A 40742-nucleotide genomic window follows, 5' to 3' on the forward strand; every position below is an offset into this window, starting at 1 on the left:
CCATTCATGTTGCTAGAGTTTTCTATTCCTGTTACGTTTTCAGATTAGCTATTCTGCACCTCATTCATATTGAGAGGGGTCCGTAAAGGTAGTGTATAACAGATAAATTGCAATACACACACCCATGGCTGCAGACCCCCAGCCAAGTGTGATTTGATCAATGAGCAAGTAGTTGTTGCACAATTGTTGGGTTACATTCAGATATAGCCATCCCATGCTTAAAAACAATATTGTGAACAAGATGAAGACAGAATTTTTTAATGTAACATTAAGTCTCTTCCAACTGTCATAGAGGGGCACTCCCGCTAATAAGAATAAGCTCATAAACTTAAATACTTCTACACTTGGATACGTTAATGCATCATCCATAGTCCGAGGAATACTCCAATAGACTGCGATGATGACAAATAACGTAATTCCGGGTATTCCATTACCATTCCACTTTTCCCAAAAATGAGGGAAATGTATTTGAAAGTAACGACCAAATAAGGCCCCAGCAATAACCAACAAAGGCATTTGCATGTGCATATGAATAATCATAATGGATTCTAATAATGTCACTACAGGAGGAAGGGATAAAACGATAAAAAGTAAAAGGCCGATTAAAGATTGTTTCATTTCTTTCCTCCCCCTTGTTCAAGTAGTTCAACAATTGTATCCGCAGCTTCTTCAATTTTTGTATAATCCATGACCTCTGTAAGAGCACCCTTTTGATTTACTAAATAAAAGGCTGAGTTATGTGCGAAATTCCCATTCTCATCGGGAATTACAATAACACCGAACACATCTAATAACGATTCTAATTCTACTGGGTTCGGAATTCTTGCCATCCTCCATGTCTCTCCATCACTCTTGAAGTATTTTTGATAGGATCGTAACGTAGCTGGACCATCACGATCTGTGTCAAAACTAATACTTAAAAATACAATGTCTTCTCCTAAGTATGTCTTCGGAATACGCTCATAGACACGTTCCATATTTCTCTCTAGCTGAGGACAGACTGTTGAGCAAGCTGTGTAAAAAAACGTCACCAACATATATTTCCCTTTAAATGTAGAGGAGAGGTATGATTGACCTTCACTATCCTCTAATGTTATTTCCGGAAACTGAGGTTTTTCCTCCATTAATTGATTCACTCTAGCCCCCTCTGCAGTAAATACTTGAAACCCATCTGTTCCTAGATAGAACAATGTACCTCCAAACAGTAATACAAGTACCATGGCCAATCCTTGATTGTTATTCACCACTATCCCCCCTCTCCTATTGTTGAAAAAAATAGAGAGATAGCCTATGAACAGACTACCTCTTTGTTTTATTACCACGTTTTAATAGGTGGAGACCCTGGAGGCGCATTGATCGTGAAATCCACGATTGGAATTACATACCCCATGGCAATCAGTAATAGCATAATCACTATCCAATTCCCCCAACGTTCCGTCCAATATGGAGTATAGGTATCATGTTCTTCCCTTTCAGCGATCGGAAATTCTGTTTTCCCTTTCGGCGCTCGAAACATGAGATGAAAAACAGCATACACTTGCAACAGGACACCTACGATTAATAGAACCCCACCAATTGCGATAAGGATCATGAATGGATCCCATCCCATTGCAGTGGCACTCTCTCCATAAGTGGTATAAGACGTTCTGCGTGGTGCACCAAGTAACCCAACATAGTGCATGGACCCAGCCATAAACAGCATACCAACTGTCCAAATGAACGTCTGAATTACCCCTAAGCGATTGATCTTCGGTGTTAATGTGCGATTAGAAATATAAGGGACTAACCAATAGGTAATCCCAAAGAACGTTAAGATAACCGAAGTTCCTACCGTTATGTGAAAATGTCCTACAATCCACATCGTGTTATGCACGACTTGATTCAATTGGTTCGTTGATTGAACAATCCCACCAGCGCCCCCGACTATAAAGGCAATCATTGCAATCATTGGGGCTAAGAACCGAACATCACCCCAAGGCAATTTTTTGTACCAACCTAATAAACCTTTTCCACCTTGCTTCCGACCTGTCCGTTCAAATACAGAGAACATCGCATAAGCCGTCATTAAAGATGGAAACGCGATTGATAGACTCATAAAGACATGCAAGAATTTCACTTCCTGAGAAATTCCGGGATCAACGATTTGATGATGAAACCCGCCCGGTATATTCATAACAACAAGCAAAATAACTACAATCCGAGTTAATGTATCACTAAAACGGCGACCTCCAATAACTTTCGGAACAATGACATACCACGCAGAGACTGCTGTCAGATACCATATGTTAACCAACGTATGTCCAAATGCCCAAAACAGAGTCCGACTTAACATCACATTAATCGTTTCCACCCATCCAAAAGCCCAAGGAATAATCATAAAGACTTCTATTGCTACAGGGATACTCCCAAAAAACAAGAGAACAAATACACCCGTTGCAAAGAATGAAAAGATCGGTAAATTTTGTCCTCGATTATTTTTTCTCCAATGAGCAACATTGATGAACGCCCCAAATGCACACATCCAAACTCCTAAAACAATAAGCACTAATCCAATGTAGAAATAAGGAGATGCGGCCATTGGAGGGTAGAACGTATATAAAACAGATGCTTGATTTAACAGAATTGGGATAACGGCAAACACAAAACCCACGATCTTCAAACTAAATCCAATCCACGCCATCTTTCTTACTTTTGGCAGAAGACCTCCTAAAGTATGAGACAAGCCCGCATAAAAATAACCGATTGTAAAGAAGGCCGTTAACACAAGAACTAATAACACTCCATGAGCTGTTAAAACTTGATAATAATTTAACCAATAGGGCAGTTCTAACATTCCTGCACGATTAAGCCCTTGCAATAACCCTAATATCCCGCCAAGCAGTAATGCTACAAAAGCTACAAATAGATATGATTTCGATATTCTAGCATCCTCTCGCTGAAGTCCCATGTACCGATTTACTTTTTGTATATAGGATTCCTTAAGTGCTGTTTCCATTGCTGTCCCCCCTTATTTCACATTAATAGTTGTACTCATTAATTGATGGCCTGCACCACAATACTCATTACATAAAACCAAGTATTCACCAGGACGATCAAATGTCTGAGTGATTTTTTGTATATGACCAGGCATAACCATAGCATTAATATTTGTTCCAGCTACCTGAAAACCATGCGTTACGTCTTTTGAAGTTAAAATAAAATGAACTGTTGCACCTGCAGGAATTTCTATATCACTTGGATTAAAACTAAATATTTGCATCGTCATAACAACTTCATATTCATTTTCTCCAATCTTTTTAATCCCTGGTTGATCGAATGGTGCTGTTTCATCTACCTTCTGTGGATCGATTGTCTCACCGTGACTAGGTGGCCCCATTTCCAAAGCAAAGGTTTGATATCCTGTAGCAAGCATAAAAGCCATCAACATACCAAAACTTAAAGCAAGCCATATCATTTCAGATTTACTCATGTCTATCCCCCCTTATATTCGAAACATATAAAGTCCGTATAAAATGATATACGTAACCAAAATCACTGCAGCCAACACACCAAGAGAAAAATATGTTCCTTTCGATGAAGTCTTAGGTTCTTGGTCTAAATCTTCATTGTGATCCAAGCCTGAATCTGCTGCCATTGAAATCAGCCCCTTTATCTAGATTTGTCTTCAGCTTAATTGATAACCATTTTCAATGATGTGAAATAAATCACAGGGGATGATATGCAAAGCTTTAAAACATGTGCTAGCTTTAGAGGATCAGAGGTTTTTGACAATTCGGTGAACATAAAAAAAGATGAGGCTTAGCTACTATCTTCAAACAAAAATCCGCATGTTCAGTTGAACATGCGGATTATCGAGGTTATTGACTCACATAAACTCGGATTTTATAGCGCGGTAGTGCACCTTCGATATTTCTGCGGAGTTTGTTCGTTAAAGCAATACGTTCGTCACTTCCGCTTATATCCGTTGCTTTTACGCGAACGTGAGCTGTACTTCCGTTAAAGTTAACACGGCGAACCTCAACATTGGGAACTTCTTCGACTGCTTCAAAGATTTTTTGCTTGTCTTGTTTAAGTCCCCATGTTTCACCTACTTGGTTCATTTGCATTGGGCTTTCGTTTTGTAGATTGTAGCCATTTTTCGTTGGGTTGTGATCTCTAAAGGTGTCCGTATTTTTCTGATTCAAGGATTGAACGTCACGAACTTCTTGTGTTCCTTGAGGATTTGTTGCACAAGCTCCTAGTATAAGTGCCATCATTATGGTTATGCTTACCATCATAAATCGCATTGTGGGTCCTCCTTTTACCTGATTTGGTATTAGCTTGCCCACAAGCGTCCGTACTACAAATAGCATTTTTTGGTTAAAGAAAAACCTCGCTGCGAGAGCGAGGTTTACTGAGATTGTTTTTCTTTTAAGATGTGCCTGGGTCTGTTTGGTACTTCATGATGATGACGGCATCTTGGCTCGTACGATTCTGATGCTCCTACAAGGATTACCGGATCATCGTAGGAAGCTGGTTTGCCATCAATTAAACGTTGTGTGCGACTTGCTGGGGATCCGCAAACTGGACAAATGGCGCTTAACTTCGTAACAGATTCTGCTAATGCCATTAGGTGCGGAACACTAGCGAAGGGTTTCCCGCGGAAGTCCAAATCAAGTCCAGCCACAATAACACGATGTCCACGTTCAGCTAAGGTTTGCGCAACCTCAACGACATTTTCATCAAAAAATTGCACTTCATCAATTCCGATGATATCGACATTTTCATCAATGTAGTCAAACATATCCTCAGAGTTTTCGATCGGACGAGCTAAAATCGACGTTCCATTGTGAGAGACAATGGATTCTTCAGAATAACGATTATCGATGATTGGCTTAAATACGCGTACGGAAAGGTTTCCGTATGTAGCACGTCGTACTCTGCGAATCAGTTCTTCTGATTTTCCTGAGAACATGCTACCACAGATGACTTCGAGCCAACCGCTTTGTTTCATTACATGCACAAGCGGGTCTCTCCCTTCTACTTTCGTGACTTTTCTCAAAGGTTGTCCATTTATCATTTACTAAAACATTATATACATAATCATTGCGTAAAGCTGGTTAATCTCACCAGCCTTCTATTCATTAAAATAAGAGTTGACAAGCCTCTACTTCAATGAATTTTAACTCCTTAACGTATAAAAAAACAGGCAAAAGGATAGACAATTTGCCTGTTTTTAAATTCAAGTAAGAAAAACTTACTTAATGTTGTATTTTTTCTTAAAGCGATCTACACGGCCACCAGCTTTGTCAGCTTTCTGCTTACCTGTGTAGAATGGGTGTGAAGCTGAACTAATTTCAACACGGATTAATGGGTACGTGTTACCGTCTTCCCACTCAATAGTCTCCTCAGAGCTAAGTGTAGAACCCGTTAGAAATTTGAATTCAGAACTAGTGTCTAGGAATACTACCTTACGATAATTCGGGTGAAGTCCTTCCTTCATGCTTTTCCACTCCTTATTGCCCTGAACCCTTGGGGAACAGAGTTAGTTTAAGAGTCGGTATTTGGCTGACTTCTATCAGCCTCTATCGAAACTCACATAGAAAGATTATAACAAGGTCACATTAAAGTTGCAACCTATCTTTTTAGATTAAAAATGGCTACGAGCGGCGAGAATTCTTCTTTCCTTTCATTTCTTCATCCATAATTTGAAAAAATTCTTCGTTATTTTTGGATGATTTTAAGCGACGTAGGAATCGATCAACGAAGTCAGGCTGGTCTCCCATTGTTCTGCGGATCGCCCAAATCTTCTCAATGTGATCTTTTGGTAGAAGAAGTTCTTCTTTTCGTGTACCAGAACGCATGATATCGATCGCTGGGAAAATACGGCGTTCAGCAAGATTACGATCAAGATGTAATTCCATGTTTCCTGTACCTTTAAACTCTTCATAAATTACATCATCCATACGAGAACCTGTATCGACTAGTGCTGTCGCAAGAATCGTTAGGCTACCACCTTCTTCAATGTTACGTGCAGCACCGAAGAAACGTTTTGGACGGTGGAATGCAGCTGGGTCAATACCTCCAGAAAGCGTACGACCACTTGGTGGAATCACTAAGTTATACGCACGAGCCAGACGCGTAATACTATCCATTAAGATAATTACGTCTTTTTTGTGCTCTACTAGACGCATGGCACGTTCTAAAACAAGCTCGGATACTTTAATATGGTTTTCTGGTACCTCATCAAATGTTGAGCTTACAACATCAACACCATCCTGGACGGAACGCTCGATATCTGTTACTTCCTCTGGACGCTCATCCACAAGCAAGATAATCAACTTCGAGTCTGGGTGGTTTTTAGAAATGCTGTTTGCGATTTGCTTAAGCAACATCGTTTTACCGGCTTTTGGTGGCGCCACAACTAAACCACGCTGTCCAAAACCAACAGGCGTCATAAGATCAATGATTCGCGTTGATAGTTTTTTACTTTCCGTTTCTAGCCCCATCTTAGAATCTGGATATAATGGCGTTAGAGCTGGGAAGTGTACACGTTCTTTAGCCGTTTCAGGGTTTTCACCATTGACTGCATCAACATGTAAAAGACCGTAGTAACGTTCATTTTCTTTTGGAGGGCGTACCTTACCGGATACTTTATCTCCGTTTCTTAAATCAAAACGGCGAATTTGAGAAGCAGAAATGTAGATATCTTCAGCACTTGGTGAATAGTTGATCGGACGTAAGAATCCGAATCCTTCAGAAGGGATAATTTCAAGAATACCATCCATAAATAGAAATCCGTCTTTTTCAGCTTGTGCTTTTAAAATAGCAAAAATAAGTTCACGTTTTGTCAGCTTCGCATAATAAGAAACACGATATTCTTTGGCGAGCGCATATAACTCTTTTAAATTTAATGTCTCTAAATGCGAAATAGATAATGAAGCAGACACAATATCACCACACCTGTATTTTATTTTACTCATTATTGGAAAACAAAGATCATTAATCGCGATTGAACATAAGTCGTTTAATCGTTTGATCGTTAGAGTCTTACTATTAATTTGAAAGAAAAGTTGAAATAGCTTCTGTTTTCAGGGACAAAATATACTCATTTGAAGGAAAATTATTAGAAGCTAGAATGGAAGTTTGCCAACGGGGCTTAAAAACTATGAATACATTTATTTAACATCTATCATTTTAACCTTTTTCTATACCTTTATTCAACTAATTTTTATTTTTGGTACTTTTATTCATAAAGGTGCCCACCCCGCTAAGGGGACAGGCACCTTTATGAATTGTTATTTTATAACGAGGTTCGGTTTCTTTTTAAGAGAGTGGTTTCCGTCAATAAAGCGAACAGTTCCGGATTTCGCACGCATAACTACCGTTTGCGTTGTGGCTTTCATCCCTTTAAACTGAACACCTTTTAGAAGTTCACCATCTGTTACACCTGTTGCTGCGAAGATGGCGTCATCTCCACCACAGAAGTCATCCATGTATAGAACACGGTCAATATCGTCTATGCCCATTTTCTCACAACGAGCTCTCTGTTCATCGTCTTCAGGAAGCAGTTTACCTTGGATATCGCCACCCAGGCATTTCAGCGCTGCTGCAGCTAAAACCCCTTCAGGCGCTCCTCCACTACCAAATAAAATGTCCACACCTGTATGATCGAATGCTGTATTGATAGCCGCAGCTACATCACCATCTGAGATTAGCTTAATACGCGCACCAGTTTCACGAATTTCATCAATGATACCTTGGTGACGTTTGCGATTTAGTACGATTGCTACAACATCTTCAACATCTTTATTTTTAGCGGCAGCAACCGCTTTCAAATTATCCGTTACAGAAGCATTAATATCTACTTTCCCAACGGCTTCAGGACCAACTGCAATTTTGTCCATATACATATCAGGTGCATGAAGTAACTTACTGTGGTCTGCCACAGCTAAAACGGATAAAGCATTCCAAGTACCTTGAGCTACGATGTTTGTTCCTTCTAAAGGATCAACAGCAACGTCCACGCGCGGGCCGTAACCGTTACCTAGTGTTTCTCCAATATAAAGCATAGGAGCCTCGTCCATTTCACCTTCTCCGATTACCACTCGGCCTTTCATAGGGATCGTGTCAAACACGTCACGCATGGCACTTGTTGCTGCGTCATCCGCTTCGTCCTTTTTACCTCTTCCCATCCATCGAGCTGATGATAATGCGGCTGCTTCTGTTACACGAACTAACTCCATTGTTAAACTTCTTTCCATCGTTTGCTTCCTCCCCTTGTGCTTCTCTGTTTTGTGTCTTACTTCCCCTTTCAATAAACGAATCATTCTCTATGTAAAAATATGTAGCAGAGTTCGACTTACAATTAGTAGCCGAACTCTTTATAAAATACTTTTTGAACTTTTCTTATGAGTTTTGAAACTGCTCAACTTCTTCTTCCGTCATCTGTTCACGCCATACGTTTGCTCCCAGATTATTGAGCTTTTCTGTTAGGTTCTCATAACCACGATCGATGTGGTCAAGACCTGTAATTTCAGTGACACCTTTAGCCATTAAGCCAGCTACAATCAGAGCTGCTCCTGCACGTAAGTCACTTGCTTTTACTTTTGCTCCTTCTAGCGTAACAGGGCCATTCACAATGGCTGAGCTACCTTCTACTTTAATATCCGCATTCATACGGCGGAGCTCATCAATGTGTTTGAAACGTGCTTGATAGATCGTATCTGTCACAACTCCTGTACCAGAGGCTTGGGTTAACAACGATGTAAACGGTTGTTGTAAGTCTGTCGGAAAACCTGGATACACAAGCGTCTTTATATCCACACTTGAGATTGGTTTATCCCGCTTTACAATCATTTGATCATCGCTTGTCTCAACGGATACGCCCATTTCCCTTAACTTAGCAATCAGGGATTCTAAGTGTTGTGGAATTACGTTATCAATCAGAACCTCTTCACCCATTGCAGCCGCCATAATCGTGTACGTTCCAGCCTCAATCCGATCCGGGATTATGGTGTGCTTACAACCATTTAATTGATCGACACCTTCAATACGGATGACATCTGTTCCCGCACCTTTAATTTTCGCTCCCATACTTGTAAGAAGCGTAGCTACATCAATGATTTCAGGTTCTTTTGCTACATTTTCAATAACGGTTGTTCCTTTAGCTTTTACAGCAGCAAGCATAATGTTAATGGTCGCTCCAACACTGACTACATCTAGATAAATGCGGGCACCGCGAAGCTCCTCTGCGCGCAAATAAATCGCGCCTTGTTCATTTGTTACTTCTGCTCCTAAAGCTTCAAATCCCTTAATATGCTGATCAATTGGACGGGGCCCTAAATGACACCCACCTGGAAGGCCGATTACAGCCTTTTTGAAACGACCTAGCATAGCTCCCATGAAGTAATAGGAAGCGCGTAGTTTCTTCACTTTTCCATTTGGTAATGGCATTGAGATCATACGAGATGGATCAATATAGATGTCTTCACCTTGTTTCGATACTTCGCCACCTATTTCTTCTAGCAAATGACTTAGAGTGCCTACATCAGATATGTTGGGTAACCCTTCAATTGTAACTGGGGATTCAGCTAAAATTGCCGCTGGAAGCAGTGCTACTGCACTATTTTTCGCTCCACTAACGCGCACTTCTCCCCTTAAAGAGTTGCCACCTTCAACAAGCAGTTTTTCCATGATGAACTCCCTTCTTCCCTAGGCAAACATTAAATGTTTCTCAAAGATGTCTAGCTCCAGCGCCCAGCAACTAGTATGCTTCCTTCACCTCCGGTCGATAAGTCAACATCGATTCGCAAGCTCATCGTGTTTCCTTTATCTCACTGCGGATCAGTCCAGCATATACGTTGCTAAACGGGCGCTTGCGCTTTTCTTATTTTGCACAATTTTACCATAATCATACTAACTTTGTTTCTTCCAGTCTGCAAGGAATTTTTCAATTCCAGCATCTGTTAGTGGATGCTTCACTAATTGTTTTAACACTTTCAACGGAATCGTAGCAATATGTGCACCATTTAGTGCCGCTTCTGTTACGTGGATCGGATGACGAACAGATGCTGCGATGATTTCTGTTTCTAGTCCATGAATATCGAAAATGTCAGAGATTTGTTTAATTAATTCCATTCCATCTTGGCCGATATCATCAAGACGACCTAAGAATGGAGATACATACGTAGCTCCTGCGCGCGCAGCTAATAACGCCTGGTTAGCAGAGAAAATAAGTGTAACGTTTGTTTTAACACCTTTTTCGCTTAGCTTTTTAACAGCTTTTAAACCTTCTAGTGTCATAGGAACTTTAATTGTAATGTTAGGTGCAATTTCAACAAGGTCCTTTGCCTCTTCCAACATGCCTTCAACATCTTCAGCAATTACCTCAGCACTTACGGAACCATCTACTTCTTTCGTAATTTCATTTAAACGATCATGAAACGATACACCCTCTTTAGCAACAAGAGATGGGTTGGTGGTTACTCCAGATAAAACTCCTAAAGCATTTGCCTCGCGAATTTCGTCTATATTTGCTGTATCAATAAAAAATTTCATAGTTGTTTTCCTCCCCATGTGATTATCATTAGTCGTCTTCATTTATTACCCGAAAATCAGGAGATGCACGCATGATTTTCTAGTGTACATTTTCTGTTTTCCCCATGTTTTAATTAGAAAAAAACCTATTCAGGCACTTTTTCACAAGTAAACCGCTTTCACGATAGTAAAAAGGAAACCGCCGAAATAAAACGGCGGCTTCTGTTTTAAACGAGCTTAAGCCCCCATCGACTCCTTATTTCCTTCACATTCACAAAATACTGTGTTCGCTCCAGGTCATCGTCGCAAAAGGGCGTTAAGCTTATTATTTATGCTTGGTTAGAAGAACCAAATTCGCGCATTTTGCCGATAACTGTTTGCTTGATCGCGTCACGGCCAGGTCCAAGGTATTTACGAGGATCAAATAATTCTGGCTTTTCAGCTAGCGTGTCACGAACAGCTTGTGTTTGCGCAACTTGGTTTTCAGTGTTTACGTTAATTTTTGCAGTTCCGAAACGGATTGCTTTCTTGATATCTTCTGTTGGGATACCTGTACCACCGTGAAGTACAAGTGGCTTATCTACAAGGCCCATGATTTCTTCCATGCGGTCGAAACCTAGGTTAGGTTCACCTTTATAGTGACCGTGTACAGAACCTAGTGCTGGTGCAAATACGTCAACGTTTGTTTCGTCAACAAGTTGTTTACACTCAGATGGGATTGCATATGCTGCTTCAGCATCCTCAACAATGATGTCATCTTCTTGACCACCAACACGGCCAAGTTCTGCTTCAACAGATACACCATGAATATGAGCAAGCTCTACAACTTTTTTCGTTAGAGCAATGTTCTCTTCAAGTGGATCATGAGAAGCATCGATCATAACAGAAGTGAAACCAGCATGGATCGCTTCAGCACACTTTTCGAAGCTAGAACCATGGTCTAAGTGAATTGCTACAGGAACAGTTGTACCATAAGAATCCATAAGTGCTTTAACCATAGATACTACTACGTTAAATCCACCCATGTAACGGGCTGCACCTTCAGATACACCTAAGATTACAGGAGACTGCTCTTCTTCAGCAGCTTGTAGGATAGCTTGAGCGTACTCAAGGTTGTTTAAGTTAAATTGGCCAACACCATAACGGTTTTCTTTAGCCGTTTCTAACATTTCTTTCATCGATACTAGTGGCATGGACTAGATCCTCCTTTATATTCTCACAGAACTTGTCAACCTATAGCTTGCACACTTTTGCTGGCAAGATTCTGTTATGTAGTTTTTCTCTCAACATTATTAGAATACCAACTACATTTAAGCGGTGCAACAGTCCATCCACAAGATAACGTTTTCATCTTCAAAAAATATATTTTCGCAATTATATGACGTTTTAATTATTTCAAAAGATTCACTATTATATCTTTCATCTCTTGAATGTTAAATGGTTTAGCCACCACTTCTAGCACGCTTTCATGCTGATGGGCGTCTTTCAATTCATCTTCTGCCAACCCACTCATTAGGACAGATGCAATATGAATATTATCCTTTTCTAAGTCTTCAATCACTTCAATTCCATCTTTCACAGGCAACTTATAGTCCAATAGCATTAGGTCCGGATGTTTTTCCCTGACTACCGAAAGAGCTTCTTCACCTGTAACAGCTTGAAGCACATTAAATCCCTCACTCTTAATTACTTCCTCAAGTAGCATACGAATTCCAGGTTGGTCATCTACCACCAATACCGTTTTAGCCATTACTCCATCACGTCCTAACTGTATAAAATTTTGATATGTATATTTGATGTCTAACTGTTTAGTTCGTTTTACACATGGTAATCTCCTGCATCTAATGTGCAAAATCGCTCTCTTCTATAATTCACCCGTATTATGCTATCCTTACTAGTGGACAAACAACTTGAACAACGTTTCAAAAATAAGGAGGCATTTCTTATGTTAAAAATGCTTGCCACACAATTAACAGGTACATTTCAACGCATAAATGAAAAAGAAACTCTTCATATTGAAGATGCTGCTCGAGCTTTAGCTCAAGCTATTGTGGGTGAAGGACACGTTTATGTTTGGGGAACAGGTGAAATGAAGTCACTGATCCATGAAGTAGAAGAAGGTCCAGAAACCTTACCGAAACAGCATGTGTATCATGAAGACATTTCCTTATCCTCTATTGACCGTGTCATTATTGCATCACGATTTGCAAATGATGAAGAAGCACTAGCTCTAGTAAATACGGTTCAAAAACAAGGTGCACAAGTTATTCAAATCTCTGCTTTAACGAAAGAAGAAAACCCATTACAAGAAGTTGCTGACTTTCACATTGACACGAAAACAGCAGGACCATTACTTCCATTTGACATGGACCGAATAGGTTTTCCATCTGTCATGGCTATGTTTTATGTGTACATGGCTATCTATGTAACAACAAAAGAAATTATCGATGAGTATGAATAAAAGGGTTGTGGCTTTGCCACAACCCTTTTTTTTAGTAGCTGTCTAGTTCCAGCGCCCAGCGACTAGTGTGCATCCGGGCCCACATGATGTGGGTCAGATCGGCGTTGTCACAGGACGTGACGAACTTAGCTGATCATCCTTATCCACGCACTGCGGCTCAGTCCTGCACATACGTCGCTAAACGGGCGCTTACACTTTTCTACTTATTCAAGCTAGCTCCAACAAAGTCATGGAATAAACGTTGTGGACGTGTTGGGCGTGACTTGAACTCAGGGTGGAACTGGGAAGCTACGAACCAAGGGTGGTCTGTTAGTTCAACAATTTCTACTAAGCGACCATCTGGGCTTGTCCCTGAGAATTCAAAACCTGCATTCTGCATTTCTTCACGATAATGGTTGTTAAATTCATAACGGTGACGGTGACGTTCATAAATAACCTCTTCACCGTAAGCTTCCTTCGTTCGAGTACCATCTGTAAGTTTACAAGGATACACACCTAGACGTAGTGTTCCGCCCATGTCCTCAATGTCCTTTTGCTCAGGAAGCAAGTCAATAATTGGATGAGGTGTCGTTGGATCAATTTCAGCAGAATGTGCGCCTTTTAATCCAAGTACGTTACGAGCAAACTCTACCGTAGCCAGTTGCATACCTAAGCAGATCCCTAAGAAAGGCACTTTATTCTCACGAGCATAACGGATCGCATCAATTTTACCTTCTATTCCGCGATCTCCGAACCCACCAGGTACAAGAATTCCGTCCGCATCAGAAAGCTTTTCCTGAACATTATCTGCCGTGATTTCCTCAGAATTGATCCAGTCAATCGTTACATCACTATCATAGGAGTAACCTGCGTGTTTTAATGCCTCAACAACAGAAATATAAGCATCTGGAAGCTCAACATATTTACCTACAATGGCAATCTTCGTATGGTTTTGTAAATTCTTCACTCGGTTAACGAGGTCATTCCATTCTCCCATATCTGCAGTTCCACAGCTTAATCCAAAATGATCGCATGTTAATTGATCTAAATTCTGTTCTTGTAATGTTAATGGCACATCGTATAATGTTTCAGCGTCTCCTGCTTCAATAACAGCTTTTTCATTAATGTCACAGAATAAAGCAATCTTTTCTTTCATTTCCTGGCTGATAGGCATTTCTGTACGTAATACAACCGTGTCAGGCTGAATACCAAGGGAGCGCAGTTCTTTAACAGAGTGTTGTGTCGGCTTCGTTTTCATTTCACCAGCTGCTTTAATATAAGGAACAAGTGTACAGTGGATATACATTACATTTTCTTTGCCGATATCACTCTTCATTTGGCGAATCGCTTCTAGGAATGGTAGAGACTCAATATCCCCTACTGTACCGCCAATTTCTGTGATGACAACATCAGCATTCGTTTCATTTCCAGTACGAAAAATACGATCTTTAATCTCATTTGTGATGTGAGGAATGACCTGAACGGTTCCGCCTAAATAATCTCCACGACGTTCCTTTTTGATTACTGTTGAGTAGATCTTTCCTGTCGTTACGTTACTATATTGACTTAGGTTGATATCAATAAAACGCTCATAATGACCTAGATCCAAGTCGGTTTCCGCACCATCTTCCGTAACAAAAACCTCACCATGCTGATAAGGGCTCATTGTACCTGGGTCCACGTTGATATAAGGGTCAAACTTTTGAATGGTCACCTTTAATCCACGATTTTTTAAAAGACGCCCTAATGAAGCAGCTGTAATTCCTTTACCAAGGGAGGAAACAACTCCTCCTGTTACAAAGATATACTTCGTCTCCGCCATAACTTATCCCTCTTCCTTTTCGTTTTCTTAAGGATTTCTCAGATGACGATGCATCTCATCCTATTTATTGTATGAATTCCATTATTCAAGCAAATAAACTTATTTTCTTTAGGGTTCACATCTTTAAAAAATTTATTTTCTAATATAAATAAGAAAAGCGCAAGCGCCCGTTTAGCAACGAAGGGACTGGACTGAGCCCGTAGTACGATAAAGGAAACACGATGAACATAGTGAATCGATGTTGACTTATCGTACGGAGAAAGTATGATCGACTAAGTTCGTCACGTCCTGTGACAACGTCGATCTGACCCACGTCGTGTGGGCCCAAGTCCCTTCGTTGCTGGGCTCTGGAGCTAGACAACTAAGCGCTGCAACTTATACTTCCTTATAAATAAGAAAAGCGCTCCCGTTTAAAGTAACGGGAGCGCTTGGAATGTCGAATCTTATTTTAAAGAGCCCAAATCATATAATACTGATATCATCTAACAAAGTCAAGACGATTATAGCTTGTCGTCTTCTTCTTCCTCTTCTTCATCATCGTCTTCAGGAATTTCGTTGAGACTTTCGTCATTAGCTTCTGTTTCAGAATAGTCATCATCGTCTTCAGAAAGATCGAAGTCTTCATCTAAGCCGCTATTTTCTTCGCCATCTTCGTCTAGATCAAGTTCTTCATCATCAAGGTCAAGGTCGTCTTCAATTTCTTCTTCTTCAATATCAGACTCTTCTTCCTCTTCCTTCTTCTTCTTCTTACTCTTAGCTGGTGCTTTTTTCTTTTTCTTTTTCACAGGTGCTTGGATTTCTTCTTCTGCTTGCTCTACTGGGTACCAGCGTTTTAATCCCCACATATTTGATCCAATCGTTAAGAAACGTCCATCAACATTTAGATCTGTGAACAATTGCGCAATCCAATGTTTCTTTTGTTCTTTTGTGAAGCCTTTAATGCTTGCTACTTTATCAAAAAGTTCATTGAAATCTAGCGCTTGTTTTTCGTCTGTTAGTATTTCATGGGCGATTTCAATCATTGACATTTCAGCAATCTCATCGTGGCTATAGTTTTTAAAGCTCACGGCCAGCACTCCCTTTATATCAAAAATTCTTTATCATAACTAATAAGTATAAATTCTATGAAGCGTTGTTTCAACCATACCATACATTATAAACAAATGAGTATTGTTTATGCTAGGAGTAAGGCAAGAAAATTTGATTTCTCTCTAGTTTTCTGACTTTTAAACTATCTTTTAAACCCAAATATCAAAAACACATGTGATTTCTAATGTGAAACCACATGTGTTTTTTCCTTTACATATTCCTACGGTACTGTCCACCAACTTCATATAATGCATTGGTGATTTGGCCTAGGCTGGCTACTTTTACGGTTTCCATTAACTCTTCGAAAACGTTGCCGCCGTTTTTCGCTACTTCTTTTAAGCGCTGCAAGCCTTCATCTGTTGCGTTTGCATGCTTTTCCTTAAAGTGACGAAGTTCATTGATTTGGTGCATTTTTTCTTCTTTGGATGCACGGGCAAGTTCCATAGAGTTAATGTCATCTTCTGATTGTGGGTTTGGATTTAGATACGTGTTTACCCCAACAATCGGAAGTTCTCCACTGTGTTTCTTGCCTTCATAGTATAAGGATTCTTCCTGGATCTTACCACGCTGATATTGACGTTCCATAGCGCCTAATACGCCGCCACGGTCATTGATGCGTTCAAACTCTTGTAAAACCGCTTCTTCTACAAGATCCGTTAATTCTTCTACTACAAAAGATCCTTGTAGAGAGTTTTCGTTTTTCGTTAAGCCAAACTCTTTGTTAATGATCATTTGGATCGCCATCGCGCGACGTACAGATTCTTCCGTTGGCGTCGTGATTGCTTCATCGTAAGAATTCGTGTGTAAGGAGTTACAGTTATCCTGAATCGCAATGAGCGCCTGAAGTGTTGTACGGATGTCGTTAAAGTTAATTTCTTGAGCGTGTAAAGAACGTCCAGACGTTTGAATGTGGTACTTCAATTTCTGACTTCGTTCATTCGCACCGTACTTATCACGCATTATGATCGCCCAAATTCTACGTGCTACACGGCCCATTACAGTGTATTCTGGATCCAATCCGTTCGAGAAGAAGAAGGAAAGGTTCGGTGCAAACTTATCAATATCCATACCACGACTTAGATAGTACTCGACATACGTAAGACCATTTGCAAGCGTGAATGCAAGTTGCGTAATTGGGTTCGCACCTGCTTCAGCAATATGATATCCAGAAATCGAAACAGAATAGTAGTTTCGTACTTCATGGTCGATAAAGTATTGTTGAATATCTCCCATCATACGAAGGGCAAATTCAGTCGAGAAGATACAAGTGTTTTGCCCCTGGTCTTCTTTCAAAATATCTGCCTGAACTGTACCGCGCACAACAGAAATCGTTTCTTCTTTAATTTGCTGATGCTCTTCAGCACTTGGTTCGCGACCTTCACGCTCTTTAAAGCGCTCAAGCTGCTGATCGATCGCTGTGTTAAAGAACATGGCTAGAATAATTGGAGCTGGTCCATTAATGGTCATCGATACGGATGTTGTTGGGTTACATAAGTCAAATCCATCGTATAGTTTCTTCATGTCATCTAATGTACAGATCGATACGCCACTTTCTCCTACTTTACCGTAAATGTCAGGACGCTCATCTGGATCTTCACCATATAAGGTAACCGAGTCAAACGCTGTACTTAGACGCTTAGCGGGCTCACCTTCTGAAAGATAGTGGAAGCGACGATTCGTACGTTCTGGTGTTCCTTCCCCAGCAAACTGACGTGTTGGATCTTCTCCTTTACGTTTGAACGGGAACACTCCTGCAGTGAATGGGAAGGCTCCTGGTACGTTTTCTTTCATTAACCAAAGGAGTCTGTCACCCCAGTCTTTATAGTGAGGTAAAGCAACCTTCGGAATCTTTAAGCCGGATAACGTCTCCGTATTTAAGTCCATCGTAATTTCTTTATCACGGATCTTGAACGTCATTTGATCCTGAGCGTAACGTTCTTTTGTATCATCCCAATTTTCAAGTGCTTTCTTCGCTTCTGGTTCAAGTTTTTCTTCGTATGTCTTCGCTAGTTCATCAACCGCTTGTTGTGCCTCTTGATTTTCTATTAGATCTGCACTCCCTCGAAGTTGGAACCATTTACGCGCTAGTTCACTTTGTTCATGCGCTTTATCATGATAATTACGCACAGTTTGAACCATGTCACGCAAATACTGGCGACGATCTGGTGGGATAATGAGATCTTGCTTCTCAACATCTGTCACACGTTCAAAAGGTGTAGACTCATCCCAAGAATACGCTTCATTCAGCTTATCAATTAAAGCTGCAAATAATGTGTTCGTCCCTGGGTCGTTAAACTGACTTGCAATCGTACCGAAAACAGGGAACGTGCTGTGTTCCTCGTGGAACTTCATATGACTGCGCTCAAACTGTTTACGTACCTGGCGTAGTGCATCTGCTGATCCTTTTTGTTCGAACTTATTAATGACAATAAAGTCAGCAAAGTCAATCATATCGATCTTTTCAAGCTGCGTTGGTGCTCCAAATTCTGCTGTCATGACATACATTGACAAGTCCGTAACGTCTGTAATGGCAGCATCGCCCTGACCAATTCCGCTTGTTTCAACGATAATGAAGTCAAAACCTGAAGCTTTAACAACATCAATTGCTTCCTGAATGGATTTGGATAACTCACTACGAGAATCACGCGTTGCTAGTGAACGCATATATACGCGATCAGAGAAAATGGCATTCATACGAATACGGTCTCCTAAAAGAGCCCCGCCTGTTTTCTTTTTCGTTGGATCGACGGAAAGAATCGCAATCTTCTTATCTGGCACTTCGTTCAAGAACCTACGAATTAATTCGTCTGTTAAGGAGCTTTTCCCCGCTCCACCTGTACCAGTGATTCCAAGCACAGGAATCGTTTTATGCTGCTTTTCTAGAACCTGTTCAACAGCTGCTGCTGCATTCTGTTCTTCTTTTGACGTGTTTTCGACACAGGAGATAAAACGTGCAATGGCTTGCGGTTCTCCTGCTTGTAACTTCTTTAAGTCTTCATCTAGATTAATAGGTGTCTGAAAATCACACTCTTCTAGCATGCGGTTGATCATGCCTTGAAGACCCCAGTTGCGTCCGTCTTCCGGAGAGAAAATACGAGAGACACCGTAATCATGAAGTTCTTTAATTTCCCGAGGAATAATGACGCCTCCACCGCCGCCATATACACGGATGTGGTCAGCACCTTTTTCCTTCAAAAGATCAACCATGTATTTAAAGTACTCCACATGTCCGCCCTGATAAGACGAGATTGCGATGCCTTGTGCATCTTCATGGACAGCTGCATTTACAACTTCTTCAACTGAACGGTTATGGCCTAAATGAATAACCTCTGCTCCACTCGCCTGTAAAATACGACGCATAATGTTAATCGATGCGTCATGACCATCAAACAAACTCGAAGCTGTAACAAAACGTACAGCATGCTTCGGTTTATACATTTCAGGTTGTTCCATACGAGTTCCTCCTCTTTCTTCACATAGAATTATGCTTCTTTCGTAACTTGCAAACCTTCAAACAAAAAGTGCATTTGTCGATCTGTGTATTGTTCTAACGTAAATTGTTTTTGGAGCATCCAACGTCGGAACCCCCACATTTGTCCTTGAACAAAGATGTTGTTTGCGATGAGTTGGATGTCTTCCTTAGAATTCGATGTTGGCAGGCTATTTTCTATGACCAGCTCTAGCATTTGAAGCATATCCATTTCTTTTTTCAAAACGTAATCTTGAGCATCTTTGGAGAGGGACTTTACCTCTTGATACATCACAACAACCTCATCCTGCATATCATCCATTAATCGGAAGTAAGATTGAATCGCCTTTTTCAAGCTCGGTATGCCCTTTTCATTTGTATCAATAGCTTGCTCCATGCCATCTTTAACGCCTTCATAGATATAATCACAGACTAGAAACAAGACATCTTCTTTGGTTCGAATATATTCGTAGAGTGTACCTATACTAAAACCAGAGGCCTTGGCAATTTCACGTGTTGTTGTTTTATGAAAGCCTTTTTGCTTAAATAAAGCCACGGCTCCTTTAATCATCTGGTCTCGACGTTTCACGATTAACCTTTCATCTTTTATCGATGAAGGTACTTTTTTCATAACCAACGTCTCATCCCCCTCCCTGCTTCCATTCCGCAAGCCATGCTTTGGCTAGTTGATAAGGGTCAGCATCTGCATCATCTAATCTTTTTTGCTTCCCGGAATCCTTTTCGATGGTTTGGTAGATATCCTGCCAGAGTTCTTCTCGCATTAAATCATAGACTTCATATTGAAGCTGTTGCTTCCGCTGTTCATGCCCATGTTCTGTTTCATATAAGTATTGATTATGGAGATTCAGTTCACCCCACAACGATTCGATTCCTTTGTTTTCTGTAGAAACCGTTTCAACAATAGGAGGTTGCCATCCTCGAGCCCCTGAAATCATCATGAATTCTTCCAGCTGTGTTTTCAGCTTTCTTACACCTGGTAAGTCGGCTTTGTTAATGATAAAGAGATCAGCGATTTCCATGATGCCCGCTTTGAAAATTTGGAGAACATCACCGCTATTAGGCGTTAACACAACAGAAGTCGTATCCACGACTTTCATAATATCGAGTTCGGACTGCCCGACTCCTACTGTTTCAACTAATATGACATCAAAGCCATAGGCATCACAGATTCGAATCGTGTCTTTGGTTGCTCGAGACAAACCACCGAGTGATCCTCTTGTAGCCATACTACGAATATAGATGCCGGGATCAGTAAAGTGGTCATTCATTCGAACCCGATCGCCTAATAACGCTCCACCACTGAACGGACTGGTAGGGTCAACAGCAATGACAGCAACGGTTAACCCTTGTGACCTGAGGTGTGTGAGAAGACGATTAACTAGTGAGCTCTTCCCCGCCCCCGGCGAACCCGTAATTCCGATATAATGGGCTTGCTTTTTAATTGAAAAGAGATCACTTAATAGATCAAGCTTTTCTGGATCATCGTTTTCAACTAGTGTGATTGCTCGTGCCATAGCTCGTAAGTCTTTGTTTGCAATCCGTTCAGCCAGCTTATGCATGGAGTTCGTCCTTTCTATTCCTTCGTAAGCATACGTCCGATTACGAGACGCTGAATTTCTTGAGTACCTTCATAGATTTGTGTGATTTTCGCATCACGCATATAACGCTCAACTGGGTAATCTTTTGTATAGCCATAGCCCCCGAATACTTGAACCGCTTCTGTCGTAATACGCATTGCCGCATCACCTGCGTATAATTTCGACATAGCAGAAGCTTTTCCGTAAGACTTTCCTTCAGACTCTAACCATGCTGCTTGATAGGTTAAAAGACGAGACGCTTCAATTTCAGTTGCCATATCCGCAAGCTTGAAGGAGATTCCTTGGTTTTGAGCGATTGGCTTTCCGAATTGCTCACGCTCTTTTGCGTAATCAACCGAAGCATCAAGAGCGCCTTGTGCAATACCAAGTGCCTGAGCGGCAATTCCGTTACGTCCACCGTCTAGTGTAGACATCGCGATCTTGAATCCTTCTCCTTCTTTTCCTAGCATGTTTTCTTTCGGAATCTTACAGTCTTCAAAAATAAGCTCCGTTGTTGGAGATGAACGAATGCCCAGCTTTTTCTCTTTCTTACCGAATGTGAATCCAGGTGTTCCTTTTTCAACGATAAATGCGCTTATTCCTCTATGTTTGGCATCTGCATCTGTCTTGGCAAACACAACATACAGGTCGCCTACGCCGCCATTTGTAATCCACACTTTGCTTCCATTCAGTACATAAGAATCGCCTTCTTCTTTCGCCATGGTACGCATGGAGGATACGTCAGATCCTGCTCCTGGTTCAGATAGCGCGAATGCACCAAGCTTTTCACCTGAAGCTAGTTGAGCTAAGAAGGTTTTCTTTTGCTCTTCGTTACCGTATTTAAAAATCGGCCAACTACATAATGAGATATGTGCAGAAAGGGTTACCCCTGTAGAAGCACATACGCGTGATAACTCCTCAACAGCTATGACATAGCTAACGTAGTCTGAGCCAATACCGCTGTATTCCTCTGGCCACGGAATCCCTGTTAAACCGAGCTCAGCCATCTTGTCAAAAATCTCACGGTCAAAGCGTTCCTCTTCGTCACGCTCTGCTGCAGTTGGTTCGACTTCATTTTTCGCAAAGTCGCGAACCATTTTACGTAGCATTTCTTGTTCTTCTGTTAGTTGAAAATTCATGTCTCTTCCTCCTTAACCTTTTAACAGGTGTTTCGCTATTACAACGTGTTGGATTTCATTCGTACCTTCGTAAATTTCACAAACCTTTGCATCACGGAAGAAGCGTTCTACAGGATAATCTTCAGTAAAGCCGTATCCTCCATAAACCTGAATCGCTTCAGTCGATGCTTTAACAGCTGTTTTGGATGCGAACATTTTCGCCATGGATGCTTCTTTACCACATGAAATGCCTTGCCCTCTAAGTGAAGCCGCATTATAGGTTAATAGTTTAGAAGCTTCGACCTCCGTTGCCATATCCGCAAGCTTGAAGGAGATTCCTTGGTTTTGTGCAATTGGTTTACCAAACTGTTCGCGTTCTTTCGCATAATCTACTGCGTGTTCAAGAGATGCTTCTGCGATACCAAGTGATTGAGCCGCAATTCCGATTCGCCCAACATCTAAGTTGGCCATCGCAATCTTAAACCCTTCCCCTTCTTCTCCAAGCAATTGAGAAGCCGGGATTTTACACTGGTCAAAATTAAGCTGAACGGTACTCGAGCCATTCATGCCCATTTTCTTTTCCTTTTTACCGATTTCAAATCCAGGTGTGTCGCGTTCAAGGATGAATGCGGATAAACCTTTTGATCCGGCATCTTTGTCGGTACGAGCAAACACGATAAACGTATCTGCAGCCCCACCGTTTGTGATGAATACTTTGGAACCATTTAAAATATAATGGTCGCCCTCTTTGTGAGCTCTTGTCTTCAAACTACCTGCATCAGATCCTGCCGCAGGTTCCGTTAAGGCAAACGCGCCAATATATTCACCTGATGCTAGTTTCGGAATATATTTTTGCTTCTGTTCTTCAGTACCAAAATATAAAATCGGGTTCGTCCCTACTGAGGTATGCACAGACAAAATAACGCCTACAGATGCACTCACCTTGGAAAGCTCATGGATGGCGATGATGTAGGATGTAAAGTCCATCCCAGCTCCGCCGTACTCCTCAGGAATTGGAATCCCCATAAGGCCAAGCTCTCCCATCTTTTTGACGAGATGGGTTGGGAATTCATCCTCACGATCCATTTTCTCAACCGCAGGAGCGACTTCGTTCTGGGCAAAATCCCGGACCATTTTCCTCATCATGTTCTGTTCTTCAGTAAAGGTAAGATTCATGCTAGTTCCTCCGTTCTATTAACCTTCGTACTTGTAAAAACCACGGCCTGATTTCTTACCTAACCAGCCTGCTTTTACGTACTGGCGAAGTAATGGGCATGGGCGATATTTGCTGTCTCCAAATCCATCATGAAGCACTTCCATAATGTATAGGCACGTATCTAGCCCGATAAAGTCCGCAAGTGTTAATGGGCCCATAGGATGGTTCATACCAAGCTTCATCACTTCATCTACTGCTTCTGGCTCCGCAACACCTTCATATACCGTGTAGATCGCTTCATTGATCATCGGCATTAAGACACGGTTTGAAACGAATCCAGGGAAGTCGTTAACTTCAACAGGATTTTTATCAAGCTGCTTCGTCATGTCTTCAATCGCTTTGTATGTCTCATCGCTTGTTTGAAGTCCTCGAATGATTTCGACAAGCTTCATTACTGGGACTGGGTTCATAAAGTGCATACCAATCACTTGATCGGCACGTTCTGTTACCGCTGCGATTTCTGTAATCGGTAAAGAGGATGTATTGGATGCTAGTATTGCATGCTTTGGTGCATGCTGATCCAGCTCACTAAATACTTTTGTTTTGACGTCCATGTTTTCTACAACCGCTTCAATGACTAAGTCACAGTCGTTGCTATCTTGTAGGGAAGTTGTCGTTGATAGACGATTTAACGTATCGTTTTGGTCTTGCTCTGACATTCGTCCTTTTTCTACTGCACGTGCTAAACGTTTTTCAATCCCTTTAATTCCTTTATCTAATGCATCTTGTGAAAGGTCATTTAGCTTCACCTGGAAACCGGACTGAGCGCATACTTGAGCAATACCTGCTCCCATTTGTCCTGCTCCAATGACCATAATGTTTTGAATACTCATATGTGAAATGTCCTCCCCGTTCATAAGTTTTCTTCGTCGTCTAGGTTTCTAGCTCCAGCGCTAAAGCACGGGCGCTTGCGCTTTTCGTTATTGCTTCGGAACCTCAATCATGACCGCGTCACCCTGACCGCCACCACTACAGATTGCTGCGATTCCGATACCGCCGCCTCGACGTTTTAACTCATACATTAATGTCAAAATGATGCGTGAACCACTTGCCCCGATTGGGTGTCCAAGTGCAACAGCTCCACCATTTACATTGACTTTCTCAGGATCTAGACCTGCAATCTTACCACTTGCTAGTGATACTGCAGCAAACGCTTCGTTCACTTCAAACAGATCTACATCTTCAAGTGATTTACCAGTCTTCTTCAATAGCGAGTTAATAACGAGACCTGGTGTTTGAGGGAAATCTTTTGCTTCAACGGCTACTTCATCATGAGCTAGAATTGTCGCCATTGGTGTGTATCCATTCTGGCTAGCGTATTCATCTGACATAAGAAGCATCGCGCCTGCCCCATCATTCACCCCTGGTGCGTTACCAGCTGTAATCGTACCTTCTGGATCAAAAACAGGCTTCAATTTTGCTAGTCTTTCAACAGTTGTATCTTTTCGTGGTGCTTCATCTTGGTTCACTACGATTGGATCTCCTTTACGCTGTGGAACCTCTACATCAACGATTTCTTCAGCTAGCTTTCCTTCTTCCATTGCTGCTACGGCACGTTGATGACTGCGGTATGCCCACTCGTCTTGTGCTTCACGTGTTAACTCATACTCTTTCGCTGTTAAGTTGCCGTAGTTCCCCATGTGAACACCTTCAAAAGAACAAGTAAGACCATCATGAACCATCATGTCTTTTACTTTTTGATCGCCCATACGATATCCCCAACGAGCTTTCGGCATGAAGTATGGTGCATTGCTCATGCTTTCCATACCACCCGCTACAATTACGTTCTCTTCTCCAAGGCGAATGAACTGATCGGCTAGCGTAACGCTTCGCATACCAGATGCACACACTTTGTTAATCGTTTCAGTTTTAACTTCCCATGGTAAGTCCGCATAACGAGATGCCTGACGAGATGGCAATTGTCCTTGACCACCTTGTAAAACACTCCCCATGATGACTTCGCCTACATCAGCTGGATTAAAGTTCGCGCGTTCTAACACCCCTTTAATTGCAATGCCACCTAATTGAGATGCTGTTAATGTACTAATGCTTCCTCCGAATTTTCCAAATGGTGTTCTAGCTCCTGATACGATTACCGTTTTAGTCATAGTGATTCCTCCTCTTTTTTGTTAACGCTTTCAAAAATACGTACATAAAAAGTGACTGAACGCTCGCTCGACAATGAATCATTAGGAAAGCCACGACCTCCTCTATTTAACGAGGAAGCCGAAGCTCGCCACTCTTACCCTATTAATCTTCTACAATACATATTCGACATTAAGCCGATTTTTCCTCTTTTTCGTTCCCAAAAATCGACAATGCTAGAACTTCAGCAACGTCCATGGATTGAACGTCATCTTCTACTTCTTTCGCTTTCGTTCCATCACTGATCATCGTTAAACAGAATGGGCAACCTGTAGAGATCATGGACGGTTCTGTTTTCAACGCTTGCTCTGTACGAGCTACGTTAATGCGTGTTCCTGTTTTCTCTTCCGTCCACATTAGACCGCCACCAGCACCACAACACATACCGTTTTCACGACTACGTTCCATTTCAACAACCTCAAGGCCTGGGATACGTTTCATGATCTCACGAGGTGGTTCATAAACCTCGTTATAACGTCCAAGGTAGCAGGAGTCGTGATACGTAATTCTTTCGTTTACAGCGTGTTCCGGCTTCAAACGACCTTGTTCGACAAGCTCATGAAGCAATTCTGTATGGTGATATACTTCAGCCTCAAAACCGAAGTCAGGATATTCGTTTTTAAAGACGTTATAAGCGTGAGGATCAATGGTAACGATCTTTTTGATTTCGTTCTTTTCAAATTCTTTAATGTTCTTCTCAGCAAGTTCCTGGAATAAGAACTCATTTCCCATACGGCGAGCTGTATCACCTGAGTTACGCTCTTTATTACCAAGGATCGCAAACTTCACGCCAGCTTCGTTAAGCAGTTTCGCAAATGCCATCGCAATTTTTTGAGAGCGATTATCGTAGGATCCCATTGAACTTACCCAGAATAGGTATTCAAACTCTTCTCCTTCTTTTTGTAGTTCTTTAACCGTTGGAACTTTAACTTGCTCATTGGATTTCTTCCAGTCTTCACGTTCTTTCTTAGAAAGCCCCCAAGGGTTACCCTGGCGTTCAATGTTCATCATCGCACGTTGCGCATCCTGATCCATTTTACCTTCTGTCAAAACAAGATAACGGCGTAAGTCTACGATCTTATCTACGTGTTCGTTCATAACTGGACACTGATCTTCACAGTTACGACACGTTGTACAAGCCCAGATTTCTTCTTCTGTAATCACATCACCAATAAGGCTTGATGGTTCTAGATTTTCAAGACTTGCTGCTTGCTCCTGCTGACCTTGAGAAGCTTTTGCCATTTGTGCTAGCTGATTTCCATTCGTATTTGAAAAAGCATATGACGGAACCCAAGGCGTGTTACCCGTAACCGCTGCTCCTTTTTCAGTCAGGTGATCACGCAATTTAATGATTAAATCCATTGGAGAAAGCATCTTCCCTGTTCCAGTTGCTGGACAAGCGTTGGTACAGCGTCCACACTCGACACAGGCATATAAATCAATCATCTGTAAATAAGAAAAGTCTTCAATCTTACCAGCACCGAAGGAAACTTCCTCCGCCTCTTCTTCATCAACATCAAAGTCAATTTTTGAAAGTTTTCCTACTCGCTTATCTTGGTTCATAAAGACGTTAACTGGTGCAGCAAGCAAGTGTGCGTGCTTGGATTGCGGCACGTACACGAGGAATGTAAGTAAGATCAGCAAGTGAACCCACCAAGAGAAGAAGAAAATAGCAGCTGCCGCTGTTTCTCCAATCCAGCCAAATGCTAGCGCTATAAGCGATGCCACTGGCTCCGTCCAAGTTGCAGATTCGTTATGCCATATAAGCTCCATTCCATTTCCTAATAGAACAGAAACCATCAATGTTCCGATAAAGATAAGTACAAGTCCCGCTTTTAAGCCTCGCTTCAAGCGTACAAGCTTTTCAATGTAACGACGGTAAAAGGCCCAAACCACTGCCACAACAATCGTTAGTGTTACAAGCTCCTGGAAAAATACAAACCCAGGATATAATGGTCCTAACGGCAAATGTGCGCCAGGCGATAATCCTTTAATGATAAAATCAATTGCGCCAAATTGTACCAAAATAAATCCGTAAAACATCATGACGTGAATAGCGCCTGATTTCTTGTCCTTTAATAATTTTTTCTGTCCAAACACATAGACCCCAATATCTTTCACACGCTCTTTCAATTGCATATCAAAGTCAATCTTTTTCCCCATTTTAATGTAGGAGATGCGCGTGCGAACAACCTGAACAAATAGAAATAATCCGTATATTGTTACTGCCAAAAACAATATCCAGTTCAGCATAAGTAGATCCATTTATGTGCCCCCCTTTTTATAGTCTAAGTGAACCTACAATGATAAAACGCTTTCAAAAAAATCGTTACGCAAACAAAAATATTCTGAATTCTATATCTTTATATTAATAATGAATGAGCATTCAGTCAACTACTTTCCTACTTTTAATTTTATGTTCATTTTTTTAAAAAAGAGGGAAAGGTAAGAGAAGGCTTTACATATCAAGGCTTGTTCACGTTGTTAGAAAGGGGCAACATTTATGATAACCGTCCTAATTATTATTAGTGTACTTATTTTTATCGTAGCTTTACTATTAATTGATTTTGCTTTAGGAAAGCGGAACCACCTAAAAAACTTACGCTTCCTTGATTTTTCAAGGACGAGCGGTGATTATGAACTTTATACATCAGGGGACCCTCTGTTCAAACATATGTTTGAAGACATCCGTAATGCCAATCAAGAAATCAATATGATCTTCTTTATAGTGAAAACAGATCCCATAAGCCAGGAGCTCATGAGCTTATTAAAGCAAAAAGCTGAAGAGGGCGTGAAGGTTCGTTTTATGTTGGATCGAATCGGAAGCTTTCGTATCACGCCAAAAGTGATTAAAGATTTGGAGCAATCAGGTATTGAATTTTCTTTTTGCGCAAAACCAAAATTCCCTTATTTATTTTATAGAAGTCAACGTCGTAACCACCGTAAAATTACGGTTATTGATGGTGATTTCGGCTATATTGGTGGGTTTAACGTTGGGAAAGAGTATCTCGGAAAAGATGCAGAGCTTGGGAATTGGCGCGATTATCATCTCCGTCTAACTGGCCCAGTCGTTAACGACCTCTTGACTACGTTTTTTGATGATTGGTATTTAGCTACAAAGCAAAACACAAACCCTAAGTTACCCACCAATACAACCGGTAATAAAGATATTGAAATTGTAGCATCTGATGGAGGACAGTTAGAGGATGCTTTCCTTACTCTAATTAATGAAGCAAAAGAAGAAATTTTCATTGGAACTCCTTACTTTATTCCGAGTGAACGACTCTTCCAGGCACTTTTAAGAGCGCTGGAACGAGGGGTGGATATAAAAGTTATTGCACCCATGAAAGCCGATCACTTACTTGTAAAAGAAGCTGGTATCCCCTACATGGATCGCCTTACGAAGGCAGGCGGAGAAGTTTACCTTTTTGATATGGGGTTTTATCACGCAAAAGTTATTATCGTGGATAAACAACTTTGTGATATTGGTACGGCAAACTTTGATCGTCGTAGTTTATTTTTAAATAAAGAGGTTAACACGTTAATTTTCAACCCTCGTTTTGTAGTCGATTTGCGACTAGCTTTTCTGAGAGATGTTCAAGATAGCCAAAATTTTAAAGACCATGCAGAACAACACTTCAACTTTGGGACAAAGGTCAGAATAGGAATCGCTTATTTCTTCCGCCCACTTTTATAGAAAGGATGCCTCTGATGAGAATACGGTTTGGATACGTTTCACACGCCTTAACTTTGTGGGAAGCTCGGCCGGCTAAAACGCTAACGTTTAAACGATACTCAAATATGACGAAGCAAGAACGAATAGATAAGTTACATGAAGTTACTCGAGCGAATCTTTACAATACGAAGCGAGCATTATGGCTAAATCGAGCGGCAGAGATACCTTTGTATCGTTTTTCCTCCTCCATCGTGCCACTTGCTACACACCCTGAGGTAGAATGGGATTACTTGACTCCTTTTCGAGAAGAATGGCAAGAACTTGGTGAAATTGTGCGAGATGCTGGTTTAAGGACGAGCTTTCATCCTGGCCAGTTCACCCTTTTCACCAGTGACAAAGAGCATGTCATTGAGAATTCAATTCGAGATATGGAATTTCATTATAAGATGCTTGAAGCCATGGGATTAGAAAAGGAAGGCTATATCAATATACATATAGGTGGAGCTTATGGTGATAAGAGTTTGGCACTTGAGCGGTTTAAGAAGAATATTCAGCGCATACCTGATGAAGTTCGGTCGCAGATGACCATAGAAAATGATGACAAAACCTATACGGGAGAGGAAACCTTAGAGGTTGCAGAACTTGCTGATATCCCGGTCATGTTTGATTATCATCATGAAATGGCGAATTTGAGCTCTGTTTCTTATGAACATTTGTTGGAGAGATTTTTTGCTACTTGGAATCGTACTGGCTGGCCACCAAAAGTTCATCTCTCTTCTCCAAAAAATGAAAAACAGTATCGCAGTCACGCTGATTTTGTAGAATTGGAATTTGCTTTGCCTTTTTTGAAGGCTTGTCGTGAGGTTACTGATGAGCTTGATGTGATGATTGAAGCTAAGGAGAAGGATCGCGCGCTGATGAAGTTCGTGGATGAATTAGCGGCAGTGCGTGGGGTGAAGCGTTTGGCAGGTGGGATTGTGGAGTTTTAAAAAAAACCACATGCGTTTCAGATTGAAACGCATGTGGTTTTTATATTTTTTATTAGCTAAACCAAGATTCAATCATCGGCTGAACCATTTCATAGGCTTTAAAACCGCCGTAAATCCCGAAGATCCCCATTACACCTGCAAGTGCTGGTGGTGCTGGGATTGGTAGTTTAAATAAAGCGAAAACAAAGCCTACTAAAAATCCTGTTGCCAGGGATAGTAATACAATTTTCATGTGCTTAACTCCTTTAATGTCGATTCTTTCTCTTATGTTGCTCCATTTTTTCAATTATCATCAAATATATGTGTCCGCTTTCAGCAAAAGAGGAAAAAGAGCACGACCATGTCGCGCTCTTTTGGACTACATTCGTTCTGGTGTTGATACTCCGATAAGTTTTAGAGCATTTTCTAGCGTCTGACGAACGGCTTCCATTAGTGCCATTCTAGCTTTTGTGCGTTCTGGTGCCTCAAGGTCTAGAACTTTTTCGGCATTATAGAAGCTATGCAGGTCAGAAGCTAAGTCAAAAACGTACTGTGTTACACGATGTGGTGTACGTTTTTGAGCTGCATCAGCTACAACCTGTGGGAAATCTCCAAGGCGCTTAAGAAGTGTCTCTTCTTTTTCAGCAGTAAGAAGTGATGCATCGAAGTCTTCCGTTGTCTCGATGCCTTTCTCCTTAGCTTGTCGTAGCATGCTGCAAATACGTGCATGCGCATACTGAACATAATAGACTGGGTTATCGTTCGATTCAGACTTAGCAAGGTCCATATCAAAATCTAAGTGTGAATCGCTAGAACGCATAACGAAGAAGTAACGCATTGCGTCAATTCCTACTTCATCCATTAGTTCACGCAAGGTAACAGCTTTCCCTGTACGCTTACTCATTTTCACTTTTTCACCGTTTTGGAATAAGTTCACCATTTGGATAATTTCCACTTCAAGCGTGTCTGCGTCGTTACCTAGAGCTTGGATCGCTGCTTTCATACGAGGAATGTAGCCATGGTGGTCTGCTCCCCAAATGTTAATCAGTGTTTCATATCCACGCTCAAGTTTATTTTGGTGATAAGCGATATCCGGTGTTAGATACGTATAACTACCATCATTTTTAACTAGAACACGGTCTTTATCGTCACCAAAATCAGTAGTTCGGAACCATGTAGCTCCGTCTTGTTCATAAACAAAACCTTTTTCATTTAGCGTTTTAAGTGTCTCTTCAATCTTACCTTGTTTATAAAGGGACGTTTCAGAGAACCAGTGATCAAATGGAACACGATACTGAGCAAGATCTTCCTCGATCTTTTTCAATTCATATTTCAATCCGTATTCACGGAAGAAATCAAGGCGTTCTTCTTGAGACTTGTTTTTCCACTCATCGCCATATTCTTCAGCTAGCTTGTTACCAAGTTCGATGATGTCACTACCACGATAACTCTCTTCTGGCATTTCAATATCTTCACCTAAAGCTTGTAGGTAACGAGCTTCAACGGAGATGGCTAGGCTGTTGATCTGGTTACCAGCATCATTAATGTAGTATTCTCTTGCTACATTATAACCGGCCTTATCAAGGATGTTACAAAGAGAATCTCCTACAGAGGCACCACGAGCATGCCCAAGGTGAAGATCACCAGTTGGGTTTGCGGAAACAAACTCGACTTGAATCTTATGACCATTACCGACTTGACTCGCACCATAGCTTTCACCAGCTTTAAGGATCGTTGGGACAAGGTTTGTAAGGTATTGGTTGTCCATGAAGAAGTTAATAAAACCTGGTCCTGCGATTTCAACTTGCTTAATGGATGCTTTGGATTGATCAAAATGTTCAATGATATCCTCTGCAATTTGACGAGGTGCCTTGCGGGCAACACGTGCTAGCTGCATGGCCATATTTGTAGCATAGTCACCATGATTTTTATCTTTTGGCTGTTCTAACACAACGGGTGGAAGCTCACTCTCTGTTGCTAGTTCTGCTTTTAAAACCGCTTGAACGATTTCATCTTTAAGCGTTTGTTCCATTTGCTCAACGATATTCATGTTTGGTCCTCCTCATTATACTGCAGCGAAAGACGGTGACGCTGCTTTTGTTCTCCATTCATCACTAGATCATAGTCGATCTGCAGGCTGCCATTTGCGCTTTCATTTGAGTCTTGGTGCTGAATGGTGTGTGTTGTGGTTTCCATATGAAAATTCCCGTACGGGTGATGGTAGACGTTTTCTGTGACTTGTTTATTACGAAAGATCTGGTTCATACGGACCGGACCTGTTCGTCGTACGATCACTTTGTCTTCTTGTATTGTAACGAGATTATCGATTTGTTCTTCTTCGTGTGTTTCTGTGAAACGAAGGATGTATGCATTGCCTTTTTGAATGTAATCACCAGGCTCTTCTACAACGATCTGATCCTTCTGTTCTTGATCTTGAATCTCTGTGACAAGACGCACTTGAACGGGTGTACGCTCTTCAGACAAGATTAGATCACCTCTTTATATTTATCGTTCCCAAACGTTCATCTTAACTTTACCATTATAAGAATTCCAATCAAAAAACTCAATAGCAGTATTAGGAAAAGCTTGGCCAATTGGAGAGAAAGTAAAACTCGGTATGTTGTTATTTAGCTATATGGCAGGATTGTTGAAGACTTGAAATTGAGAGGAGTCCGTTGCTGTTGAGTAGTTTGTTGCGGTCAGTGAAACGGCAAGCCTGTTGTGGAAGACAAGCCGAGCCTCCTCATACGCTACGCTCCTTGCGGGGTCTCGTCTTGCCTTTGTTACCACGACAGTTTGCCGTTTCCTTCCCTCCACGCGATTATGGAAACTAACGGACCATAATTTGGCTTTCCCCACCTCATCTTTATTGGAAATTAAAGTCAGAGAAGTTGCTTAGACCCTTGCCATGATAGGAATATACTACCTGGAATCAGAACATCGTCCACCAGAACTACGGCGGTTCCGTTAGTCATCATTCGGCAAAGGTGGGCTGTGGAACGGGTTGACTCCAGCGGAAGAACGGAGTGACGAGACCCCGCAGAGAGCTTGCGAATGAGGAGGCTCGGCGCTTCGTCCGCAGGAAAGCAACCCGTTCCACAGCCCGCCGATCTGCACAAAAGCAACGGAACCATACGCACTTTATCTCGAATCCAAGTCTTCAACAATAGGGGGCTTTAATGAAATGTAGTAAATTTAAAAGTAACCATAAAAAATGAAACTTACTCTCACAGAATTCAACCTACTTTTCTAGAATATGGACTTCTCACAGATTAGTAGAGGCAGCAGTCTATATGCTATAATGGATGGCATATGAGATTTGATCGGTTGGAGGAAAGATGATGGCAAAACATACACCAATGATGCAGCAATATTTACAAATTAAAGCCCAGCATAAAGATGCTTTTTTATTTTTTCGCTTAGGCGATTTCTATGAAATGTTCTTTGAAGATGCTACAAGAGCAGCTCAAGAACTTGAAATTACATTAACAAGTCGTGATGGTGGAGATGAGCGAATTCCAATGTGTGGTATTCCTTATCACTCTGCTGAAAACTATATTAAAAACTTAATAGAAAAAGGCTTCAAAGTCGCGATTTGCGAACAAGTTGAAGATCCTAAACATACAAAAGGGGTCGTGAAACGTGAAGTCGTTCAACTGATTACTCCAGGGACAGTAATGGAAGGAGCAATGCTTCAAGAAGAAGAAAATAACTTCCTTGCTGCTGTTACACCTTTTGACAATCAAACCTATGTCGTGGCTTATAATGACCTAACAACAGGTGAAAATAGTGTTGCCCTTATTAACGATGGATTTGATCATGTGCTTAGTGAACTTTACAATCGTCCAGTAAAAGAGATTGTCGTACCTCCAGATATGGCTGAGGATAAAAGCACAGCCCTTGTTGAACGTTTAGGGATAACCTTATCAACTGAAGAAGAATCGGACATGCCTGAAGAGCACCTTAACCTTGTTTTAGATTTACCTGTAGAAAAACTAAAAACAGGATTCGGCCGACTATTCCATTACATTCAACGTACACAAAAACGTTCTATGGACCACCTGATGCCAGTACAAGTCATCGAGTTACAGCAGTATATGACACTTGATATGTATTCCAAGCGCAACCTTGAACTAATGGAAACCCTTCGTAAGCAAGGAAAGAAAGGGAGCTTATTGTGGGTTCTTGATAAGACTGTTACATCAATGGGGGCACGTCTGCTTAAAAAGTGGCTAGAGCGTCCGCTTCTAAATAAAAGCATGATAGAAACACGCTACAACCAGGTGGAAGGTTTAGTCGAACAATTTTTTGAGCGTGAATCGTTAAGGGAAGCTCTTACATCGGTGTATGACCTTGAGCGTTTAGCTGGAAGAGTAGCATACGGAAATGTGAACGCACGCGACCTTATTCAATTAAAGCAATCTTTATCCAAGGTACCTGAGATTAAAACGCTCTTACAATCGTTTCAACAACCAGAGCTTCATAAACTTGCAGACAACATCGACCCTCTCCAAGAAGTTCATGATTTCTTAGAGGAATCCATTAGTGATGATGCTCCTATTACGATTAAAGAAGGGAACATCATAAAAGACGGGTTTAATGGTCAACTAGATGATTACCGAGATGCAGCCAAAAACGGAAAACAATGGATTGCTGAACTCGAACAAAAAGAGCGCCAAGAAACAGGGATTAAATCACTTAAGGTGGGGTATAATCGTGTATTTGGCTACTATATTGAGGTAACTAAGGCCAATCTTCACCTTTTACCTGAAGGAAGATACGAACGTAAGCAAACTTTAACGAATGCAGAACGTTATATCACTCCTGAATTAAAAGAAAAAGAGAGTCTCATTCTCGAAGCGCAGGAGAAAAGTGTGGACCTTGAGTACGAGTTGTTTATCCAAGTACGTGATCGTGTGAAACAATTTATCCGTCCACTTCAGGAGCTTGCTGAGCAGATTAGTGGTATTGATGTTCTACAAGGGTTCGCAACGGTCAGTGAAACCAATCAGTATTACCGTCCAACTATTACTGACAATCGTACCGTTAATATTGATAAAGGACGTCATCCTGTAGTTGAGCAGGTTATGAAAGACGACTCTTTTGTTCCTAACGATGTGAAAATGGGTGAGGATAACGATATTCTCCTTATTACAGGTCCAAATATGAGTGGTAAAAGTACCTATATGCGTCAGCTGGCTTTAACAGCGATTATGGCACAGGTTGGTTGTTTTGTACCTTGTGAATCTGCTCATCTTCCAATATTTGACCAGATTTTCACTCGAATTGGAGCGGCTGATGACCTTGTATCTGGTCAAAGTACATTCATGGTAGAAATGATGGAAGCGAAACATGCGTTAACAAACGCTACGGAAAACAGCTTAATTTTGCTAGATGAAATAGGACGAGGGACAAGCACATATGACGGGATGGCATTAGCACAAGCAATTGTTGAGCACATTCATGAGCACATTCATGCCAAAACGTTATTTTCAACGCACTATCATGAGTTAACAGAGCTTGACCAGTCACTTTCGAAATTGAAAAACGTCCATGTTCGTGCAGAGGAATATGAAGGACGCGTAGTCTTTCTTCACCAAATTCAAGACGGGGCTGCAGATGAGAGTTATGGGATTCATGTAGCACAGCTAGCTGAACTTCCCTCTGAACTTATTCAACGAGCTAACAGTCTGCTGCAGCAGTTTGAAGGTTCTTCAACAGAGAAGGCTAAGGAGGTTGAGCCAGAACAAGATGGTCAACTTTCATTATTTGTAGAAGAGAAGCAATCAGAAAAACCACAAGCAATGAAATCAAATGAACAAAAAGTTGTGAACAAACTTGGAAACTTGAATCTATTAGAGATGAACCCTATAGAAGCCATGAACCATCTTTATCAATTGCAAAAAGAATTGAACAAATAATAGAGGAGGACAAGGATGCCTACCATTAAGCAAATGCCTGATGCACTAGCGAACAAAATTGCCGCTGGTGAGGTCGTTGAGCGTCCGTCTTCAGTTGTAAAAGAATTAGTAGAAAACAGTATAGATGCAGGAAGCACTTGGATAAAAGTCGAGCTAGAGGAAGCGGGGCTTTCTCGGATCAAAATTATGGATAATGGGAAAGGCATGAGCGAGGAAGATTGTGAACGTGCTTTTCTTCGTCATGCGACAAGTAAGATTTCTCATGAGGATGACTTGTTCCGTGTTCGTTCCCTGGGCTTCCGTGGTGAAGCACTAGCAAGTATTGCTGCAGTAAGTCGGTTAACGCTAAAAACCTCACAAGGAGATGAAGCTGGTACCAAGCTATACCTTGAAGGTGGAAACGTTAAGGAAAAAGAAAAAAGCGATGCAAGACAAGGGTCAGAAATTACCGTCGAAGAGCTTTTCTTTAATACACCTGCTCGTTTGAAATATATGAAGACGATTCATACCGAGCTAGGTCACATTACAGATGTGCTTAACCGTATGGCAATGTCTCACCCTGAGGTCCGCTTTGAGTGTTGGCACAATGAGAAGCGTTTGTTCCAAACATCAGGTCGTGGAGATATTTTGCAGGTAATTGCTCAGATTTACGGAATGTCTACAGCTAAAAAAATGATGCCCATCCATCATGAAACGCTAGATTTCACTATAAAAGGGTACATTGCTAAGCCTGAAGTGACACGTGCTTCAAGAAACTATATGTCTACGATTATTAATGGTCGTTACATTCGGAACCACGCTGTAAACAAAGCTGTACTTCAGGGTTATCATACCTTACTTCCAATAGGACGGTATCCCTTAGTTGTTCTACAAATTGAGATGGATCCTATACTTGTCGATGTGAACGTCCATCCTGCTAAGCTTGAAGTAAGATTCAGTAAGGAAAATGAATTATTTGAAGCTGTCCGTGATGCTGTTACGAACGCATTTCGAAAAGAGACCTTAATACCTGAAGTGGAGCAAAAACCAAAAAAAGCGAAAGAGAAAGATCAGTCTGTTCAAGAATCTTTTTCATTTCAATCGAATGGACCCAGTGCATCATCTGAGGCTACACAAAAGAGAGAATCAATGTCACATCCGGTTGTGCGGGAAAAACAGCCCGAACCAGATTGGATAAAGGGAGACAATACACCAGACCCTATAGCACAGGCTGTCCAAAGCCAAGAAGTTCATTTTACTGAAGACGAAACATCTAGTGGTGAATCAAAAGAAGATTCTCGTGACCGTATTCCAGTCATGTATCCCATTGGTCAGCTACATGGGACGTATATTTTGGCGCAGAATGAAACTGGAATGTATATCATTGATCAGCACGCTGCTCAAGAACGGATCAAATATGAGTTCTTCCGTGATAAATTAGCCGAACCTGAAAATGAAGTACAAGAGCTTCTTGTACCTTTAACGTTCGATTTTACTAAACAAGAAGCCATTCTTATTGAGGAGCATAAGGACCAGCTTGAGCAAGTTGGACTATTTTTTGAAGCTTTTGGTGAGCAAACCTACATTGTACGCTCTCATCCGCAATGGTTTCCAAAAGGTTTTGAACAAGAAGTGATTGAAGAAATGGTAGAACAGCTTTTTGAAAATCAAAAGGTCGATATTTTGAAATTAAGAGAAGAAGCAGCCATTTTAATGTCATGTAAACGTTCTATAAAAGCGAATCACCATTTAAATCATGAGGACATGAATCAGTTGCTTAAGGATTTAAGACTCTCGACCGATCCTTTCACTTGCCCTCATGGCAGGCCAATCATCGTCCACTTTTCGGAGTATGAATTGGAGAAAATGTTTAAACGTGTTATGTAAGTAAGACAGCGTCAGTGTGGCGCTGTCTTTTTCAATAGGGTTTTGCACTTTTATTTCGATTCAAAACCCTATATAATAAGGTTACATTTTTGAAGGAAGTCTAGATAAAGTGAGGAAAAGAGATGAAGCAAAACGTAGTGGCCATTGTCGGTCCCACAGCTGTTGGGAAGACAAAGTTAAGTGTTGAAGTGGCCAAGCGATTTAATGGTGAAATTATTAGTGGCGATTCGATGCAGATCTATAAAAGTATGGACATTGGAACAGCTAAGGTTACAGAAGAGGAAAAACAAGGTGTCCCCCATTACATGGTAGACATTAAGCAACCAAACGAAGGTTTTTCTGTAGCTGAGTTCCAGGAAAAAGTCCAAGGTTATATAGATGAAATCGCTGCAAAAGGAAAGCTTCCTATCATCGTAGGAGGTACAGGATTATACATACAGTCCGTCCTTTATGATTTTCAGTTTTCTGATGAAGGCTCAGATGAAAACTTTCGACAATCACTGGAGGAAAAGATTGAAGAAGAGGGAGTTCAACCTTACTATGAAAAGCTTCAATCTATTGATCCTGAACAAGCCGAAAAAGTTCATCCGAACAATGTAAGACGTGTGATTCGAGCTTTAGAGGTATATGAAACAACTGGAATGACAATGACAGAGTATCAGGAGAAACAAAAACAAGAATCTCCTTACAACCCTATCCTTATTGGTCTTGAGATGGAGCGTGAGAAGCTTTATGAGCGTATTAACCATCGCGTTGACAAGATGATGGATGAAGGGCTTTTAGAAGAAGTTCAAGCTTTATATAACCAGGGTTATGCTGAGAGTCAAAGTATGCAGGCTATTGGTTACAAGGAGTTTATTCCATATTTTGAAGGGGAACGCTCTTTGGAAGATGCTGTATTTTTGTTGAAACGTAATTCCAGACGTTATGCGAAAAGGCAATACACATATTTTCGCAACAAATTGGACATTAATTGGTATGAGATTACCGTCGAATCAGCACGAGAAAAGTTTGAAGAAATTTTGAATGATTTAGCAGGAAAGCTTAGCTAAACATCGAAATATATAATCACAGACAGAAAAAGAGGAGGAAATTTCATGGCTCAATCAGTGAATATCCAGGACAATTTTTTAAATCAATTACGTAAGGATCACGTTCAAGTAACGGTTTTCCTGCTTAACGGTTTCCAATTACGAGGAGTCGTTAAAGCTTTCGATAATTTTACCGTTCTTTTAGAAGCTGACGGTAAGCAACAACTGATTTATAAGCATGCAATCTCAACATTTGCTCCACAAAAAACGATTACATTAGATAAAGAGTAATAGGTGAAACAGGCGGGTGTCCCTAGTGGGCATCCGTTTTTCTTTTGTCATTTTTCATAGATGCATCTAGCTGCAATGGGACTCTTTCTTGGGCATCTGTCACAAATCACCCTAAAGCTGCGTATAATGTGGGTGAATAAGGGGTGATTTTTGGTGGATACTCAAGTGACGTACAAACAAAATGGGCAAATCAACGTCATGTTCCAAGATCGAAACACTTCAATAGCGAAGCCGAAACCAACCGAGTCGACGTCATACTTAACAAACCCTTTTCAGAACATAGACAATCAATTTGAAGATTTTATAGGTTTGGATTCGTTAAAAGATACCATTAAAGAAATTTATGCAAGTATTTATGTGAATCAAAAGCGACAGGAAGCAGGTTTAAAGCCATCTAAGCAAGTCCTTCATATGCTGTTTAAAGGAAACCCGGGAACAGGTAAAACAACTGTAGCCAGAAAGCTTTCTCAACTTTTTTATGATATGAATGTTCTATCAAAAGGACACTTTATTGAAGCGGAGCGAGCGGATTTAGTTGGTGAGTATATTGGTCATACTGCACAAAAAACGCGAGACCTCATCAAGAAAGCTATGGGTGGAGTATTATTCATTGATGAAGCCTATTCTCTAGCTCGAGGTGGGGAGAAAGATTTTGGGAAAGAAGCCATTGATACACTCGTAAAGCATATGGAAGACCATCACAACGACTTTATTCTGATCCTTGCTGGATATCCTGCAGAAATGGATAAATTTTTGCGGTTGAATCCAGGTCTACATTCGCGTTTTCCAATTATGATGGACTTTAAAGATTACTCGATTGATGAATTAATGACGATTGCAACTCAAATGGCATCTGAAAGGGAATATGAGCTATCTAAAGAAGCTCAATGGAAGTTGAAGAATCACCTTATGAGAAAGAAACAAGACCGGCAACAGAGCTTTTCAAATGGTCGCTACATTAGGAACATTATTGAACAATCCATCCGAAAGCAAGCTATACGTGTGATGCAGCAAAATCGCTTTAGCCATTCTGAATTGGTTTTATTGACCAGTAGAGATATTACATTTGATACGTAGCTTGAAGCGGCTTCCATAAGTGGGAGTCGCTTTTGTGTTACTATAGGAAACCATAAAATTGCTAGCTTGTGTATAATTTTTTTATGAGAGCGTGGCCACATCTAGCTCCAGCGCCCAGCAACGAATGGACTTGGGCCCACACGACGTGGGTCAGATCGACGTTGTCACAGGACGTGACGAACTTGGGTCTACAGGATGTAGGTCAGATCGGTGTTGTCACAGGACGTGACGAACTTGGGTCTACAGGATGTAGGTCAGATCGGTGTTGTCACAGGACGTGACGAACTTGGGCCTACAGGATGTAGGTCAGGTCGGTGTTGTCACAGGACGTGACGAACTTAACCGATCTTCCTTATCCTTATCCTTATCACTTTCTCCGTACGATAAGTCAACATCGATTCACTTTGTTCATCGTGTTTCCTTTACACGTTTGTGACATGAAATTTTAACAAAGAAGCAAATCGACGTAGTTAAAATTTCTAGGTGAAAGTACCACG

35 protein-coding genes are annotated in these 40742 nt (G+C 41.1%); 8 read left to right on the top strand and 27 right to left on the bottom strand.

Translation table 11 applies throughout. From position 1 onward, the window contains the following. Positions 1 to 60 precede the first annotated feature (60 nt). The 14 genes from H514_RS0116055 to H514_RS0116120 all read right to left on the bottom strand — a co-directional run bounded on the left by H514_RS0116055 (position 61) and on the right by H514_RS0116120 (position 12268). Complete coding sequence (locus H514_RS0116055; RefSeq protein WP_027447878.1) at positions 61 to 618, bottom strand: hypothetical protein; 558 nt, start codon at positions 616 to 618, stop codon at positions 61 to 63. Then, positions 615 to 1250 carry an SCO family protein gene (locus H514_RS0116060; protein ID WP_027447879.1) on the bottom strand — a complete coding sequence of 212 codons (636 nt, stop codon included), beginning with the start codon at positions 1248 to 1250 and terminating at the stop codon, positions 615 to 617. Before H514_RS0116060 ends, H514_RS0116055 begins: the two co-directional genes overlap by 4 nt. Before the next feature lie 65 nt (positions 1251 to 1315). After that, entirely contained in the window at positions 1316 to 2995 is a 1680-nt protein-coding gene (locus tag H514_RS0116065) for a cbb3-type cytochrome c oxidase subunit I (RefSeq protein WP_027447880.1), read from the bottom strand. Positions 2996 to 3007: 12 nt separating this feature from the next. After that, entirely contained in the window at positions 3008 to 3469 is a 462-nt protein-coding gene (locus tag H514_RS0116070) for a cytochrome c oxidase subunit II (protein WP_027447881.1), read from the bottom strand. Positions 3470 to 3481: 12 nt separating this feature from the next. Further along, entirely contained in the window at positions 3482 to 3634 is a 153-nt protein-coding gene (locus H514_RS24750; RefSeq protein ID WP_154657396.1) for a hypothetical protein, read from the bottom strand. A gap of 223 nt (positions 3635 to 3857) precedes the next feature. Beyond that, positions 3858 to 4286, bottom strand: a complete 429-nt coding sequence (locus H514_RS0116080; RefSeq protein ID WP_027447882.1) for a hypothetical protein — start codon at positions 4284 to 4286, stop codon at positions 3858 to 3860. A gap of 104 nt (positions 4287 to 4390) precedes the next feature. After that, positions 4391 to 5002, bottom strand: coding sequence for a thymidine kinase (locus tag H514_RS0116085; RefSeq protein ID WP_027447883.1), 612 nt, complete (start codon positions 5000 to 5002; stop codon positions 4391 to 4393). Positions 5003 to 5236: 234 nt separating this feature from the next. Next, positions 5237 to 5482, bottom strand: a complete 246-nt coding sequence (locus H514_RS0116090) for a type B 50S ribosomal protein L31 (RefSeq protein WP_027447884.1) — start codon at positions 5480 to 5482, stop codon at positions 5237 to 5239. 157 nt (positions 5483 to 5639) lie between these two features. Further along, positions 5640 to 6929 (bottom strand): transcription termination factor Rho, encoded by a 1290-nt coding sequence (rho, locus tag H514_RS0116095; RefSeq protein ID WP_036842387.1) that lies wholly within the window; start codon positions 6927 to 6929, stop codon positions 5640 to 5642. Between the two features lie 348 nt (positions 6930 to 7277). Beyond that, the gene (gene glpX / locus H514_RS0116100) at positions 7278 to 8243 is read right to left on the bottom strand and encodes a class II fructose-bisphosphatase (RefSeq protein ID WP_027447886.1); all 966 of its coding nucleotides are present in this window, start codon (positions 8241 to 8243) and stop codon (positions 7278 to 7280) included. Between the two features lie 145 nt (positions 8244 to 8388). Further along, positions 8389 to 9675, bottom strand: coding sequence for a UDP-N-acetylglucosamine 1-carboxyvinyltransferase (locus H514_RS0116105; RefSeq protein WP_027447887.1), 1287 nt, complete (start codon positions 9673 to 9675; stop codon positions 8389 to 8391). Positions 9676 to 9897: 222 nt separating this feature from the next. Continuing rightward, positions 9898 to 10539: a fructose-6-phosphate aldolase gene (gene fsa, locus H514_RS0116110; RefSeq protein ID WP_027447888.1), complete on the bottom strand. Its 642-nt coding sequence runs from the start codon at positions 10537 to 10539 to the stop codon at positions 9898 to 9900. A gap of 308 nt (positions 10540 to 10847) precedes the next feature. Continuing rightward, on the bottom strand, positions 10848 to 11711 hold the full coding sequence (fba, locus tag H514_RS0116115) for a class II fructose-1,6-bisphosphate aldolase (RefSeq protein WP_027447889.1): 864 nt from the start codon (positions 11709 to 11711) through the stop codon (positions 10848 to 10850). 197 nt (positions 11712 to 11908) lie between these two features. Further along, positions 11909 to 12268 carry a response regulator gene (locus H514_RS0116120; RefSeq protein ID WP_027447890.1) on the bottom strand — a complete coding sequence of 120 codons (360 nt, stop codon included), beginning with the start codon at positions 12266 to 12268 and terminating at the stop codon, positions 11909 to 11911. Between the two features lie 195 nt (positions 12269 to 12463). Here H514_RS0116120 and H514_RS0116125 point away from each other — a divergent pair, with 195 nt between their 5' ends. Further along, complete coding sequence (locus H514_RS0116125) at positions 12464 to 12979, top strand: DUF2529 family protein (protein ID WP_027447891.1); 516 nt, start codon at positions 12464 to 12466, stop codon at positions 12977 to 12979. 199 nt (positions 12980 to 13178) lie between these two features. On the opposite strand, the gene H514_RS0116130 is transcribed toward H514_RS0116125, so the two are convergent. The 10 genes from H514_RS0116130 to H514_RS0116175 form a co-directional block, all read right to left on the bottom strand. Then, positions 13179 to 14780, bottom strand: a complete 1602-nt coding sequence (locus H514_RS0116130) for a CTP synthase (RefSeq protein ID WP_027447892.1) — start codon at positions 14778 to 14780, stop codon at positions 13179 to 13181. Positions 14781 to 15280: 500 nt separating this feature from the next. Further along, positions 15281 to 15847, bottom strand: a complete 567-nt coding sequence (rpoE, locus tag H514_RS0116135) for a DNA-directed RNA polymerase subunit delta (protein WP_027447893.1) — start codon at positions 15845 to 15847, stop codon at positions 15281 to 15283. Between the two features lie 232 nt (positions 15848 to 16079). After that, positions 16080 to 19322: a fused isobutyryl-CoA mutase/GTPase IcmF gene (gene icmF / locus H514_RS0116140; protein ID WP_027447894.1), complete on the bottom strand. Its 3243-nt coding sequence runs from the start codon at positions 19320 to 19322 to the stop codon at positions 16080 to 16082. A 29-nt stretch (positions 19323 to 19351) separates the two neighbouring features. Continuing rightward, a complete protein-coding gene (locus H514_RS0116145; protein WP_154657397.1) occupies positions 19352 to 19975 on the bottom strand; it encodes a TetR/AcrR family transcriptional regulator in 624 nt (207 codons plus the stop codon). Between the two features lie 4 nt (positions 19976 to 19979). Beyond that, positions 19980 to 20918 (bottom strand): methylmalonyl Co-A mutase-associated GTPase MeaB, encoded by a 939-nt coding sequence (meaB, locus tag H514_RS0116150; protein WP_027447896.1) that lies wholly within the window; start codon positions 20916 to 20918, stop codon positions 19980 to 19982. Between the two features lie 14 nt (positions 20919 to 20932). Beyond that, positions 20933 to 22075 carry an acyl-CoA dehydrogenase gene (locus H514_RS0116155; RefSeq protein ID WP_027447897.1) on the bottom strand — a complete coding sequence of 381 codons (1143 nt, stop codon included), beginning with the start codon at positions 22073 to 22075 and terminating at the stop codon, positions 20933 to 20935. Between the two features lie 12 nt (positions 22076 to 22087). Beyond that, positions 22088 to 23230: an acyl-CoA dehydrogenase gene (locus H514_RS0116160; RefSeq protein WP_027447898.1), complete on the bottom strand. Its 1143-nt coding sequence runs from the start codon at positions 23228 to 23230 to the stop codon at positions 22088 to 22090. 18 nt (positions 23231 to 23248) lie between these two features. Further along, positions 23249 to 24103, bottom strand: coding sequence for a 3-hydroxybutyryl-CoA dehydrogenase (locus H514_RS0116165; protein WP_027447899.1), 855 nt, complete (start codon positions 24101 to 24103; stop codon positions 23249 to 23251). A gap of 87 nt (positions 24104 to 24190) precedes the next feature. Further along, positions 24191 to 25378, bottom strand: coding sequence for an acetyl-CoA C-acetyltransferase (locus H514_RS0116170; RefSeq protein ID WP_027447900.1), 1188 nt, complete (start codon positions 25376 to 25378; stop codon positions 24191 to 24193). Between the two features lie 169 nt (positions 25379 to 25547). After that, positions 25548 to 27680, bottom strand: coding sequence for a heterodisulfide reductase-related iron-sulfur binding cluster (locus H514_RS0116175; RefSeq protein WP_027447901.1), 2133 nt, complete (start codon positions 27678 to 27680; stop codon positions 25548 to 25550). 238 nt (positions 27681 to 27918) lie between these two features. On the opposite strand from H514_RS0116175, the gene cls reads away from it, so the two are divergent. Both cls and uvsE read left to right on the top strand, forming a co-directional pair. After that, the gene (gene cls / locus H514_RS0116180; RefSeq protein WP_027447902.1) at positions 27919 to 29112 is read left to right on the top strand and encodes a cardiolipin synthase; all 1194 of its coding nucleotides are present in this window, start codon (positions 27919 to 27921) and stop codon (positions 29110 to 29112) included. 14 nt (positions 29113 to 29126) lie between these two features. Further along, complete coding sequence (gene uvsE, locus H514_RS0116185) at positions 29127 to 30080, top strand: UV DNA damage repair endonuclease UvsE (protein ID WP_027447903.1); 954 nt, start codon at positions 29127 to 29129, stop codon at positions 30078 to 30080. A 52-nt stretch (positions 30081 to 30132) separates the two neighbouring features. On the opposite strand, the gene H514_RS0116190 is transcribed toward uvsE, so the two are convergent. The 3 genes from H514_RS0116190 to H514_RS0116200 all read right to left on the bottom strand — a co-directional run bounded on the left by H514_RS0116190 (position 30133) and on the right by H514_RS0116200 (position 32543). Next, complete coding sequence (locus H514_RS0116190; protein WP_027447904.1) at positions 30133 to 30312, bottom strand: XapX domain-containing protein; 180 nt, start codon at positions 30310 to 30312, stop codon at positions 30133 to 30135. A 126-nt stretch (positions 30313 to 30438) separates the two neighbouring features. Further along, the gene (gene argS / locus H514_RS0116195; RefSeq protein WP_027447905.1) at positions 30439 to 32109 is read right to left on the bottom strand and encodes an arginine--tRNA ligase; all 1671 of its coding nucleotides are present in this window, start codon (positions 32107 to 32109) and stop codon (positions 30439 to 30441) included. Further along, positions 32106 to 32543: a YwiB family protein gene (locus H514_RS0116200; RefSeq protein WP_036842381.1), complete on the bottom strand. Its 438-nt coding sequence runs from the start codon at positions 32541 to 32543 to the stop codon at positions 32106 to 32108. The genes argS and H514_RS0116200 overlap by 4 nt, the downstream gene beginning before the upstream one ends. A gap of 857 nt (positions 32544 to 33400) precedes the next feature. On the opposite strand from H514_RS0116200, the gene mutS reads away from it, so the two are divergent. The 5 genes from mutS (at position 33401) to spoVK (ending at position 40245) form a co-directional block, all read left to right on the top strand. Next, the gene (mutS, locus tag H514_RS0116205) at positions 33401 to 35980 is read left to right on the top strand and encodes a DNA mismatch repair protein MutS (protein WP_027447907.1); all 2580 of its coding nucleotides are present in this window, start codon (positions 33401 to 33403) and stop codon (positions 35978 to 35980) included. Between the two features lie 15 nt (positions 35981 to 35995). Next, the gene (gene mutL / locus H514_RS0116210) at positions 35996 to 37846 is read left to right on the top strand and encodes a DNA mismatch repair endonuclease MutL (protein WP_027447908.1); all 1851 of its coding nucleotides are present in this window, start codon (positions 35996 to 35998) and stop codon (positions 37844 to 37846) included. Between the two features lie 122 nt (positions 37847 to 37968). Beyond that, complete coding sequence (gene miaA, locus H514_RS0116215) at positions 37969 to 38898, top strand: tRNA (adenosine(37)-N6)-dimethylallyltransferase MiaA (RefSeq protein WP_027447909.1); 930 nt, start codon at positions 37969 to 37971, stop codon at positions 38896 to 38898. Between the two features lie 45 nt (positions 38899 to 38943). Beyond that, a complete protein-coding gene (hfq, locus tag H514_RS0116220; RefSeq protein ID WP_027447910.1) occupies positions 38944 to 39168 on the top strand; it encodes an RNA chaperone Hfq in 225 nt (74 codons plus the stop codon). Positions 39169 to 39321: 153 nt separating this feature from the next. Then, positions 39322 to 40245, top strand: coding sequence for a stage V sporulation protein K (gene spoVK, locus H514_RS0116225; protein WP_407946872.1), 924 nt, complete (start codon positions 39322 to 39324; stop codon positions 40243 to 40245). Positions 40246 to 40742 lie beyond the last annotated feature (497 nt).

The sequence above is a fragment of the Pontibacillus marinus BH030004 = DSM 16465 genome (genome assembly GCF_000425225.1).
GTDB lineage: Bacteria > Bacillota > Bacilli > Bacillales > BH030062 > Pontibacillus > Pontibacillus marinus.

Bases quoted from the DNA above. Each gene is read 5' to 3' on its own strand.
- H514_RS0116055 (WP_027447878.1), bottom strand. From the start codon at position 618: ATGAAACAATCTTTAATCGGCCTTTTACTTTTTATCGTTTTATCCCTT.
- H514_RS0116065 (WP_027447880.1), bottom strand. From the start codon at position 2,995: ATGGAAACAGCACTTAAGGAATCCTATATACAAAAAGTAAATCGGTAC.
- H514_RS0116070 (WP_027447881.1), bottom strand. From the start codon at position 3,469: ATGAGTAAATCTGAAATGATATGGCTTGCTTTAAGTTTTGGTATGTTG.
- H514_RS24750 (WP_154657396.1), bottom strand. From the start codon at position 3,634: ATGGCAGCAGATTCAGGCTTGGATCACAATGAAGATTTAGACCAAGAA.
- H514_RS0116080 (WP_027447882.1), bottom strand. From the start codon at position 4,286: ATGCGATTTATGATGGTAAGCATAACCATAATGATGGCACTTATACTA.
- H514_RS0116090 (WP_027447884.1), bottom strand. From the start codon at position 5,482: ATGAAGGAAGGACTTCACCCGAATTATCGTAAGGTAGTATTCCTAGAC.
- glpX (WP_027447886.1), bottom strand. From the start codon at position 8,243: ATGGAAAGAAGTTTAACAATGGAGTTAGTTCGTGTAACAGAAGCAGCC.
- H514_RS0116105 (WP_027447887.1), bottom strand. From the start codon at position 9,675: ATGGAAAAACTGCTTGTTGAAGGTGGCAACTCTTTAAGGGGAGAAGTG.
- fsa (WP_027447888.1), bottom strand. From the start codon at position 10,539: ATGAAATTTTTTATTGATACAGCAAATATAGACGAAATTCGCGAGGCA.
- fba (WP_027447889.1), bottom strand. From the start codon at position 11,711: ATGCCACTAGTATCGATGAAAGAAATGTTAGAAACGGCTAAAGAAAAC.
- H514_RS0116120 (WP_027447890.1), bottom strand. From the start codon at position 12,268: ATGGCTAAAACGGTATTGGTGGTAGATGACCAACCTGGAATTCGTATG.
- H514_RS0116125 (WP_027447891.1), top strand. From the start codon at position 12,464: ATGTTAAAAATGCTTGCCACACAATTAACAGGTACATTTCAACGCATA.
- H514_RS0116130 (WP_027447892.1), bottom strand. From the start codon at position 14,780: ATGGCGGAGACGAAGTATATCTTTGTAACAGGAGGAGTTGTTTCCTCC.
- icmF (WP_027447894.1), bottom strand. From the start codon at position 19,322: ATGGAACAACCTGAAATGTATAAACCGAAGCATGCTGTACGTTTTGTT.
- meaB (WP_027447896.1), bottom strand. From the start codon at position 20,918: ATGCATAAGCTGGCTGAACGGATTGCAAACAAAGACTTACGAGCTATG.
- H514_RS0116155 (WP_027447897.1), bottom strand. From the start codon at position 22,075: ATGAATTTTCAACTAACAGAAGAACAAGAAATGCTACGTAAAATGGTT.
- H514_RS0116160 (WP_027447898.1), bottom strand. From the start codon at position 23,230: ATGAATCTTACCTTTACTGAAGAACAGAACATGATGAGGAAAATGGTC.
- H514_RS0116165 (WP_027447899.1), bottom strand. From the start codon at position 24,103: ATGAGTATTCAAAACATTATGGTCATTGGAGCAGGACAAATGGGAGCA.
- H514_RS0116170 (WP_027447900.1), bottom strand. From the start codon at position 25,378: ATGACTAAAACGGTAATCGTATCAGGAGCTAGAACACCATTTGGAAAA.
- H514_RS0116175 (WP_027447901.1), bottom strand. From the start codon at position 27,680: ATGGATCTACTTATGCTGAACTGGATATTGTTTTTGGCAGTAACAATA.
- cls (WP_027447902.1), top strand. From the start codon at position 27,919: ATGATAACCGTCCTAATTATTATTAGTGTACTTATTTTTATCGTAGCT.
- uvsE (WP_027447903.1), top strand. From the start codon at position 29,127: ATGAGAATACGGTTTGGATACGTTTCACACGCCTTAACTTTGTGGGAA.
- H514_RS0116190 (WP_027447904.1), bottom strand. From the start codon at position 30,312: ATGAAAATTGTATTACTATCCCTGGCAACAGGATTTTTAGTAGGCTTT.
- argS (WP_027447905.1), bottom strand. From the start codon at position 32,109: ATGAATATCGTTGAGCAAATGGAACAAACGCTTAAAGATGAAATCGTT.
- mutS (WP_027447907.1), top strand. From the start codon at position 33,401: ATGGCAAAACATACACCAATGATGCAGCAATATTTACAAATTAAAGCC.
- mutL (WP_027447908.1), top strand. From the start codon at position 35,996: ATGCCTACCATTAAGCAAATGCCTGATGCACTAGCGAACAAAATTGCC.
- miaA (WP_027447909.1), top strand. From the start codon at position 37,969: ATGAAGCAAAACGTAGTGGCCATTGTCGGTCCCACAGCTGTTGGGAAG.
- hfq (WP_027447910.1), top strand. From the start codon at position 38,944: ATGGCTCAATCAGTGAATATCCAGGACAATTTTTTAAATCAATTACGT.